Genomic DNA, 57671 nt, shown 5'->3' on the forward strand with positions numbered 1-57671 from the left:
CCTGTCTTGGTATTAAGCCATCTGCGGCGTTTGATGTGAAGGAAGACCTTATGGCCCCGAATTGGAAAATCCTGAACAGTAATCATCGGAAAGAACCCTTTGGAGAGCAAATTCTTCCTCTCCGGGTCATTCTCATCCGCATTCTTCTCATCTATATGCACGTGAAATACTCCATCCTGACGGTCGATGGATGTCAATTCAAAATTTTCAAGGATAAACTCTGGTAATAGAAACTGGATAATAGGCAAGAAACTCTCCAAAACGAACTAGGTTGATTAAAAACACAAACCTAGAAAATCCTATGCGCTCCACAAGTTTTTGATTTGATCCGACATCATAGTGATTTTAAAAGAATCCAAGTATTGCACCTTTGTATTGCAACAAAAGAAAAAGCGCTCAGCAATCTCTTGCTAAGCGCTTCATTTTCAAGCTCCCGAAGCTGGGCTCGAACCAGCGACCCTCTGATTAACAGTCAGATGCTCTAACCGGCTGAGCTATTCGGGAATCATTATCCGGTTGTTGTACTCGAATTGTGGTGCAAATCTAGTGATTCAAGTTATACAGCGCAAGTGTCGGCTCTAAAAAATTATTACGCCTGCACCTTTGCGAGGATTAACTCCTTGACTTTCTTGGCATCTCCCTTCGTAAAATTATTGATAATTATTTCAGGACGCATGCGTGGGATGATCCGGATCGTCGAAAAGAAGATGCCGCTCTCGATTTCTACACCCGAGATGTCGGAGTAAAAAACGAAGTTATCGTTGCTTTTGAAAAGTTTCCTGACTTTGAAGGTTACGCCCTTTTCTCCGAAAGTTACTTCGTCCGGGAAAAACGGGTTCATGAGCCCACTGGCACTGAATCGCTCGTTCATATTTTGAATAGGTTATTAAATGAATGTGTCACAAAGGTACGTATACGACCTTCTTTGTTTCAAAGAATTCTTCCTCGAAAAAGTCCGAAAGCGCGTAAATCTGCGGCTTTTCTCTAATCTCGGAGAGCTCTTCGGAGAGGTCACCACCTTTGAGATATAAAATACCGTTCCTGCGGTCGTGGAAGGAGTTGCGGCTGATATTCTTTTTCACCCAGCCCACAAACGGCGCCATGCGGGTTACGGCCCGGCTTACTACGAATTCGTAGCTGTCGTCGAGCTTTTCGGCGCGTACCTGTTCGGCACGTACGTTGTCGAGCTTCAATGCATTAACAATCTCCTGCACTACGCGGATCTTCTTGCCAATGCTGTCGACCAGATGAAACTGTGTTTCGGGGAACATAACCGCCAGTGGTACCCCGGGAAAGCCACCGCCGGTGCCTACATCGAGAATGGCCGTACCGGGGCCAAACTCCTGCACTTTGGCAATGCCGAGCGAATGCAGCACGTGGCGTTCATATAATGTATCAATATCCTGGCGCGAAATCACATTCACGCGGGCATTCCAGTATTCGTACAACTCGCCCATTTGCCCGAACTTGTCGCGCTGGTCGGCGTTCAGGTCGGGGAAGTATTTATTAATCAATTCCATGATTTACGGGGTTTTCTACTCGTCATGGTCAAAAACCCGAAAACGAGGTAATAAACAAAAAGTGCAAAGTCCATCAGTAAAAAGCTGAACCACTCCACGGTTTTATCCAGCTTCACATTAATAATGATCAGCAGGAAACATTGAATAGCCCATCGCACGCCAAAAACGATGCCCAGGTATTGCAGTAGTAACATATCTTTTGTGATAAGCCCCCAGGCCAGGGTAAGCAAACCAAAGAACCAGATCGCAATGTGGGAAGCCGAAAGCATGCCCAGTAACACCTTGTTACGCGGCTTATAATAACGGCTCACCGAAATATGCCGGCGTTTCTGCCTGAACCAGTCTTTCCAGTTGGTTTTAGGAACAGAATAAACAAATGAGTCCTCCTCGATGGAGATCGTGGTGTTGGAACTGGTGGAAACTTCGTTCAGAAAAATATCGTCGTCGCCGCCGAACACGTGCTTGTGTGTATAAAAGCCTTTATTGGCAAAAAACACGGAGCGCTTATATAATATGTTACGGCCGACGCCCATGTAGGTCATTCCGGCCAGTGTAAACGACAGGTATTGGACCGCGGCATAGAAAGTTTCGCAGCGGATAAACCAATTGAGCAGCCCTTTTTGTTTGAAATAAGGAGAAAACCCTAGCACGATATCCTTATCCTCGGTTACCCGCGAGGTCATGGCGGTTATCCAGTGGTTCGAAGCAGGGCGGCAATCGGCGTCGGTCATGAGCGCAATCGGGTATTTGGCTTGCTTCATACCGACGGTCAATGCATACTTCTTTGGCGTGACGTGATCGAACTGGTCGTTGATGCGGATATAGCGGATGTTTTTCCAGCCATTAATGTGCTCGCGGATGTACTCCTCACTCCCGTCGTCGGACCGGTCGTCGAGCAGGATCACCTCGTACTCGGGATACTCCTGCGCATCCAGCAGCGGAATGAGCTCCGTCAGGTTCTCCCTTTCGTTCCAGGCACACACCAATACCGTTACGCCCGGCATGGTATTGCCGTAATTAGCGCCTTTTCCGTAAAATGCCAGCCGTGTAAAAAAGAAGAGATAATAGAATAACTGAACAGCTACAAACGCCCCCAGCGCATAGAGTAAAGAATCGGCCACAACAGAAGAGAGATGTAAAATTTTTCCATATTCATGCAAATATACTGTCATTGACAGGAATGTTAGAGGCGTTACCCCTATTTTTGCACACCAGCAATTTAAAACCTTTTAATGAAGTTTACATTACAAGTTGAGGATCCCCATTCGAAAGCAAGGGCCGGATTGGTCGAGACGGATCATGGGGTTATCCAGACGCCCATCTTCATGCCTGTCGGCACCGCGGGAACCGTAAAGGCGGTCCACCAGCGCGAATTGAAGGAAGACGTCAAAGCACAGATCATATTAGGGAATACCTATCATTTATATCTCCGACCGGGCCTCGACATCCTCGAAAAAGCCGGCGGCCTGCATAAATTCAACGGCTGGGACAAGCCGATCCTGACCGATAGCGGCGGTTATCAGGTATATTCACTCGCCGGAACCGGCCGTAAGATAAATGAAGAGGGTGTGGTATTTAAGTCACACATTGACGGTGGCGTACACACCTTCACGCCGGAGAACGTGATGGACATCCAGCGTACGATCGGCGCTGACATTATCATGGCATTCGACGAATGCACGCCCTACCCCTGCGATTTCACGTATGCGCGCAAATCGATGGAGATGACGCACCGCTGGCTTACGCGTTGCTGCAACCGGTTCGATAGCACCGAGCCGCGTTACGGTCACAGCCAGACGTTATTCCCTATCGTTCAGGGGAGTGTTTACAAAGACCTCCGGAAACAGTCGGCGGAATTCATCGCGTCCGCAGGCCGTGAAGGGAATGCGATCGGCGGGCTTTCGGTAGGCGAGCCGGCCGAGATCATGTACGAGCTCACCGAAGTGGTTTGCGACATTTTACCGAAGGATAAGCCGCGTTACCTCATGGGCGTGGGAACGCCTGCGAACATCCTGGAATGCATTTCACTGGGTGTGGACATGTTCGACTGCGTGATGCCTACCCGCAATGCACGCAATGGCATGATTTTTACAACAGAAGGAATCATCAATATCCGCAATGAAAAGTGGAAAGATGATTTGTCACCGATAGACTCAGGCCTTGGTGGGCACATTAGTACATTTTACAGTAAGGCCTATCTGAGGCATCTTGTAAAATCCGGTGAAATGCTCGGAGCGCAGATTGCGAGCATCCATAACCTGACGTTCTATTTATGGCTGGTTAACAGTGCGAGAGAGAAAATTATCGACGGAACTTTCGCTTCGTGGAAGCGTGAAGTGGAAAAAAAATTGAATCAACGGCTTTGAAAGTTCAGAAAAGGAGGTTTCTTTCGGGTAAAATTTGAATTAAATATCAGGAAACTTTTCCATTTGTATCAACTTGCGGTTGATTAAGTGATATTGATAACCTATTTTTGTGCGCACTAGGCATTTGGTTAATGTTGCGATTAGCCGTGAAAACAATATATAACTTTACTCATAAAATTGGATATAGATCAATCCTAGTTAATCTTAATAACGCTAACTTGAATAGTATGAAAAAAGTATCCCAGTTGATTGGTTCGTTTGCCTTGGGAGCAATGATGGCGCTGCCTTCATTCGCACAGCCGCTGGTGCAACCGAATTCTCCGGATTACAATCCAAAAGCGACGTACGATGGCCCCTACAAATTGAACACCTGGTCAATTTCCGCACACTTTGGCCCGACGCTCTTTTTTGGTGATTTAAGAGAATATGACTTCTGGCCTGTTACCAAAACCAACACCGACAGCCACAAGGAATCCGGGACTTTTCAAGGAGGCCTCACACTGAACAAACAACTTTCTTACCTGTTCGGCGCTCGTCTGGACGCATCTCTGGGTAACCTGAGAGGTATGAAACGTCGTAGCTATAACCGCTATTTCGAAGGCAACTATTTCGATGTTTCCGTTTCAGGAACTGTTAACCTGAAAGGACTTCTGATGGGGCCTAACAAAATGAAGCGTTGGAAAATCGATGCGTATGCAGGTATCGGTCAGATCTTTTACGATGCTACGGCATATGACCTGACAGGTGGTGTGAAGCTTCGCGAAACAGGCAAGATGAATGACTGGATCGTTCCTACCGGCTTGAACATCAATTACGAAGTAACTCCAAGAATCGATATCGGTCTTGACTTCCGTTTGAACCACACCAACTCTGACTACCTCGACGCTACTTACGGCGGAGACTACGACAGAACGCCTAACAATACCGAGATCAAAGATCAGCAGAAAACTTCCCGCAAAGGAAACTCTGAGCTTGACAGCTACGGATACGGTGCAATCCAGGTAACTTACAAATTGGGCAAAAAGCCTTTGAAAGTTGCGAAAGTGGATGGCAAATGGGATTACAAACCAGAAGAAGGCGGCTACTACCACCTGCGTTACACAGACCCACGTGTACTGGTTAAGCCTCCGAAAATCCTTACACTCGAAGAAATGGACTCTGTTGCAAAAGCAAACCGTCCAAAAGATATCGACCCACGTTTGTTGCTTGATACCGACGGTGACGGTGTATCCGACTTCTTCGATAAAGAGCCAAACTCGCCAGCAGGAAGCATTGTTGACGGTGCCGGTCGCGTACTCGACTTCGATTCTTACGTGAAAAATGCATTGGCAACAGGCGCAGCTTGCTCCGAGATCTTTGCTAACGTAACATTCGATACCGACAAAAACGTATTGAAACCTGAATTCCAGGAATTGCTGAAAAACGTAGCAGCATTGATGAACAAAAACGGATGCCGCTTGCAACTGGCTGGTCACACAGACCGTCGTGCATCTGACCGTTACAACATCGCGCTTTCTAAACGCCGCGTAGAAGCAGTGAAAAACTTCCTGATCAACGAAGCTGGTCTGCAAGACCCAAGCAAAGTGATCGTAGACTACTTCGGATCGTTCAAACCTATCGCAGACAGCGCAACCCGTCCAGGTTTGCAGAGAAACCGTCGCGTAGAATTGAAACTTCTTCCCTAATAGTTGAAGAAACGACTTAAAGAGAAAGGCTCCCGTCGGGAGCCTTTCTCTTTTTGATATATTCACACGCCAAATCAATTAGCCACATCATAACAACGCAACAGGGAATTAATGAAACAATATGATTATCTGGTAGTAGGTGCAGGTTTGTGGGGATCGGTATTTGCCCATGAGGCAACCAAACGCGGAAAGAAATGTCTGGTGATCGATCGCCGCGACCATATCGGCGGCAATGTGTATTGCGAAAATGTCGAAGGCATTAATGTACATAAATACGGTGCGCACATCTTCCACACCAACGACAAGAATATCTGGGACTACGTCAACTCGTTTGTAGAGTTTAACCGTTACACCAACTCCCCGGTAGCGAACTACAATGGAGAGCTTTACAATCTCCCATTTAATATGAACACTTTCTACCAGCTCTGGAAGGTGCGCACGCCGGAGGAGGCCAAAGAAAAAATCCGCCAACAGGTAGAACAAGCGGGCATTAAAGATCCCCAAAACCTGGAAGAACAGGCCATCTCACTCGTAGGTACCGACATTTACGAGAAGCTGATCAAAGCCTACACCGAAAAACAATGGGGGAGAAAAGCTACCGAACTGCCTGCATTCATTATCAAACGGCTCCCGGTAAGGTTTACATTCGACAATAACTACTTCAACGACCGCTACCAGGGTATCCCGATCGGCGGTTATAACAAGCTCACCGAAGGCCTGTTAAACGGCGTAGAAGTGCGCTTGGGCATCGATTTCTTCAAAGAACGCGAAGCACTTGCTGCATTGGCGGAAACCATCGTGTACACCGGCCCTATCGACGAGTATTTCGATTTCCGTTTCGGCCAGCTCGAATACCGCAGCCTGCGTTTCGAAAACCAGCTGCTGGATCAGGAAAACTATCAGGGGAATGCGGTAGTGAACTATACCGATGGCGAAACGCAGTTCACACGCATCATCGAGCATAAGCATTTCGAATTCGGTACGCAGCCGAAAACGGTGATCACGCACGAGTACCCGCAGGAGTGGGTGAAAGGCGCCGAGCCATACTACCCGGTGAATGATGATAAAAACACGGCCGTGTTCAATCAATATAAAGCACTCGCGGGGGACGAACCGAATGTGATTTTCGGAGGAAGGCTGGCAGAGTACCGCTATTACGATATGCACCAGGTGGTAGCATCGGCGCTCAAAAAAGTGAAGGTGCATTTCGATTCCTGAAAAAATATTTTTTATTCAAAACCCTGTTTCAAGCCATTGAAACAGGGTTTTTTATTTTCTACAAAAATTTTTCAAAAACTTTTGTAGAAGTCGCGTTACCAAAATTACAAGCCAGCGTCTAAATGCTATCACCCAAAATGTGTACGCAATGCTGGCGAATAAAACTCAAATTGCAGATTTCCAAGACTGGACAAAGAATCCGTTCTGGAAAGCAGTCAGGTATCGATGGTACTGGTTTCTCATTTCGCCATTGCTGTCCGTTCTGCTCGGGTTTACCTTTTTGAGATACAAAACCCCGCATTACACCATCACCGCCTCCCTGCTCGTTCGGGACGATTCGAGAGGAAGCGACTTCCACGAAACAGCGCTATTGGAAGAGCTGGGCTTGCCCGATGCCACCAGCAGCGTCGAAAACGAAATTGAAATACTCAAAAGCCGCACATTGCTCAGCCAGATAATCAGCGACCTGCATTTGACTACGCAATACTTCGCCGCCGGAACGCTTAAAACAACCGAACTCTACGATAAAACGCCGTATAAAGTCAGGTTTCTGAAATCCCGCCCGGCGAAACCTGAATCCTACCTGATCATTCGGGAGACCGACAGCACATTCAGGCTTCAAACTTCGGATCATTATTACAAAGGAAGTTTCGGGAAAAAGTTATCGCTACCGCACGGCGCTGCAATCATGGACACGACCCGTTTTAAACCATCTTCCCACTACCAGTATTCCTTCAAAATATCCGCAACCGAGACCATCCTGGATCACTATGATCGCGTTCTGCGCATTCAGGCACCCAACAAAGCTGCCAGCCTTGTCAATCTGTCTATCCAGGACGTATTGCCGCGCAAAGGCGAGGCTATTTTAAATCAGCTGATCGAGCGATACCAAAAAGCTAGCATCCAAGAGAAGAACAAAGTAGCGGACAACACGATTGCTTTCATCAACTCCAATCTCACCCATATATCGTCCGAACTGACACAGGTTGAAACGAACATCGAGCAGTTTCGCAAGCGCCATCGCGTGATCGATATGGCGGAAGATGGAAGGCAGGCTCTTCAACAATATCATTCGAATGCATCGGATGAAAAGCAACTGGCAATGCATTTGAAAATCGTGGGGCTGCTGGAAGCACATTTGCGCGAGAAATCCGCTACGGCCATTCCATCTGCTTTGTACCCGCAGGAGAGCAATTTTGCGGCTATGGTTAGTAAATACAATGAAACGCAGCTGGCGCTTACCCGGGCGCTGGCGTCGCTTGCACCCGGGCATCCCGAAGTACAATCCATGGAGAAGCAGATCGGGGTTTTGAGAACCAGTCTTGCCGATGCCATTGAACATCAGAAGCGGGAGCTAACATTAAGCATTGCCGCCATTCGCGAATATGGCAGAGGTTTCGAGAATGCAATCACGCGGCTTCCGGGAAACCAGCGGGCATTTCTGTCGCAGTCACGCGAGCAGGGTATTCAGCAGGAGTTGTATTTGTTTTTACTCAAAAAACGAATGGAAACGGCGATTTCCCGCTCCGCTAACATTGCCAATGCGAGGGTAGTCGATGCGCCGAAAGCCAGTCAGCTACCGGTGTATCCTAACCGGCAGCTGACCTTGCTGATCGCATTGCTTTCAGGTCTCCTGACGCCAGTCGGAATACTTTACATCGGGCAAATCTTCAATAACAAAATCACATCGAAGGAAGATATCGCGCGACAATGCGATGTGACCATTATCGGGGAAATCAGCCAGCAACGATGGAGGCAGGTTGGTAGCCGGAGCCTTATCAAAGAACAGTTCCGCTCGTTGCGCACGAATGTCCAGTTTGTTGTCGGTACCCGCCCGAATACCGTGATACTGCTTACATCCGCCATGGCCGGTGAGGGAAAATCGTTCATTGCCATGCACCTCGCGCAGTCCCTGGCGCTCGCGGGCAGGAAGGTGCTTCTTATCGACTTCGATCTTCGAAAACCTTCCCTCGCCCTCCTACTGAATCTGCGTCCGGAAGGCGTCACGGAATACATCACATCTGAACGGGAACCGCTCATCCAGCGATGTGCTAACGGCCCGCCGTTTGATTTCCTCGCTGCCGGTATGCCACACGTCGATACCGGCGAACTAATGCTTTCGCCAAGGGTCGCCGAGCTTATTCCAAAACTCAAAATCGGGTATGACTATGTGCTGCTCGACAGCCCGCCCGTTGGCCTGGTGGCCGATGCGCGGTTCCTAAGTCCCTATGCCGATTTGACTTTATACATCGTCCGCCAGCATTTCACATTCATGCATCAACTCACTGATTTGCACAAAATCCGTGAGCAATTACCGGATCTCCATCTGGTGCTCAACGGCACCCGCGATTTGCGCCGGTATCAATACCATTACCAGTAACATTCATTTAACCATAAAAACACACCTATGAAACAGCACATTTATGTCATCGGGGAAATTGGCCAGGCGCATGAAGGCAGTATCGGCCTCGCGCATGCGTATGTAGACGCGCTCGCGCACGCAGGAGCCAATGCAGCCAAATTTCAAGTCCACATCGCCGATGCGGAAAGCAGTATTTACGAAGATTTCCGCGTCAAGATCCCTTACCAGAACGGGTCCCGTTTCGATTATTGGAAAAGTATGGAGTTCAGCGCAGATGACTGGGCAGGGCTTAAAACACATTGCGAAAAAGTGGGTCTGGACTTTTTGGCAAGCCCATTTTCGCTGGCGGCGGTAGAATTGCTCGACAAAATCGGGGTAATGGGGTTTAAAATTGGGTCGGGCGAGGTGGATAACCTGCCTATGCTCGATAAAATAGCAGAAACGGGAAAGCCGGTGATCCTATCGTCGGGTATGAGCTCCTGGGCCGAACTGGACCTGGCCGTATCGATGCTGAAATCGCGGTGCACAGCCGTTTCCCTGCTTCAATGCACGACGGCATATCCTGCCAAGCCGCACCAATGGGGGCTGAATGTCATGCAGGAAATGGGTAAGCGCTACCAGGTTTCCGTGGGTTTCTCGGATCATTCAGGCGATATTTTCGCGTGCCTCGCCGCTGCGGCGCTCGGCGCACGCCTACTCGAATTTCACGTCACATTCGACAAACGGATGAGTAATCCCGATGCCTCCTCATCGCTTACGCTACGCCAGGCCACGACGCTCATCGCCGGTATCCGCAAAATTGAAACTGCTTTGAATTTCCCTGTGAATAAGGATGCGAATGCCACTTTTTCGAGAATGAAAAGCATGTTCGGCAAATCGCTGGCGGTAAACCGCGACTTGCGGAAGGGCGAGCAGATTCAATGCACCGACCTTGAAACCAAGAAGCCGGCCGGCTTTGGTGTGGCAGCGGCACGTTACCAGGAAGTTTTGGGCAAAACGCTCACAAAAGACATTGCGCAATGGGATTTTCTCACCGAAAACCATTTCACCCATGCGTAAAATATGCGTCGTTATCACCGCCCGGGCGAGTTACAGCCGGATCAAAACCGTACTGACGGCCATTCATGCGCACCCGAAGCTCGCATTGCAAATTATAGTTACCGGAAGCGCATTGGTAGATCGGTATGGCAACATCATCCCGTACCTGGAAGCGGAAAATCTGCCGGTTTCAGCTGTTATTCCAAATTTGCTGGATGTCGAAAGCGACACTGCTTCTGCTAAAACTACCGGGCTCGCCGTCATTGAACTGGCTACTTTTTTTGCCAACCACCGACCGGATGTAGTAGTAACCGTCGCCGATCGCTTCGAGACCATTGCTACGGCCATCGCCGCTGTGAATATGAATATTCCGCTCGCTCATATTCAAGGCGGTGAAATTACCGGTAATATCGACGACCGGATCAGGAACAGCATTTCACAACTCGCCGACCTGCATTTCGTAGCCACCGAAAATGCGAGGGCGCGACTGATGTATTGGGGGCTTTCGCCGCAAAAAGTGCATTACACCGGCTGCCCGTCCATCGATCTGGTCTTTCAGCACAAGGATTACGATTTCAACCCTTACGAGATTTACGGAGGCGTCGGGTCGCAGCCGGATCTGAATGATCCTTATCTGATTGTATTGCAGCATCCGGTAACCACCGAAAAAGGGCATTCGAAATGGCAGATCAATAATACATTGCACGCCATAGCAGCCTTGAATATGCCCGGCATCTGGTTCTGGCCTAATGCAGATCCGGGGACGGCCGGTACCGCTCAGGGTATACGCGCCTTCCGGGACCAACATCCGGACTTTCCTTTTCACTTCTTCAAGAATATGGAATCGGGCCATTTCATTCAGTTGCTGAAAAATTGCGCATGCATTGTCGGCAATTCCAGCGTGGGGATACGTGAATGCAGTGCATTAGGCATCCCGGCGGTGAACATCGGAAGCCGGCAGCTTGGCCGCGAAAGAGGCCCGAACGTGGTGAATTGCATTCCCGACACGGAGGCAATCCTCTCGGCCATAAAGCGTCAGCTCGCGCACGGGCGTTACCCGCAGGTGACGCTGTACGGGAAAGGCGACGCGGGCGAGCATATTGCCGGGCACCTCGCTACCATTCCATTCATTCTCAAAAAGCACCTCCTCCCGGCATGACGACACCATTTCCCAAAATCCTGGGCCTCATTCCCGCGCGAAAAGGCTCGAAGGGCGTTCCCGGCAAAAATATGAAGCTACTGGATGGAAAGCCGCTGATACAATACACATTGGAAGCAGCGGAGCAATCGGAGCTGCTCGATACCATACTTGTCTCAACGGATTGTTCTGAAACCACATTTTTTGCCAATTGTTTTGCCAAAACAAATGCGCCCTTCCTTCGGCCTGCGCATTTGGCTACCGAGCGTTCGCCGATGATCGATGTCGTGGTACATGCGTTGTACTATGCCGAAAAGCATTGGGGCTCCTTCGACTACATTGTGCTGCTGCAACCCACTGCCCCCTTACGCGCACCAGGCATGATCGACGCTGCCATCCACGATATCATTGACAAAGAAGCGGACAGCCTGGTCTCCGTCCGCAAAATCCCGGATGCATTCAACCCCTTTTGGGCATACGCGTTCGGGGAAAACGGGTTGGAAAAAATGGTCGGAGACGTAGCATACCAAACGATAACCCGTCGACAGGAACTACCCCCTGCATACCATCGGGACGGTGAGATTTACATCGCGCGTACATCGCTCGTGCGCGAAGGGCTGCTAACCGGTGGCAAAATAGCCGCCTGGTTGAATGATAATGCATTCGGAATCAATATCGATACGCCTGCCGACTGGGGACAGGCCGAAAACCTTCTTCAATTATGGAAAGAACAGACCAAAAGCGTATTCTCCTGCTGATTACCAATCCATTTGCAGTTATCAACATGATCCATTCCGGCGTGACGGCAGAACTCTGCACGCATTATGGAATTTATGTCATGTCGAATCTGCTGACCTGCGCCGACATCGAGCATTTCAACCGGCATTTCCGATCGAATATGCATTGGCTGCCGACGCCGCTTCCGGAAATTTCACGGATCACAAAATGGCTTAGAGCTGGACAAATGCTTCTTTTCGGCCATTTCTTCCAAATTGAAACTATCCGCATCAAAGTCCATGAAAAAAGCACATTCTTCCACTGGCTTTTTTCAATTACCCAAAAAAGCCCTTTGCTGATCCATTTGAGCGGCCTGCTACTGGTAGTAACCAGAAATTGGCTGATCCGCCGCACAAAACATCCGGGTTTACGCGGCCTGGCTGCCGACTACAATTTTCAAACGGTAATTTCCACGTCCCCGCTCGATCTGCGCGAGAATGCGATAGTCAATTCACTCCAAATGCACGGGATTCCAGGCATCTCGATTATCATCAGTTGGGACAATCTTACTTCGAAAGGGGTGATCAACACGCAATCCGACAGGGTCTTGGTTTGGAATAACCAGATGGCATCCGAGTATCACCGGTTCTACGCAATTTTCGGGGATAATGCTGTGGTTCGCATTGCCGGGATTCCAAGGTTCGACATTTACCGGCGTCCACCGGCTCAAAGCCTGCATTTCAATAATATTTCAAAAACCGACCGGCCATCGCGGCTAATACTTTTCTCAACCGGCGCTATCAAGCATCATTCGTGCCAAAACTACATTATCCGGGACCTGCTCGAATACACGGAAAACCGGCCGGATATTACCATTCTGATCCGATGCCACCCAGGCGACGATGCGAGGCGGTACGACTGTTTCAGGGGAATTAAAAATCTCCATTTCTTCCAGCCATTTGGCAAAAGCCGCATTCCGCCTGTCGATTACCTCGAAATATTGCATTCACAATTGTCGCGCTGCGATGTATGCCTGCAAGTCGCCTCTACAATGCTGCTCGACGCCGCTGCCGCCAACAAACCTTGCATCAGCATCGCCTACGACGCCCGCCCGGAGGTGGATTACGCACACTCCGTGAAGCGGTTCTATGATTATTCGCATCAGCTATCACTTCCAGATCGCTTAAAGAACCACATTGTGTACGATCGCTGGCAGCTGTTCGAGAAACTGGATGAAATGCTCGGTGAAAGCTACGCCTCAAACGGGATTAGAAATGCTGTCGAGCCCATCATTCATTGTTGCTCCCCCGAATCTGTACATTTAACCACGCAATACATCCGGGAATGGTTAGGCTGATCGTCGCGACGGGCAAAAAGGCCATTTTGTCCGTCAGCATCGCGTGGATAGCCACCACGCTTTGCAGCTCACTGCTGATGTTTGGCGAAAGTACCGTGCAAACGGTCCTCGTTTTCGGGTTCTACATTTATTGTATCCTAACGTTGGCCATACCTTCGGACTACGGGCTTTTCCATGTGGTCAGCATTCCGGCGCTAAGCCAGTTTTTGCATTTATTTCAAAAATACGATTTCCCCGCAGGAGCCAATTCGCTCTGGCGGCTGCTTCCGTTTATACTGGTTGATCTGCGGATGCTATCGGCACTGATCCGGTTCAAAACGGGCCTGACGAGCACCGAAAAAAGCATAGTAGCCTCGTGGTTTGCATTGAATTTTGTATTCATCATCATTTCACCAAACCTGTCGGGGATCATCACAGGCGCATTTACACTAATCCTTTTCACCATTCCTCTGTATTTCCTCTACCTCGGCGTTCTCTCAAAACTTCCTTCATTCGCCGGGGATATGGAACGATCGCTATGCCTGATCTTCATCCTACTGGTGCTGGGAACATTCGGCCTCGTGTATTTCGGAGCGCAATACAAAGGAGCCAGCAACCTGCTGGTAACCCGCAACATTTCGGATACCAATGTGACAATGGCGTATTTTATCCTCCTTTGGCCATTTGCAATGCTGTACGCGAGCCGCACCCGGTACATTTTGCTATTGACCCTGGTGATGTTTTTACTTTTCGTGTCGATAGTCGTGCTCTCCTTTTCACGCGGGGCGGTCTTAATCGTGTTGCCTTACCTGCTCGCCTCATTGCTTGTTACGGGTAACTGGAAGTATGCATTTTGTTTGGCAGCGATCGCTGTATTCCTCAGCACGATTTCGCTCGACTTCATCCATGCAGACCTTGCGTATTCCTGGCAGCTGCGTTTCGCCGATTTCCAGACTGCGGGGCCGGTTCTACAAAAAATTCAGGAAGCGAGTGGGAGGTCGGAAATCCGCAGGCTTGCATATGAGCTGTTTCTCGAAAGTCCGCTCTACGGGCATGGTACGGGTAGTTTCGAGGTGTTGGGCCCGGGTTACCGGGAGGCGCATTCGATGTTTTTCACAGTGCTGGCCGAACAAGGGCTGATCGGGGTACTCTATATGTATGGGCTGTTTGTGATACTGGGCAGTCATTTGTTCAAAATCGTTGCCTGTGAATGGCGGTACCGGCTGTTGCCCGTCGCATTAGCGACGTATTTACTCTTTGTACATACAGTGGGATTTGTTTTTGTAATTATTCCAGCCAAAAGTCTTACTATCAACTGCATAGCACCCGTTTTGCTGATCTGCATTTATTACTATTCCAAAAGCATTGCCAACAAATCCGCGCCTTCCGATCATGGCTAACTTACTGATTATTGGCAGGTTTCCACCGCCGATAGGTGGTGTAACAATGCATTTGAAAAGGCTGACGCAAGGCCTTCGGCAAGCAGGATTCGATTTCGACTTTTGCGATTTGGGAATGGCTTCTACTTTCGAGATCCTTTCCGATATAGCAAGGCATCGTATCATTCACATCCATTTCTCGAACCCGGCTGCACAAATGCTGTTCGCGATTTTTTGCCGGCTTACCTGCAAGAAATTGATCATTACATACCACGGCTGCTGGGGCAGATATGGAAAACTGGGAAATTGGATGGTGAAACTGTCGGCACGCTTCGCGTACGTGCCTATCGTACAGGAGCGCACGAGCCTAGCGCCCGCGCTGCGCTGCAACCCGCGTGCATGCGAAATTTCAACTTACATTGCGGATTCCGAGATGCAGCCGCTGCCGGCATCACTGCATTTGAAGATAGCTTTTCGGTGTGAGCATTACGAGGCCACATTCTGCACCAATGCCTGGAATGTGACCTTTGACAAATATGGTCGGGAAATTTACGGGATTTCGGAAATGATCAACCGGTTCGCGGCATATCCGCAGTACCAGCTCCTGATATCCGACCCTTCCGGCAATTACCGATCGTATATTCAGAATAGCACACAGCACATTTCAAGCAATGTGTTTTTTGTCAGCCACTTACACGACTTCAAAAGTATTCTGCTGCTTTCCGATGCATTCATCAGGAATACTACTACCGACGGCATATCACTATCTATTCACGAGGCGCGTGACCTGCGAATTCCCGTACTGGCGTCAAGTACCGTCTGGCGACCGCCATTTTGCAGCACTTTTCAGGATTTTTCAGGGACTGATTTAAAGGTAAAACTGGAAGAAGCGAGACGGCTGATAACTCTGCCCGTTGCAGCTTCCGATACACTGCCCAAGCTCATTGAACTGTACCGGAATATTGATCTGAAATGTGTGTCAACTATCTGACAAACAGCCTATAAAAAACAAAGGCATAGAAAAATTTCCATGCCCTGTTTCACACTATACACACACTATATTTTTAATATCTATATATCGCTCGGATAAATTTCAAGTTGAATTTCAATACCGCAAAATAACAAACTAAAGTGATCAGAAAAAAACTTTAGGATGCGAATTTCTAAATTCTAATCAGAAAATAATGGACATTTCCATAAAAAGTTTTTAGCAGATTGTCCTATTCCTCAAAATTACGGAAAATTGGCGTAATTATTGCTTCAAACTACTCTGCCTGATTACTTTCGTGCAATTAACACTCACCAACTCATTCATGGAATCACTTTTCACCACCGACGCGCTGATCAGTTTGCTTACATTGACTTTACTGGAAGTCGTCCTTGGAATTGACAACGTAATCTTCATCACAATCGTTTCAGGCAAACTGCCTGTCGAACAAAGAAAAAAAGCACAGAATAACGGCTTGCTCATCGCGCTCGTGTTGCGCGTCGCGCTGTTGTTTGCCATTTCGTGGGTTATCGGCCTGAAAGAAGACCTTCTGACGCTTTTCGGTCACGGTTTCAGCGGTCGCGACCTGATCCTGCTGGGAGGAGGACTTTTCCTGCTTTACAGTACTACCAAAGAAATCCACCACAAACTCGAAGGTGATCCCGAAGACCTGCCCTCTGGTGATATTTCCGGCAAGAAATCGATGACATTCGGCAGCGCGCTCGTACAAATCGCATTGCTGAACATCATCTTCTCATTCGACTCGGTGCTTACGGCCGTCGGTCTGGTGAAAGAAGTGCCGATCATGATCATCGCGGTCATCGCGTCTACGTTCATTATGATCGCTTTTGCGAGTAAAATCGGCGATTTCGTAAATAATCACCCTTCGATCAAAATTTTAGCGCTCTCATTTTTGTTGATGATTGGCACGCTGCTCGTAGCAGAAGCATTCCACTACGAAATACCAAAAGGCTACGCGTATTTCGCGATGGCGTTCTCCTTCTTCGTGGAACTGCTGAATATGAAGCTGGATAAGAAGACGAAAAATCCGGTTAAGCTACGCGACCGCGTAAACTGAATATTCAAGAAATTATGCGCATTAACCCCGAAACCGTCGAGAGGATCAAGCAAGCCGCAGATATTGTGGAAGTGGTAGGGGATTTTGTGTCCTTGAAGAAAAAAGGGGCCAACTATGGCGCTTGCTGCCCTTTTCACAATGAAAAAACGCCTTCATTCAACGTAAACCCGGTAAGGCAGATTTACAAATGCTTCGGCTGCGGCGCTGCGGGCGATTCCATCAAGTTCGTGATGGACATCGACGGCATTGGTTACGGCGAGGCGTTACGGTACCTGGCAGGGAAATACAACATCGAGATTGAGGAGGAAGAGCTTACAGACGAGGAAACCATTCGGCAGAATGTGCGGGAAAGTTTGTACATCATCCTCAATTATGCCAAAAACTACTACCAGCATCAGCTCCACAATAGCGACGAAGGCCAGGCGATTGGTCTGAGCTACTTCCGCGAACGTGGTTTTACGAATGAAATACGTAAAAAATTCGAGCTCGGTTACAGTCTGGATAATTGGGACGCCTTTTCCAAAGAAGCGTTGGAAAAGGGCTACTCTGCCGAAATCCTGGAAAAAGCAGGCCTCCTGATCCACAAAGAAGGCAGCCACACGGCCGGTTATGACCGTTTCCGGGGCCGGGTCATCTTCCCGATCCACAACGTGGCGGGTAAGACGATCGCATTCGGTGCGCGGATATTGAAATCCGACAAAAACCAGCCAAAATACCTCAACTCGCCGGAAACGGAAGTTTACCATAAAAGCGAAGTCCTTTACGGCATTTACCAGGCGAAAAACGCGATCCGCAGCCTCGAACATTGCTATCTGGTAGAGGGTTATACGGATGTTATTTCACTCCACCAGGCGGGGATCGAGAACGTCGTCGCCTCTTCCGGAACATCGCTCACAGTGGAGCAGATTCGGCTGATAGGCCGTTTTACGCCCAACGTTACCATTTTGTATGATGGCGATATGGCGGGTATCAAAGCGGCATTGCGCGGGCTGGACCTGGTTCTGGAAGAGGGTTTGAATGTGAATGTGGTCCTTTTCCCCGACAATGAAGACCCCGACAGCTATGTCCGCAGGGTCGGTGCCGAGGCATTCAAGGAGCATTTGAAAAAGGCTTCGAAGGACTTTATCACCTTCAAAACCGAAATCCTGCTGCAAGATGCCGGAAATGACCCATTTCGGTTGGCGGCCGTGATCCAGGAGGTTGTTAACAGCATTGTAAAAATCCCAGACGCGATCAAACGGCAGGTATTCTTCCACCGCACATCGGAAATGATGCGGGTGGACGAGCAAATGCTGATCACCGAGGGCAATAAGCTGCTTCGGAAGCAGCAAACCGCCAAATCCAACGAGCGGCCGCCACGGCAACCCAACGGAGGGCAGCAAAGCAGTTCCGGACAGGGAGGTTTTGTACCCGATGGCCCCGATGACCTCGACACACTGTTCAGCGATGGTTTCGGCCCTTTTGCCGGCGAACCGGATGGTAACCCATTCGTACCGGAGGAAGTTGCGCCTGAGACATTTCAACGAACCAAACTGCATTACCAGGAAGAAGCTTTCGTGCGCCTGCTCGTCGTACACGGAGCGCGTGAGCTGGAACCGACCATCACCGTTTGTCAGTATGTATTAGGCCAAATAGAGGGAATTGAGCTGAAAGATCCTGTTTACAGCCACCTTTTAAATTTATTCCGCGAGAATTTTAACCGGAATAATGTCCTGACGACCGACTACTTCCTTCAACATAGCGAAGTAGAGATCAGAAACCTGACCATCGAATGGCTCACCCAGAAACACGAGCTCAGCGAACTTTGGAAGGAGAAATACGAGATCTACGTGCCCTTCGAAACGGACGTGCTGGACAGGACGGCATTCAATAATATACTCAGGCTCAAAAAAGCATTCATCGAAGAGAAGATGAAAGTTTGCCTGAAACAGGCGGTACACGCGCAAACGGAAGAGGAGCAACATGCCATCATGACTGAGTACATGTTCTATAAGGGCATCAGCATGGCAGCCGCCAAGGAATTGGGAAGCGTAATCGGATAGTTTAACCTAAATATTCGCTGCTATGAGAAATGCATCGGCCCTTCTGTGCTTCGTTTTTTTGATTACCGCGTGCAATCCATCCTACAAATTGCTGAAAGTCAAGAAAGAAGGCACTTTCAAACTCGCCGACTATCCTACGTACGGCTTTTTCGATATCGAAGCGAAAGGCGACACCGTTTCCAGGAATTTTGAGAAAAATGTGGGCATTATCAAAGATGCCATCGCCAAAAATCTCCAAGCCCGCGGGCTCGACGAGGCGCGCGACCCGAGCCTGAAAATCAATATCGCGTTGAATGTGCAGGAGCAGCTGCAAACACGCCAGACCGATTTCCGCACCGACGGTCTGCCCCGCTACATGGGTCAGCGGCGCTATTCGTGGAAAAGTGAGGAAGTGGTAACCGGCAAATACCGCGAGGGCACGATCGTGATTGACCTGGTGGATGCCGCCAATAACCGGATGGTGTGGCAGGGCGGTGCCAGTGGCATTATTCCGGAGAAAACGAAGAACTTTACCGAAGATATCAGTCAGGTAATCAGTGAAGTAATCGCCAAAATACCTTAACTAAGGACAGCAAAAAGGGTCGCTTCTTTATCGGAAACAACCCTTTCAATGTCGTCAATATCGGAGTTACTACACATTGTTGTTGACTACGCCGCGCGCCTTCTCGGTTACGCTGTCGGCCACGCCATTTGCCTTGTCTTTTGCAGTATTTACATTTTTAATGAACCCTTCTTTGAGCTTATCGGCCAGGTGGGACAGTTCTTCAAGGCTTTTTTCATATGTATCCTTTGCATTTCCGCCCAGGTCATTTGCCTTATTTTTGATCAATTTGCGGGTCTCTTTTCCGTTTTTGGGAGCTACCAAAAGGCCAATCGCGATGCCTGTCAACAGTGCTCCGATTGAGCCAATCAAAAATTTTTGGTTCTTGTTCATACGAATTCCCTATTTTGTGTTGATAAAAACATTAGAACTGAAAATAACAAAATACTGTGCCACTTCGCAAGTCAATGCGCCGATTTTCCACGAACGGCATCTTCTCTGTCATACTTTCATCGCTCTTTTTGATCATGGCGGGTGAAAGCCGCGCCCAATGGAAAGTCATCGATATCAAAACGAAGATCCATATGCGCGCAGTGCACGCGGTATCGCCTACGATCTGCTGGATCGGCGGCACCCGGGGCACTGTTTTGAAGACTACCGACGGCGGACATACCTGGACGACCTACAAAGTTTCCGGCGGCGATTCGCTCGACTTCCGCGATATTCACGCGTTCGATAAACAGGTTGCGATTGCCATGAGCGCCGGCGAATCCGAGAAAGACAAAGCGAAAATCTACAAGACGGAAGACGGCGGAGAAAGCTGGAAGCTTGTGTACCAAACTACACAAAATGGGGTTTTTCTGGATGGAATCGACTTTTGGGATAAAAATAAAGGCATTTGCCTCGGCGACCCTACGCAAGGCAGACTGTTCATTTTGACAACTGACGACGGCGGTAATTCCTGGCAGGAACTTCCCCTCGAAAAGCGCCCGGCAGCCGAAGCCGGCGAAGCATGTTTCGCAGCAAGCGGTACTTCCATTCTAACCAACGGTAAAGGAACTGCATTCATCGGCACCGGTGGCAGCAAAATGGCAAGGGTGTTCCGATCCGAAGATTACGGCCAGAGCTGGCAGGTATCCGCTACCCCATTGCCCGCCGGACCTACCGCAGGCATTTTCGGGTTGAGGTTTTGGTCTAAAAAGAATGGTATAGCCGTAGGTGGTGACTACAAAAAGACGACAGATTCAACACAAAACGTACTTTTGACCGAGGACGGCGGCATTACCTGGAAATTGGCCGGCATGACCAAGCCCGCGGGACTCAAAGAATCGGTAGCCATTTACCACAAAACCAACGCCACCTGGAACGGCGACACCCAAATCCGCTCTGACAATTATGCATTGGTAGCATCCGGCCCGTCCGGCAGCAGTGTTTCGCTCGATCGCGGAAAAAGCTGGATTTCGCTCGGTACCGAAGGTTTCCACTCCCTCAGCTTCGCCGGAAATGTGGGCTACGGCGTCGGAGCCAATGGTTTAATAGGTAAAATCGAAAAGATTTCTTCCAAAAAGAAAAAGAAGAAGCTGGTTTTGGTTGATGGATAACTAAATCCGGTCAATCAACTCGTTCACTTTCCGCACTTCACGCCCCGCCAAATGATCAGCGATAGCTGCCGCATGCTCACGGCCATTCTCTATAAATACCTTTTCCGTAAAAACACCCGCTAGCACAGTCCCGCACAAATACAGGCCCGGCACATTCGTTTCGAAAGTTTCCGAATCGTATTCCGGCACCTTCGTAACCGGATCGAGCGTTACGCCGCAACGTGCCAGCAAATGCTCATCAGGCAGGTAACCTACCAGTAGGAAGACGAAATCAGCCGGTAGCCATTCCTCTTCGCCCGTTTCGAGGTTTTCGATCAACAGTCGTCCCGGCTCGATCGCGCGCGTGACCGAGTTGAAGCGCGTATGGATTTTCCCTTCCTTCACCCGGTTCTTCACGTCAGGTACCAGCCAATATTTCACTTTTGTGCGGAAATCGGCCTCCTTATGCACGATCGTCACCTTCGCATCGTGGCGATACAGCTCCAATGCCGCTTCCACCGACGAATTGGAACCGCCTACCAGCACCACATTCGTATAGGAATACTTAAATGGCTCGTCATAGTAATGCGAAACGTGGGGCAAGTCCTCTCCCGGCACATTCAGCATACGCGGGACGTCGAAATAACCCGTCGCCAGGATCACATTTTTGGAATGAAATACCTGACCGTCATTGGAATAAGTCAGAAATGTACCGTCCGACTGTTTCTCCGTGCGGTCCACATCTACGAACAACTTGAAATTCAAATGGTAATAGCCGGCAACCTTCCGGTAATATTGCAAAGCCTCGTTCCGGTTGGCTTTCACGTCCGAAATCGCGAATGGGATGCCGCCTATTTCTATATTTTCGGCAGTGGAAAAAAACTTCATCCTCCGCGGGTACCGGCGGATCGATTCGGTGAGGTTTCCTTTTTCGAGGATCAGGTAATCGAGGCCGCTTTTCGCCAGCTCGACACCCATTGCGAGGCCGCACGGGCCACCGCCGATAATGATTGCGTCGTAAATGTGCATTGTATGGGCTGGCGGCCTTATGCTCGCGGCCGCCACTAGTCTTTTAACCCCCTAATTTAGCTATTGGTTTCTGAACTTTGTAAATTAGCTAACTGTTCACAGAGTCTGATAATACCACTTTTTAGCTTGGAAAACGCGGTCGGCGACTTTACGGAGAAACTGAATGAATGGGGCAAAGCGAAAACCCCGTTCTTTTTTTTGGTGGACTACCAATTCCAAAAACCGCTCGCCTGGAAGCTCGACGAGGTCGATCCCGCAGCAATTCTGTTCAATCTGAACGGATTTACCAATGATCACGAGGTGTTCCGTGGTAATCTACCGGAGCACATTCAGTTCGACAAACATCCGCTTCCATTCGAAGCTTACCGACCCAAATTCCAATGTGTATTAAACCATTTGAATGCAGGTAACTCATTCCTCGTGAACCTTTCGGTACCCACGCCGATCGACACGAACCTGACATTGGAACAAATATTCCGGCATAGCGAAGCACCTTACCGGCTGCTCTTCAAAAACCGGTTCGTATGTTTCTCTCCTGAGATTTTCGTGCGTATTCAGGGCGATCGCATTGCCTCCTTCCCGATGAAGGGTACCATCGACGCCTCCGTACCGAATGCGGAACAGGTAATACTTTCAGATTATAAGGAAGCCGCCGAGCACGCGACGATCGTCGATCTGATCAGAAACGATTTGAGTATGGTAGCCGAAAAAGTGTGGGTAGAGCGCTACCGCTACATCGATCGCATTCAGGCTTCCGACAAAACCCTTTTGCAGGTCAGTTCTGAAATCGCGGGCACTTTACCGGCCGATTTCAATGGCCAATACGGTGACCTTTTGAAAAAACTATTGCCCGCCGGCTCCATTACCGGTGCCCCTAAACCGCGCACTTTGGAAATCATTGAAGAGGCTGAGCAATATAACCGTGGTTATTACACTGGTGTAATGGGTTATTTCGATGGGCAAAACTTTGAAAGCGCAGTAATGATCCGTTTTATCGAGCAGCAGGATCATGAATTGGTTTTCAAAAGTGGCGGCGGCATTACGGCATTAAGTAACGCGAAAAGTGAGTACCAGGAAGTGATCGATAAAGTTTATCTCCCATTTAGCCACACCCCGCATGCTGTGCTTTGAAACGATTTGTGTCGAAAACCGGCAACTGAAAAACCTCTCCTATCACGATGCACGTTTGAACAAAACACGGCAGGAATTGTGGGGTTATGACGATCGTTGGGATTTAAAAGCATTACTCGAAATACCCGAATCAGTTGACGAAAGTCTGCACAAATGCCGCGTCGCTTACAGCAAAGACATTGACAATATTAAATGGGAACCCTATTCGCCCCGCACGATCCGCAAAATCCGGCTGGTTTATCATGATGAAATCGATTATCAATATAAGTACGATAATCGCGATTCGCTTAATGCACTCTACGCCCAGCGGGGGGATGCGGACGAGATACTGATCATCAAAAAAGGGCTGGTGACCGATTCTAATTTTTGCAATGTCGCATTCTTCGATGGCAACCGCTGGCTCACGCCTGCAAGCCCCCTCCTGCCCGGCACGCAACGTGCGCTCCTGCTCGATGAGGGCATTATCGAAGCCGCCGAAATCCACGAAAGCGACATCGCGACATTCAGTCAAATCCGGCTTTTCAATGCGATGGTCGACTGGGCAAACGCCGCTACGCTCGACGTTTCGTTGATTGCTTGACCACAAATACCGAACTTGCGCCCGATTTTAACGAACTAATGCCAATGACCTCCTTATTCGAGGAAGAAATCACACTTTTTGCCGACCTGATCCTTCCGGTACCGATTCCGAACCTGTTTACCTACCGGGTGCCGCGGGAAATGGCCTCGCTGATCAAGGTTGGGGCGCGGGTAATCGTGCAGTTTGGTCAGAAAAGGGTCATTACGGCCGTGGTGGCGCAGCTGCATTCCAATCCGCCGGTGAAGTACCAGGCCAAATACATCCTGGAATTGCTCGACGAACAGCCCATCGTTACCCAGCAGCAGCTTGAACTTTTCGCGTGGGTGGCCGAATATTACCTCTGCAACATTGGCGAGGTGATGAATGTGGCATTGCCTGCGGGATTGAAAATCACCAGCCAGTCGCGCATTCAGATAAATCCTGAATTCGAACATGAAGACTTGCTGACCGACCAGGAGCACCTTGTTATTGAAGAGATTAAAAAGCACCAGACGCTTTCTTATGAAGAAGTTGAAAGGCTTTTGCAGAAACCGAATATAACCTCGATTATCAAATCGCTGGTCGGAAAAAGGGCGGTGATATTGTATGAAGAAGTAAAGGAACGTTACAAACCGAAGGTAGCGAAGAAAATCAGGTTGACGGCCGCCTACACGACGAATGAGGCACTTTCTCAACTCGCCGCCAGCCTCGACAAGACGCCCAAACAGCAGGAAATCCTTTTGAAATACCTCAGTTTCATCCCGGTATACAACAATCCGGATTTGAATTACAAGGGTCTGGACAAATCGATATTCAGCCAGGACGATACCATTTCGGATGCTTCTTTAAATACCCTCATTAAAAAAGGCATTTTCGAGCAATTCGAAATTTTCGTTTCCCGCTTCGACGATATCCCGACGGGCAATATGGGCACCATTACGCTCACGGAAACCCAGCAAGAGGCTTCACAGCAAATTCACCAGCTTTTTGCAGAAAAAGAAGTGGTGCTGCTCCACGGCATTACCGGCAGCGGGAAAACCGAAGTTTACATTGAGCTGATCAAACAAGCGCTCGAAAGCGGCACGCAAGTACTATTCCTGCTGCCTGAAATTGCATTGACGACTCAAATTGTGGTGCGATTAAGGAAGGTTTTCGGGGATGTAATGGGCATTTACCATTCCAAATTCTCCGACAACGAGCGTGTGGAAGTTTGGAAAGGTATTCTGGACGGCAAGTTCCAGTTTGTGGTCGGAGTGCGGTCGGCCATTTTCCTACCTTTTGATAACCTTGGTTTAATTATTGTCGACGAGGAACACGAAACTTCCTACAAGCAGCACGACCCCGCACCGCGCTATAATGCGCGCGATGTGGCTGTGATTATGTCGTACATGCACAAAGGAAAGACGCTTTTGGGTTCGGCGACTCCTTCTTTGGAAAGCTATTTCCACGCGCAAAGCGGGCGGTATGGTTTTGTGCAAATGAAGCAACGCTACAGAAATGCCGCGTTGCCGCGCTTCGAGCTGATCGATACCAAAAAGGAAAAGCGTCAGAAGCAGATGAAGAACGAATTCTCTTCCGTGCTGCTCAGCCATTTGGAATACAACCTTAAAAACAAGGAGCAAACCATTCTGTTCCAGAACCGCCGCGGTTACTCGCCTTACCTGCAATGCGAGGAATGCAACTGGATTTCGGAATGCGCCAACTGCGACGTGAGCCTTACCTACCACATGAAAGCGCGCGAGCTGCGCTGCCATTATTGCGGGCATAAGGAGGAAGTGCCGCGAACCTGCCCGCATTGCGGGTCACCCAAGGTTAAAACCATGGGATACGGCACCGAGAAGATCGAGGAGGAAATCAATGTGATGTACCCGGAAGCGCGCGTGCAGCGCATGGACCTGGATACGACGCGTGCGAAGAATGCTTACCAGCAGATTATCTCCGATTTTGAAGAAGGGGGCATCGATATCCTGGTCGGGACGCAGATGGTGAGCAAAGGGCTGGATTTCGACAATGTGAGCGTCGTAGGCATTTTCGATGCCGACCGCATTATCCATTTCCCGGAATTCCGCGCTTCGGAACGGGCTTTCCAGATGCTCACGCAGGTGAGCGGGCGCGCGGGCAGGCGGGCAGAAAGGCCCGGAAAGGTGCTGATACAGACCGCGAACCCGTCGCAGCCATTGCTCGAAAAGATTGTCAATAACGACTACGAGGGCATGTACGAGGCCGAAATCGCGGAGCGCGAGAAGTTTAGCTACCCGCCATTTACGCGGCTCATTAAAGTTACCGTGAAGCATATCGACGAGGGAACATCGCACCGTGCGGCCAAAGTCCTCGCCGAAAAACTGACCGCCCATTTAGGCGCCAGCAGGGTTCTGGGGCCGCAGCCGCCGCTGGTCGAAAGAGTAAGAAATCAGTTTTTGTTCGATATTCTCATCAAACTTGAACGAGAAAAGATTAATTTTAAGGCGGCAAAGTCATTTATACAGGAAAAAGTAATTGACACTCTGACTGACAAGACGCTAAAAAGCATCCAGGTTGTGATCGACGTGGACTGTTTATAAAAACATCATTTACTGCACATTAACTTTATGTCTTCCAAAAAAACCAGAATTGTTGCAACCGTAGGCCCGGCCTCGGAATCGAAAGAAACATTATACGCATTGGCCAAAGCAGGAGTGAACGTTTTCCGTCTCAACTTCTCCCACGGCACCCACGCCGACCACCTGCAAAGACTCACCAACATCCGAGAAATCAACGAAGAGCACGGCCTTAACCTGGCTATCCTTCAAGATTTGCAGGGACCAAAGATCCGTATCGGCCTGGTGGCGGAGAAAGATGGCGTTCTGATCGAATCAGGTAAAAAACTGATCCTTTCGAATACCGAAGTGCTGGGTACTGCCGAGAAAGTGAGCACGCCTTACGACGGCATGTACAACGACGTAAAAATCGGCGACCGCGTGTTGATGGATGATGGCAAACTGGAAGTGCTGGTAACCGGTATCGATGGCAGTGACGTGATTACGGAGGTTATTTATGGTGGTTATCTGAAATCTAAAAAAGGCGTTAACCTGCCAAATACAAAGGTTTCCATGCCTTCGGTAACGCCGAAAGACTGGGAAGATCTGGATTTCGGTCTCGAAAACAATGTAGAATGGATCGCATTGTCATTCGTACGCACGGCCGAGGAAATCCTGAAAGTAAAAGAATACATTGCCAACAAAGGTAAATTTGCCCGCGTTGTAGCAAAAATCGAGAAGCCTGAGGCTATCCTCAATATCGACGAGATCATCGATGCGACAGACGCTATCATGGTAGCGCGCGGTGACCTCGGGGTTGAACTTCCTGCGGAAGAGGTTCCGATGATCCAGAAAATGATCGTTGAGAAATGTAACCGTGCCGGCAAGCCCGTAATCGTGGCTACGCAAATGCTGGAATCGATGATCGAAAGCCCGCGTGCAACCCGCGCCGAGCTGAACGACGTTGCGAACTCGGTACTCGACGGTGCTGATGCTGTAATGCTTTCGGCAGAAACTGCTTCCGGGAAATACCCGATCCTGGCCGTTGAAAGCATGACCAATACCATTCTGAAAGTAGAAGCGAGCAGCAAGACGATCTATTTCAGACACCATGCAGCTGTAAACGACGCACCAGGCACCTACAAACTGAACGACAACGTGGTAATGAGCGCATGCCGTCTGGCACGTGACACACAAGCTGCGGCGATCATCGGTATTACACGCTCGGGCTACACATCTTTCCGCCTGTCGCACCACCGCCCGAAAGCGAACCTGCTGATCTTCACATCGAACAGAATGCTGATGAACCAGCTCGCATTGTACTGGGGTACCAAGGTATTCTACTACGACCGCGACCAGGGCGTTTCAACCGACGACCTCATCGAGGACATCAAAACTTTCCTCGTTGAAAAAGGCGAGTTGCAGAAAGGCGACGTGTTCATCAACACATTGAGCATGCCGGTTTCGAGACAGCGCAAGACGAATACTGTGAAATTGAGCGTGGTTGAATAACGACTGAAAAAATAGATTTGAAAAAGCAGCTGATTGATTCAGCTGCTTTTTTGCTTTTATACCTTTTGAAAACTCAGCCTGACAATGTGAAAAGTAATTCGATTGTAGCTCGGTATCGTACCTTATTTTAATGACGCCGGGTGTCAGTCTTAACATTGGTCAGCATCTACGTGACGAGGGCATTACGATGATTTAATGTCATTCGCACTGGTTTACAGAAGAAACCGTCACATTCCCCGTGTCGGTTTTTATTTTTTTGAAATAACTAATAAAATAGTTTTGAAACTAACATAATAGTCATATCTTTGAATTACCCATTACTTATAACCCATTTTAAAGAAAGACAACTATGGAAATCCGTAACCTGACCAGGGCTGAGGAGGAAGTCATGAGAATTCTCTGGCAATTGAAAAAGGCATTCGTGAAAGACATCCTGGCCGAAATGCCGGAGCCCAAACCTGCCTATAACACCGTATCGACCATCATCCGCATTCTTGAAAAGAAAGAGGTGGTAGGATACAATGCCTACGGAAAAACGCATGAATACTATCCGCTCATTTCGGAGGAAGAATATAAACGCCATGAAATGAAGCAGTTGATGGTCAACTATTTCGACAATTCGCTTCCTAACCTGGTTTCCTTTTTTGTAAAGGATAATGATCTGAATACCAAAGATCTGGATGAGATCATGAAGCTAATCAATCAACATAAAAACGACCAGTAAACCATCTGTTAGCCATGGAAACTTTAATATACATCGGCAAGGTGAGCCTTTACTGGGTATTGCTGTACGCTTGTTACTGCTTGATGCTGCGCCAGCACACCTTCTTTCAATGGAACCGCTGGTATCTGATCGGCTCGCTTTTGATCGCCTTTGCATTGCCGGAAATCATTTATCCCGCGACCGCCCCTGAGTTGCCCGTGATCTACGAAATGAGCGCTTCGACATTCGCTGTGATCAGAGACACGCCGAAAGAGCGGGAAAGCTGGACCTGGGTGCAAATCCTTACAGCATGTTATGCTGCTGGGCTGGCAGTTGCCGCCGCGCTACTGGCCCGCGATATAGCCCAACTTGTGAAATACCTGCGCTCGGGCGAGCTCATCGAGCTGGAAGACTGCACCGTGATCCTGATCGACTCCAACGAAGTGGGCTCGTTTTCATTCCTGAAATGGATCGTCATTAACCGAAACGATTATGAAAACCACTTCGACGCCATCCTACGGCACGAAATGGTACATACCGGGCAGCGGCACAGCGTCGACATCCTGCTGATCGAAATCCTACGGACCATTTTCTGGTTCAACCCGGTACTGCTGTTGTACAAGCGGTCGCTGCAAGAAATTCACGAGTACCTGGCCGATGCGCAAGCCCCGAACCGTGAGTATTACGCCCGATTCCTCGTCGCGTATGCGCTCAATGCGCCCGTCGCGTCGCTGACCAACCACTTTTTCAAACCATCTCAATTAAAAAACCGCATTCAGATGATTTATAAGAACCGCACATCCAAATGGATGCTTGGCACCTACGTGGTTGCCGCAACGCTGATCGGAACGAGCGCATTGTTTGTCGCCGGCTGTGAGAATCAGGTTTCAAGGGAGAATGATCCTCCGAAAACGGAAACCAAAAAAGGAAGTAAGGAACCCATTTTCGCATTAGTGGAAGAGCAACCGGAATATCCGGGCGGAAATAAAGAGATGTTCAAGTTTTTGGGACGGAATATCAAATATCCTAGCGCTGCCTCGCGAGCAGACGTTCAGGGGAAGGTTTTTGTCAATTTTGTAGTGACATCTACCGGGGATATTGAAGATGTGAAAATCCTGAAAGGCATTGGTTATGGCTGCGACGAGGAAGCGGCCCGCGTGATCTCCAAATTCCCTAAATGGACGCCCGGCAAGCAGGATGGAAAAGCGGTAAGCGTCAAATTTACAGTTCCGATCAACTTCATGCTGGCGGAAGACGGGGAAGATACAGCTACTGATAAAGAGACAACAGTTGTGGGTTTCAAGCCGGTACAAAATGCTACCGATACCAAGGAGTCGGACACTAAAATCTCTATTCGCGGCACCTTGGAACCACTTTCAGCAAGTACCCAACCGCTGTATATCCTGAACGGGGAGGAGATGAAGCAGCCATTTGACCTTAATACGATCGATCCAAATACGATATCAAGCATGAATGTTCTGAAAGGCGAAAACGCTACTAAGATATATGGATCGCGCGGTGCAAATGGTGTGATTTCAATTTTGACCAAAGACAAAAAATAACCTGGCAGCCCCTGCATGGAAACGCTCCTCTATCTGGCAAAAGTCAATGCATACTGGTTACTATTTTATGCCTGCTATTGGCTTTTGCTTAGAAAGCATACTTTCTTTCATTGGAACCGCTTTTACTTGCTGAGCACGCTGCTGATCGCATTTGCATTACCTGCGATCCATTTCACGGAACCGGTGACGACCATTTATGTACCGGAAACCGTCTATCAAAAAGCTACAATCTCCGTGGCCGTCATCGCCGAAAAAGCGCCGGAACGAAGCATTAGCATCTGGGTGTGGGTTGTTGCGTTGTATGCGGTTGGCGTGTTGACATTATTGTGGACATTCATTTCGGGCATTGTCAGGCTTCGAAAACTGGCTGGCAATAGCGAAAGGATCGATATGGGGCATTATGATTTGCTGATGTTACCGGAAAACGCTGGCAATCACACCGGAAGCTCGTTCTCTTTCTTCCGATGGCTGTTTCTGAGCGCTCATGACTACCAGCACAATCCCGATGCAGTTATCCGGCACGAATGTGAACATATCCGACAATGGCATACGGCCGATATTGTTTTCATCGAGTTGTTGAAGATCTGTTTTTGGATTAACCCGGTTGTCTGGCTCTACAAGCGCTCCATTGAAACGGTGCATGAATACCTGGCCGATCAGCCCGTTCCGAACCGGAACGATTATGCCTCGTTCCTGGTCTCCTACGCCATGCGCAGCCCCGACATCGCCATTGCCAATCATTTTTTCAATTCATCATTGCTTAAAAGCCGGATCAAGATGATTTACAAAAAACGTAGTTCACGTTGGTCGCTGACCAGATATTTGCTGATTTTGCCGGTTGTAATGTGCTCGATAGCCATCTCTGCTTCGCATTCGCCAATTCCGTCCGTAAGCCGGGTAGATAATGCAGCCGGGCAAGACATCCGCGTAAAAGGGAATATTACCGACGAAAACAAAGAACCTGTCGCCGACGCGATCGTGATCATTGCCGGTACAACCCGCGGTACCGCTACTGACCGAAATGGTTGGTTTGAACTGGATAATGTGCCTGTGAATGCCAAACTGGTAGTAACACACATTGCCTACCAACCATTGGAGCTAACCGTTGCGGGTACGCAGTCAGAACTGTTGCTCGTCATGAAAAAGGCCGTTAATCAAATCACAGGCCCGGTAGTCGTCGGAAAACCGCTCAATGCCGAAACCAATGCTCCAACCAACGCTCCCCGTACTTCCGGCAACAACGATAATATGAAGGTGGTGGAGCAACAACCCGAATTCCCTGGCGGAAAAGAGGAGCTGATGCAATATCTGATGCAGAACCTGCAATACCCGGAAGTGGCGCGCAAAACCAGTGTGGAGGCCATCGCGCTCGTGTCATTTATTGTGGATAAAAGCGGTAATATCCGTAATGCCAAAAGCCTGAAAAACATTGGCTACGGCATCGACAAGGAAGCGCTGCGCGTGGTAAACGAAATGCCGAAATGGAACCCGGCGGTGCAAAACGGCAAGGCGGTTGAAATGGAATATACTTTGGAGGTTAATTTCAAATTGGACAAGGAGCGTGAGGGCAAACGACAGGGGTTTATGAATTTCAAATCAGATAGCTTCTCACCGGCTCCGACTATGGATGAGATAGGCGCGTTTTTCAATGGGACGCTCAACTTATCGAAGCGGGGGAATTTCACCGACATTGCTGTTCAAGGGCCATGGACTTTGCTTTCCAGGACTCCCGCCAACGGCTATATGGACCCACAAACCGGTAAGTACAGGTATATCATGTACGGTTTAACCTCCCGGGGTTATGCAAGTCCTTCATGGAATCATGCGCCGAAGAAGTATCAAAAGCCTGATTGAATTATTGGTTCAACCGTTTATCTGCCCTTAAATCCGCATATTTGGAAAAATAATTAACCTATTCTTCCGATTCATGTCAATCCTGAAAGCCGCTATCATCGGCGGCGGGCACATTGCCGACCAAAACCATCTTCCGGCATTAGCCAAACTATCCGATCGTGTTAAGGCGATATCGATATGCAGCCGTGACATTCACAAGGCCCAGGCGCTGGCCGACAAGCACGGCGTTCCATTTGCCTACGACAACCCCGATGCAATGTACCGCAGCGAAGGCAAGCCGGATATCGTCGTAAACTGCACGGCCAATAATCTGCATTATCCGTTCACAATGCAGGCGCTGGAAAATGGTTGTCATGTTTTTTGTGAAAAACCACCCGCAATGCATGCGCATGAGGCACGCGAAATGGCCGACCTGGCTAAAAAGAAGGGTTTGACTTTGGCTTACAACTTCCAACGCCGTCATGCCCCCGAATATGCTACACTGAAAAACTATCATGCGCTCGGCAATCTGGGCGAGATTTACCATATCAAAGCCACTTACCTGCGCCGGCGCGGCATTCCGGGCTGGGGAAATTTCACCAATAAAACCATTCAGGGCGGCGGCGCGCTGATCGACCTCGGCGTACATATTCTCGATCTCGCATTAGGACTTACCGGGTACAAGCAGCCCACGCGGATCGTTGCCAATACGTACGATTTTATTGGTAAAACAGGCGGAAAGGGCTTAAAGGGAGCCTGGAACCCCGCCACTTTCGAAGTGGAGGATGCTTGCTTTGCGCATTTGTCGTTTCCCGGCAATGTCAGCATTGCGCTATCCACTTCATTTGCGCTGAATATGGAGCAGGAAGAGACGATCAACCTGGAAGTGTTCGGGACGAAGGGTGGGGCCAAATTATTCCCGCTATCGGTATACACCGAAATCGCAGGCGAACTCGCCGACATTCGCTTTCCGCATTTGGACGATGTTGATTTTCAACTGCAAAACACCACCGCATTCCTCGACCTCTGCGACGGCAAGCAAGCCAATATTTGCGACGGAGAACAAGGCGCCATCCTGCAATCCATCGTCGAGCAAATCTACCAAAGCGCTGCAAACCAGTAGAAACAGAAAGGGATTGAAGACCTAATCTCCAATCCCCTTCTTCCTTCCTCCCTCCTCCCTTTCTTCCCCAAAAATCATTTAGCCGTAGCCATCACCATCTTGATATCATTTTTCGCCCCGATTTCGAGCACATCCACTAGGTCCTGAACGGCAAGGTTCTTATCTACCCTTAGCACCACAGTCCGTTCTTCCACATTGGCGAATATGCTTTGCAATTGCGCTTCCAGGTTATCGAATGGAATGGGTTCTTTATCAATAAAGTAAGCCTTATTCTCGTCTACCGACAGGGTAATCTGCTTTTTGTACATCTGCTGTGTCGCCGACGCTTTGGGCAGCATCAGTTTGATCACGTTCGGATTAGACATCGTCGAGATGATCAAAAAGAACAACAGCAGGAAGAACATGATATCGTTGAGCGAGTGCGTGAACACCTCCGGGGCAAACCGGCTCTTCCGACGTATTTTCATATTGGAAATAAGTTTCAAGACCTGTCAGGTTCTAGCACCTGAAAAGCCGTTAATATCAATTTTTTGCAGCAACAGGCTTTTGAAGCACATCCAGAAAATCGGACGCTGCCATTTGCAGGCGCAATGCGAAACGGTCGATTTTCATGTTCAGCAAGTGGTAGCCCGCATAGGCGATCAGACCGATGATCAGACCGGAACCGGAAGTGATCATTTTTTCATACATACCACCGGCAATGGTGCTGATATTGAAGTCGTTGGAAATAGAAATATCGTAGAAAATACGGATAATACCGGAAATCGTACCCACGAAACCAAGCATCGGCGCGATACCCGCGATTACCCCGAGGTATGGCAGATTACCTTCCATGCGCTGAATCTCGATCTGGCTGGCATTCTCAATGGTAGTTTCAATGTCTTTGATCGGATAACCAATGCGACCGATCGCTCTTTCAAGAATGCGGCCCGCGGCATTACGCTGGTTTCTGCAAAGCGACTCCGCCGATTTCAAATTCCCCTGCTGGATAAAATCCTTCACATTATCCACAAATTGCGGCTCGATTTTACCATTAGCGCCAATGCCGAGGAAACGTTCGATAATGAGGAACAATGTAGCGAGGAACAGCAATCCGAGTGGCAACATTACCCACCCCCCTTTGGCGAGCAAATCGATTACAGAAAGGCCCTGCTCAGCGACGGGTGCAGCCGCAGTAGAGTCAGTAAGTGCTTGCAGAAGCATCATATCAGAAATAAAAAGTGAATGGTTAAGCGAATGAAACAGAGGTCGATTCTATTCAAAAACAAGTTTGATTCTAAACGGAGCAAAAAGCCCCTTATTGTTCAAAGGGCAAATATAGGAAAATTACTCTTTGGGCGGGGGAATGAGCGCGCTTACATTCTCGGTACCATCGTAAAGATCTGCCATTTGCAGCGTGGCGCCGATGGTTTGAATGGTAATGCTATCGGAAAGGGAGAATGCATCATCGGCTAATACCCATTGATTATTGGGTAACCGGCGAAATACCTGCGCGTCGGCTTTCCGGGAATCGATTGTCACATATTCCTGTAAGCTTTCAATGTCGCAGTACAATTTGAATTTTTCACCGCGGTCGTATTTGTAAGTGGACGGAGAGAGAATCTCGATGATCACGGATGGATTGACGATCGTGATGCGATCCAACTTTGAAAACTGGTTCGGACCGCAAACGATGACAATGTCGGGATAGGTATAAAGCGAATTGGCAGGTATGTGAATGCGCTGGTCACTTGAAGAACTTCTGCAAGATTTGTTCTTTTTCAAAACAATCCCTATTTCAATGGCAACATTTTCCTTAACCCGACTATGATTCGGCGCTGCCCCGGCCATTTTTATTATATGCCCCTGAAAATATTCGCTCTTTTCAAAGGCGTCGTTTTCTAGCCGGAGATATTCCTCTTCAGAGTACATGGTCGGTTGCGAAAGTACTAATGCTCGTGCTGCTGCCATAGTGTGCTTTTTCTCAAATATACCTTTATTGATTCAAATTCTATAAGCTAGAAAACAGCGATTATCCTGCGGCAACGATGTTTCCAAAAAATGTGTCTAGCCGTTTATCTAAAACCTCCTTTACCGTTTTGATGAAGCATCTTCTACCTGTTATCCTCATTTTATCAGGAATCGTAGTCCAAAGCTGCGTGGACTGCGGCCCCCAAGCGGAACTGTCGGCAAGAATCCGTTTCAATGAATTGTATGAACTGGATTCCATTTACGCTTTGAATGCGGTAAGCCAGGAGCCCATTACCCGGCAACTGACAGATGGCACGCCTCGTCAGGTGGACGAATTACCCATTTCTCTTCTTTCCGATACCACCACGTACATCTTCCGGTCAGGCCAACGCATCGACACCCTTTCTATTTACTATCAGCGAATTTTTCGGTACAAAGGCGGTTGTGGATTCGTCACAGATGCGGGGGAACCCGCAACGGGACGCCATTACTATTCCACTTTCAGCAAGACCGAGATTGACTACAATACCTACGTCCGTCCCGGCCAGCAACCCTGGTTTGGCTCCAACCCCGGTTCAGGAATCTCGATCTACATCCTGCCATGAGAAGTTACATTCTATTAATGATCCTCATCGGCGCATCGCTGAGCGTACGCGCGCAGGACACGCTGGCCCGAAGAGCCGCTTACATCGGCCTCGATGTGATCAATAGCCTACCCTCATTCGTTTTTGCCAAAGGCTACTATATTCGCAACACCGCCATTATCGAGCCCTATTACCTGCTCGACTTGAAAAAGCCCGGCCGGCGATTGTACCTCGGAGCAGGTTTTGCAAGCGGCTCCACGCATCAATACACCGATTTTAGCCCTTCACAGGCGTTCAAGGGCACGTATTTCCGCGCTGCGTACGAGGTACGGAGAATGCGCAGCGTACACAGAATTCTTTACGCCGGATATGGCCCTATCATTTCCATTGCAGGATACAAAGGCCAGTACCACTTCAACGGCCCGACTTTCGGTGATTACGAAGGCCAATTCAGGGAAACAAATAATGTCGCATTGGGTTTCGAAGGCTATTTCGGATTTGATTTCAAATTGGCCAAAACCTGGCTCCTGCGTTTGACGTTCCGAAATGTGATGGGCCGACGAACGAAGGCCGACAGTTACGTTCAATATTTTCCCGGTTTCGGTTATACCATCGAGGGATTAAACAACCGCTTCCTTTACTCGGGCGGCTTGTCGCTGCAATTGCATTACAAAATCCGTTGAAACACGCGGCCGAGTCAACATTTCAGCACTTTTCTACGTATTGATGATTACCTTTGCCCCCGAAACATCATTTCCTCCCGTTTGTTCGTTTCTGATATTGTGAGAAATTCTGCGAAACAATGGATATCTGTCAGCCTTTTGGGCCTCATGCTGATCAAAGTATGGGTGATTCCGTTGTTGTACCTGGATTTTGAGATCAGGCGCGAGTACATTGTTGCGAACCTTTGTGAAAACAAAACCAGGCCGAAAATGCACTGCGACGGCAAATGTTACCTCGCCAAACGCATTGCTTCGCTCGACGAGCAGGAAAAACGCCAGGCCGAAAAAACCTACATGTCGCGGTTGATCGACCAGGTGATGGATCAGCGTGTTGATTTCTCCTTTGCACAACAGCCGGTTGTGGCCGAATTATTGCCGCCACCTGTTTTCTTTACGACTTCCAGCTTCACACCCCGCGTCGCGGTGGACGATATTTTTCATCCTCCGCTCGTCTGATTTAGCATAAAATCACCCCGTTTGCAGTTCTGGCATTAGTTAGAACAAATTCTCTTTGCAATTTTTGTCGGCTTAATACACGCCCATCGAATGCGCGTGAACTATCATTTTTTCAAATACACATGATGAAAAGAACACTTTCATGGCTGTCGGCATGGGCATTTGCCTCGGGGTTGCTGATGGTTTCATGCTCTTTCCCGGACGAAAATGAAGATACCGATCCCATTGAAACCGGTACCATTCAGCTCCAATTCGACAATATCGTGGGCAACCAGGATTTACAGCTCGACAGTACCCGGTACCAGAATGCGGCGGGCGAGGATTTTACGGTCAGCAAGCTGAATTATTACATTTCGAACATCAAACTCACCCGCATGGACGGCAGCGTGTTTACCGTTCCGCAGGATTCGAGTTATTTCATGATCCGTGAAGCCGATTCGCAATCTCAAAAACTGACGATCCGAAATGTGCTGACGGGTGATTACACCGGCGTCGAGTTCCTGGTGGGTGTCGACAGCACCCGCAGTGTAATGGAACCCGATTCACCCGGGCGAAAGGGCATTCTGGACATCTATGCAGGCCCGACCAACGAAGAGGAAATGTACTGGAACTGGAACCCCGGCTATATTTTCCTGAAACTGGAAGGCTCATCGGATTCCTCCACTACGCCCAATGGCAAGTACTATTACCACATTGGTTTTTTCGGAGGCAGAACGGAACGGACGATCAACAACCTCAGAACCGTGAAACTGAATTTCCCGGGCCAGAAGGCGATCGTTACCACCAGCATTGTGTCCAATGTGATTATACAGGCCGATATCCAGAAAATTTTCAACGGCCCTACGCAGCTGAGCATCAAAACGAGCCCTTCGCTGATGTTTACCGACTCTACGAAGTACGTCGCCGATAATTACGCCAACATGTTTAATGTCAAGGAGATAAAAATCAATTAAGCCAGCTCGCAAGCGAAATGAGGAAGGTTACAGGCATATTGAGCTTTTTGGCGGCACTGCTCGCGCTGGCGGTTTCTTGCAGCAAGAAAACCGACAATCCGGAGCCGGTAGTGCCCCCGAACGATAAGCCTACGCCCCTGCAATGGACGAAACCTTCCTATTTCCCTGATCCGGTTTATGATTTATCCAAAAACCCGCTGACCGTCGAGGGTGTCGAACTCGGGAAGTTCCTTTTCTATGACGGTATTCTCTCGCGGACGGACAATATTGGCTGCGGTACCTGCCACCAGCAGCCGGCCGCATTCACGCACCACGGCCATGACCTGAGCCACGGCGTGGACGACAGGATCGGTACGCGGAATGCGCCCTCGGTGCAGAATATGGCCTGGAATACATCCTTCTTCTGGGACGGCGGCGTGCATGATATGGACATGGTACCGCCCGTACCCATCCAGAACAAGGTTGAAATGGACGAGCTGGTGGGAAATGTGGTCGAAAAATTGAAGAAAACACCCGTAGCGGGCGCTACCAAGCAGGTCGACTATCCCAAAATGTTCAAAGCCGCATTTGGTAGCGACAGCATTACCGCCGACCGGATGATGCAAGCGCTGTCGCAGTTTATGATGACAATGGTTTCGGCCACGTCCCGGTACGATTATTTTCTGCGGGGCGATGCTTCCGCGATGACGGCACAGGAGAAGGACGGTTTATCTATTTTTAAACAAAAATGCGCTTCCTGCCATGCCGGAGAGCTTTTTACCGACCAGAAATTCAGGAACAATGGCCTCGTGCCGAACCGGATCAACGACCAGGGCAGGTATACGATTACGCTGAATGCCGACGACCGGCTGAAATTCAAGGTACCTAGCCTGCGTAATGTGGGCCTGACCGCGCCTTACATGCACGACGGCCGTTTCACGACGCTGGAACAGGTACTTGACCATTATGATAATGATAAACCCGGAAATAAAGACAGCATTTTCGTTTCGCCTACATTGGACCCATTACTGAATGTAGCCGGCCAGAAACGCGGAATCAACCTGACGGCGGCGGAAAAGCAATCGATCATTGCATTTCTGAGAACATTGAATGACGACGATTTTATCAAAGACAAACGTTTTTCCGACCCCGGCATAGGGACATCCTTTTAATGCGCTCATTCATAGCATACATATTGCTCGCAGCTATTATGCTACCCACGTTCAGTCCGTGGGGAACGATCGCGTATTTTAAACTGAACCGGGAATACATTGCCAAGGTACTTTGCGAAAACCGCAAGCGCCCCGAGCTGCATTGCGATGGTAAATGCTACCTGGCCAAAAAACTGAAACAGCAGCAGGAAAAACAGGACAAGGAGACGTCCGATCAAGTTCACAACACACCTGTTATTCAGCTTTTTATATCACAATCTTACATCTACAATTTTGAACCGGAAACCGTGGTATTCCGCGAACCGGTTCGTTTCTTCCACCAACTGCTTTTCTACGCCGCGCCCGTCGGCAAACTGCTGCGCCCGCCCCGGAGATAAAATTCATGTTACCTAACTGAATTTTAATCTCTTAATGCATTATAATGAACCTGAAAATAGTTTTACAGGCACTTCTCCTGTATGTATGCGCGCATGCCGCCGTCGCGCAGGGCATCGAAGGCAGTGTATTCGATACCCAAACCAAAGAGCCGATTCCCGGGGCAAGCGTGCAGATCGTCTCTGCGAATGTGGGCACCACCACCGACAATAATGGCCATTTTGCATTTAAAAGCCCCGTTTCCAATGCTTTACTTCGCATTTCCAGTGTAGGATTTTCCGCGAAAGAAGTACAGATCGAAAACGGTAAGAACATTAAGGTCGGGCTGGATGCGGCTACTGAAAACCTGCAATCGGTAGTCGTTACAGGCAACCGGGAGGCTACATTGCGCACCGAAAGCCCGATCGCCATTTCCAAACTCACTCCGCGGATGATCGACGAGGCCAAGCCGACGGCCATGTACGAGATCATGAACAAGGTGCCGGGCGTGATGATGGTGAACCTCGGTAACGAGCAGCATTCGATGGCGATCCGCCAGCCGTTCACAACCAATGCCTATTTCCTTTATATGGAAGACGGCGTGCCGATCCGCCCGATGGGGGTTTTTAACCACAATTCCGTCCTGGAATTCAACCAGTTTGCGATCAGCTCGGTGGAAGTTGTGAAAGGCCCGGTTTCCTCGATTTACGGCCCGGAAGCGGTGGGCGGTGCGATCAACTTTATCACGCAGCGACCAACGATTTTACCGACCGCTAAAATCGGTATCCAGGCCGATCAGTGGGGTTACAAGCGCATTCAATATGGTGCGGGCGGTATGATCGGCAAGTTTGGTGTGTACGTCGGCGGGTTCGTTGCCAACCAGCGCGACGCCTGGATGAAGAGTACCGACTACGACAAGAATGCGATCAATGCGAGACTGGAATACCATTTTAACCCGTCGACGCGGCTCATTTATACCCTGGCTTACAGCAAGTATGACTCGCAAACGAGCGGCAGCGTCGACAGCCTTGCATTCTACTCCCGTCAATATGTAAGCACGACGGATTTTACCTACCGTAAAGTGAGCTCCCTGCGCAGCCGGCTTACCCTCGAAAAGGATTGGAAAAATGGCTCGCAGACATTCGTGACGGCATTTGCCCGAAAAAATGAGCACGGCCAGAACCCTAACTACGGCATTCGCTGGACGTCCGGGCAAACCACCGCGAAAGGCGAAATCAATTCGAGCGACTTTAAGAGCATTGGAATACTCGCCCAGCATAGCCAGAAATTCAATTTTTTGAGTTCCAAACTGATCACCGGCGCTGTCTTCGATTTCTCGCCTTCAAACTACTGGTCGTACCAGGTCGATCTGGCAGCCCAACTTCGTCCTGACGGGAAATCGGTGGAGAAATACACAATCGTAAAGGAGCGTCCCGACATTCAAAATGCTAATTATGACGCGGATATCAAGAATACCGCCGCCTATGCGCAATATGATTTCGAGATTCTACCCAAACTTCGCGTATCGGCCGGGCTGCGCTACGACCGGATGTCATTTACCTACACCAATTTCCTCGATAGCACTTCCGGTAGCAAATCGTACAGCAAGGTCACGCCGAAAATCGGGGCTACTTATGATTTGGGTAAAGGAAAAGGGATTTACGCCAACTATTCGAGGGGTTTCTCGCCTCCCGGCCTGACCTCGGTGTTCCGCAAACGCACGGTACCGGCGGATAATGGCGATTTGTTTTACTATAACCTGAAACCGGCGGAGTTCAACAATGCTGAAATTGGAGGCTGGGCCTCGGTACTGGACAATAAGATCTATATCGATCTCGCATTCTACCAAATGAATGGCCGGAATGAATTATTGAATGTTCGCTTGCCCGACAATTCGTACGATTACCAATCGGCCGGGAAGACATTGCACCGCGGTGTGGAATTTGGCGTCACCTACAAGCCGACAAAGGAATTCTTCTTCCGTTTCGGGGGTACGACGGCCATTCACCGGTATGAAGAATTCACGCTGAGCAACCGCGAATCGGATGCGGTGAAGAATGTGAATGGCAAGGATATGCCGTCTTCGCCGCGCTGGCTTTGGAATACGGAGTTCAGTTATTATCCAAAATGGTTCAAGAACTTCCGTTCGTCGGTGGAATGGCAGCATGTGGCTTCCTACTTCCAGAATCAGGTCAATTCCGTTAAATACGAGGGTTATGATGTCCTGAATATGAGACTGGGCTACAACTGGAAAGGCATCGAGCTGTTCACCAACGTGCTCAATCTCACCGACGTGCTTTACGCGACCAATGCAACGCGCGGCAACAATGCTACCGACCGCACGACTTACAATGCAGCGGCCCCGCGGACCTTCGTTTTCGGGGTGCAATACACTTTCACCGGCAAAAAGTAGCGCGCTATGATCGAGGAAATTGCTATCAAACCGAAGGAATCGTTCAAGGCTAAGGCCGAAAAAACGATCCGCCGGAATATTTATCGCTGGCACCGCATGCTGGGGCTGCTAGCCATTGTTCCGACCATTTTCTGGACTGCCTCGGGGGTAATGCACCCGTTTATGTCGCATTGGTTCAAAACCACCATTGCCAATGAATTTTACAAAGCAGAACCAGTGGCGCCCGCCGACGTTACTTTACAGCTCGGCCAGGTTTTAACTCAAAATAAAATCACGGAATTCAAGAATTTCCGGCTGATCAAATTTGAAGGAAAAGCTTGGTACCAAGTGAAAGGTGTCGACGACAAGCTAAGGTATTTCAACACCGTCACAGGCTCCGAGTTACCCGACGGCGACCGCAAATACGCCGAACACATGGCGCGCTACATGCTGGGCGAACCGAAATCGAAGATCATTTCCAGCACCTTGCTGACCGGATTCACCGATCAGTATAAATACGTGAACCGCTTTTTGCCCGTCTGGAAAATCAGCTTCGACGACGACCGGGAAATGGATATTTACGTCGAAACCGGTCAGAGCCGCTTCGCTACTTTCAATGACAAAGGGCGCAAAGCATTTATCTGGGTGTTCGGTACATTTCACAATTGGGGATTTATGGATATGATCGCCAACAATACGGTCCGAATTGCCGTAATGGTAACATTCCTGAGCCTCATTATCCTTTCGGCGGTCGCTGGCGTGATGGTGTATGGGTTAATGTGGAAAAAGTTTAAAACCGGCCGTTCGGGCAATCAACGGGGCTTTTTGCGCAAGTACCATCGCTCGATCGGCATCTGGTGCAGCCTTTTCACATTCACATTCGCATTCTCGGGCGCCTATCACGCCGTGCAGAAGCTCGATCCCGACCAGCGGCAGAAATATGTCTACGACCCGGTGATCAAAACCGAAGAGATAGCCCAGGCGTCGATGATCGACTTAAAAGGTATTTCCAATATCGGGCTGATCAAATGGGGTGAGAACATTTTCTGGCAAACCGTCCGTAAGGACTGGGAAACCGACAAAACGGTGATCGATTACACCAACATCCGCGACGGCAAAAAGCTCGAAGACGGCAATATCCGTTTCGCAAAATACCTCGCGCGCAAGTTCGCCGCGCAGGAAGAACGCAATGCGGCAAGCTGCTGCGACCTGATGGAAGCACAAATTTCATCGCCCATTTCGGATGCGGAAGTCGAGAAAGCTTCGATGGTTACCAGTTTTGCAGGTGAATATGGGTTTGTAAACAAAAGGCTGCCGGTAGTAAAGCTCGCGTACGACACGCCCGACCACACGACCTATTACATCGAAACCACCACCAGCCGCCTTTCCACGAAGGTAGAAGACCGCAACCGGCGCGAGGGTTTCAGCTTCGCATTCCTGCACAAATACAGCGGCCTGGATTTCCTGGGCAAGAATGCGCGGGATGGGGTTATGACGACCGCGGCGGCGAGTGTTTTGATCGTGAGCCTGCTCGGGTTGCTGGTGTTTTTGAAGATCAAATAAATGGCCCGCCTTTCACGAACTCAACCATTAAACCTTCATTAAAACCAAGGATTTTTGCGATTTGCGTTGTTTCTTTGCGGGAAATTCAGTCGCAGTCAATACAATAACTATATGCAAAGCGGAGAAAAGAATGCGCAGCCCTGGTTGGGCAAAATGCAGGAAAAATGGGGATTGGAAACAACCAGGCAGGTTTTATTGGTACTTGCAGTGTTCAGTTTGTCGGGTTCGTCGGTAGTGTGGCTCCGCAAAGGGCTGTTTTACCTCCTCGGTTATGACGACACGACGCCGATGTGGCTCAAAACCATTACCTACATTCTCTTCATTTTCCCGACTTACCAGAGCTTACTGCTGTTGTACGGTTTTCTGCTCGGCCAGTTTTCGTTTTTCTGGGAAAAGGAAAAGAAAATGTTCCGCTGGGTGGCTGCCAAGTTCAAGAAATAAGCGAAAGTCAAAGTATACTCCAAAGGGTGAGCAGATGGTAACCGGCCGTCGCTCACCCTTTTTTCATGTACTACGCCCATTGGTAGAACAATTTCTACTCAAAGATTTTGCCGCTTCCATTGCTAATGTCTGCGGAATGAGTGACTTTGCAACCGAATGCGTATAGCAGTCACATCTTTCACACAATTCACATCTTATCAACGAAACCTCTACAACAGATGAACTTTGACATTATCAAAGCGCAGATCTGGACGCTGGCCACATTGTATGGCGGCAAGATCGTGCTCGCACTGCTGGCGTTTATCATCGGCCGCTTCATTGTAGGCAAAATCAGTTCGATGCTGAGCAATGTAATGGAAAAACGCAAGGTCGACCGCGACGTGCAGCCATTCCTGAGCTCGCTGATCGTGGTGCTGCTGAATGTAATGCTGCTATTGAGCATCGCCGGCATTATCGGCATCGAAACTTCCTCCTTCGTGGCGGTGCTCGGTGCGGCCGGTCTGGCGGTGGGTTTGGCATTACAGGGCAGCCTGGCCAATTTCGCGGGCGGCGTGCTGATCCTCATTTTCAAGCCGTACCGCGTGGGCGACCTCATCAATGCACAGGGCTTTACAGGAACGGTTGAAGGCGTGCAAATTTTCAATACCATTCTGGTAACACCTGATAACAAGACGATTATCCTGCCGAACGGATCGTTGTCAACGTCGCCGATCACCAATATTTCCGGCAAAGGCAAAATCCGCGTCGATATGGTATTTGCCGCGGGCAGCCAGAATGGTGTGGACAAAATCAGGGCTTCGGTGCAAAAGGCGATAGACGCCTGCCCGACTGCATTGAAAGATGTGCAGCACGATATTCTGGTGACCAAGCTTACCGAGAATGCTATTTTCTTCGACGTGCGCGTGTGGACGCCCAGCGTGACTTATTGGGAAACTTATTATAATGTACATGAAGGTATTAGCCGGCAGTTTGCGATTGACGGCGTTCAGGCGCCGAAACCGGCGGAGCTGAGCATTGCGATGAAGCAATAGTTCGTTCGAAGCTGTTGCTTCTTTTTTGCGAAGCAGGAGCTTCGCGAATAGGCAGTCCGAAGCAGGAGCTTCGAACCAGGCGACGGGAGCTTCGAACCAGTGAATATTGAGGAGTACGGGAGGTAACTTTCCTGTACTCCTCATTTTATTTATACCTTTGTGTTTTATTTCAAATTCAGGTTCAGATTCATAGATATTATTCCATGTTTGAAAACTTACAGGACAAGCTTAATAACGCCTTTCGCACACTAAAAGGAAAGGATAGGATTTCAGATATAAATGTTGCCGCCACTACGAAGGAAGTCCGTAAAGCATTGGTCGACGCCGATGTGAACTTCAAGGTAGCGAAAGAAATTACCGACCGCATCCGTGAAAAGGCAATCGACAGAAAAATCCTGATTTCTGTTGAACCAGGGCAGATGTTCGTCAAAATCGTGCAGGAAGAGCTTACCGAGCTGATGGGCGGAAATGCCGAGGGGATCAACATCAAAGGCGACCCGGCGGTAATTCTCATCGCAGGTTTGCAAGGTTCCGGTAAAACGACTTTCTCCGGAAAACTGGCTTCACTACTCAAAAAACAAGGCCGCCAGGTGCTCCTTACCGCCTGCGACGTGTACCGTCCCGCGGCGATCGACCAGCTGAAAGTGCTCGGCGAGCAGATCGGCGTGGAAGTGTATTCGGAGCCTGAGAACAAAAATGCGGTGAGCATCGCGCAGAATGCGGTTGCACACGCGAAGAAATCCGGCAAGAAAATCGTGATCGTCGATACGGCGGGTCGTTTGGCGGTGGATGAAGTGATGATGAAAGAGGTGGAAGACATTAAATCTTCCGTAAAACCTTCGGAAATCCTCTTCGTAGTCGACTCCATGACCGGTCAGGATGCGGTAAATACGGCCAAGACCTTTAACGAAAGACTCGATTTCGATGGTGTCGTTCTGACCAAGCTCGACGGTGATGCCCGCGGTGGTGCGGCGCTTTCGATCCGTCAGATTGTTGAAAAACCGATCAAATACATCAGTACCGGGGAAAAAATGGAGGCGCTTGACTCCTTCTACCCCGATCGTATGGCTAGCCGTATCCTCGGCATGGGTGATGTAATCTCCCTCGTGGAACGCGCCCAGCAGGCATTCGACGAAGACGAGGCGAAGCGCATTAATGCCAAAATGCGTCAGAACAAGTTCGATTTTGACGACTTCCTCGGCCAGTTGCAGCAGATCAAGAAGATGGGTAATGTAAAAGACCTCATCGGAATGATCCCCGGAATGGGCTCAGCCATTAAAAACCTGGATATTGACAATGAATCGTTCAAACCGATCGAGGCGATCATCCAGTCGATGACCAAAAAGGAGCGCAAAAACCCCGATATGATCGATGGTAGCCGCAAAAAACGCATTGCAGCCGGTAGCGGCACCACCATTCTGCAAGTCAACAACCTGATCAAGCAGTTTGACGAAATGCGGAAAATGATGAAGAAAATGAATACCATGCAGGCGGCAGGCAAGCTAGGACAAGCAATGCGCCGCTAATAAACACTCCTCGATGAAACGTGTTCTTTTCGTATTGATGCTAATGCTCCTGCTCGGCCAGGGAAAACTACGGGCGCAAGCATCGGTGGGTTACTATCCATGGAGCAGCCTGCTGACGGTCAGCACGAATGCAAAAAACGTGATCTGGCTCGATACACGGCTGCAAACCAACTCGCTTTTCAGCAGCCTGAGCATCGATTTGCTGCCGATGATCAACCTGAAAAGAGGTGAGATAGCACAATGGTACATCGGCGGCGGCGTCAGGCTGAATCCGCTGTACCGTATTGCAGATGCCGACGCGGACCTCATTACGGTCGACGGCTACTCGGTGAATGTAGGCGTACGCATTGCGCCACTACCGATGAACCGCCGCATTATGCTCGCATTAGAACTGAATCCTTACGTGAAGGACAAATTCGATAGTGGCGTACTTAAAAGCCATTTCGGGATCGTATATGCATTTGGTAAAAAGAAGAAAACCAACACGGCACCAGAACAGCCGGTAAGTCCATAAAAAAGAAAAGAAATTATCATTTAGTAATAATTTCTTAGTCTGAAAATCCCTCAAATTCGGCGAATTAGCCGTTAATTTGAGGGATTTTTTATTAAACAGTCATTCAATTTATGAAAACCCGTTTTTCCTTTCTGCTATGGCTAATGTTGGCCGTTATCATTGCCCCGAACGCCTTCTCGCAGGCCGCCAAAACTAAAAAGGTCGTCTTTGTGATCGTGGACGGCATTTCCAGCGACAGTAAGGAGAAAATAGCGACGCCCCACCTGGACGCGATCGCGAAGGCAGGCGGGTACACCCGCGCATACGTAGGCGGGGGCAAAGGCACCTACTCGCAAACGCCTACGATCTCGGCCGTGGGCTATAATAGCCTCCTCACGGGTACGTGGGTGAACAAGCACAATGTTTGGGATAACGATATCAAAGATCCGAATTACAATTACTGGACGCTTTTCCGCTTCCTGGAAGAACAATATCCGCAAAAACATACCGCCATTTTCTCCACATGGCTCGATAACCGCACCAAGCTCGTCGGTACCAATCTGCCTCAGACTGATAAACTACAAATTGACTACTCATTCGACGGTTTCGAGCTCGATACGGTGCATTTCAAGCATGACAAGGAGAGCCAGTATATCCATAAAATCGATGAAAAAGTGGTAGATGAAGCAGCCGGCTACATTCGCGACAACGGCCCGGATATGTCCTGGGTTTACCTCGAATACACCGATGATATGGGCCATAAATACGGCGACAGCGAGCAGTTCACCAAAGCCATTCAGATGATGGACGACCAAATGGGCCGCCTTTGGAAATCTGTTACCTACCGCGAGAAAACTTTCAATGAAGACTGGCTAATCGTAGTAACCACCGACCACGGCCGTGATGCGAAAACCGGCAGAGGCCACGGCGGCCAGAGCGACCGCGAACGCAGCACGTGGATCGTCACTAATGCGAAGGATTTGAATGCCAATTTCAAAGCTACACCAGGCGTTGTAGACATTTTCCCGACCGTAGCGCGGCATATGGACATCAGCATCCCCAAAGAGCAGGCATTTGAAGTGGACGGGGTTGCATTTACGGGAAAACTTTCAGTGACAGCGCCGGTAGTGCAGCAATCAGCCGGCAAGGTAAATATTTCGTGGAAAGCGATTGATAAGGAAGGAAAAGTGAAGATATGGCTCACTACTACGAACCATTTCGAGAAAGGTGGCCGCGACCTCTATCACCTGATGGACGAGGTGGACGTGACCAATGAAAAGGCCGAAATAGATATTTCGAAATATCCATCCGGCTTTTTCAAGATCGTGCTCGAAGGAAAATATAATAGCATGAACCGCTGGATTGTGGAAAAGTAGGCTAGTTGCCGCCTCGTCCGGCTTTGTAAGAATCGTATTCTTCCAGCAGGCGGATCAGGTCGTCTTCACCTGCAAAATCCAGTTGTTGTTCTTTGATGACGTAATTCAACTTATTGCGTTCGTCGGTGAGGAGTTTCAAAAAACTGTTGCGGTTGTTGAGCTGCACGGGGTTCATTTTACCATCTTTCAGCAGATACAATTTTGCGCCGGCGTCCATTTCTCTTGTGGCGCTGGCCTTTTCTACTTTAATGGCGTTGGTATATTTTTTCAAAAGTTTGGTATTGCCATCGTAAAGCAAACGGTAAAAGCTCTTGTCGGTCTGGTTTTCCACGGCCGGATAGCCGTTTTTGAAAGTATACAACTCAACGCCGCTCGGAATCGTGAATTCGGTGACGCCGTTCGAAACGCGGTATAGATTCGACCCGGCCTTGTATTCCACTTCGTCTTTCAGGTAGTCGTACCTAAGCTGAACACCGTCGTGCACGCGGTCGTCGTTCGTCCGCACCGTGCCGGAATACCATTCTTTTAGTAGATAGGGCGACTTATCGCCAGCTGCAAGTTGTGTTTCCTGATATGGCGTTCCAGCCAGTCCGGTCGAATCCTGTGCGTTTGCGTGAATGGTCATGATGCAGAATGCCACCGAGAAAATTCTTAGCAGATATTTCATGATTTAAGTTGGTTAATTTGATAAGTTCGAGGTTTGGAAGCCGTTGTTTCCGTACTTTTGCACAAAAATTGTACCTGCTCTCTTGGACATCAACGATCAGCTCATACATATACGCCAGAGCCTCGGCGGAATCGTTCCTGAAATTTTTCTGGCCCTATTTTTTTGCCTTTTCCTGCTCGCCGAACTGATTTTCGTCAAACGTTTTAGCAATGAAAAAGCATCTTCCTATCTGCTAAATGTAGCGCTTGCAGGCAGTATCATCACTTTATTACTAGTTATCGGTCAATGGAATGTGGAACCTGCATTTCGGTTCCAACCCTTACTATTCCTCGACAGGCAAGCCGTTTTCTTTAAAATCCTGATCACGCTCGCCTGGATTTTCACATTAATGCATGTCCGCATTCTAAAATACGATTTCCCGGCCGAATACCACGCATTGCTGATAGCCGCCGTGGCAGGCATGCATTTGCTGACAATGTCCACACACCTGCTGTCGATTTACCTCTCGCTCGAACTGATTTCCATCAGTTCGTACCTGCTTGTGGCATTATCGCCCTACAAAAAAGCGGCCGAGGGTGGTATCAAATACCTGCTTTTCGGCACAGCCAGCTCGGCAGTAATGCTTTACGGCATATCGCTCATTTACGGCCTCAGCGGCACGCTCGACATCACCAACGACGCCATGACCATCGCGCTCAGCAACAACTCCGACCTCGTGGTAACGGTCACCATTGTACTGACGCTCGCGGGTCTGCTTTTCAAGCTTTCGCTCGTACCGTTCCACATCTGGACGCCCGACGTCTACGAAGCGGCACCAACACCATTGGTATCATTTCTGTCGGTGGCACCCAAGGCGGCTGTCATACTCGTACTCATGCGCCTTGCCGGCATTTTACCCGCGCAATATTTCCCCGTTTTAGGCGGAATCGCATTGATCAGCATGACCATCGGCAATGTGGCTGCCCTCTGGCAAAGTAATGCCCGCCGTTTGCTCGCTTATTCTTCCATTGCGCAAGCCGGTTATCTGCTGGTAGGCATTGCCGCATACAGCCGTTTCGGCTTCGAAGCAGCCGTATTTTACACCGCAGCCTATCTGATTATCAATCTCGCCGCCTTCTTCCTCGTCGATCTGCTGCAACCGAGACAAGAAACCGAACTCAAAGATTATGAAGGACTTGGCCGTAACTACATCTGGGTATCAGGCATACTGACCGTCGTGATGGTCGCATTGGCCGGGTTACCTCCTACCGGCGGTTTTACCTCGAAACTACTCGTATTCTCAGCACTCTGGGAAAGCTACCACGACCAGGAAATGACCTGGATGCTGTGGCTACTCGTCGGCGGCATTTTGAATGCAGCCATCTCCCTCGCCTACTACATGCGATTGCCCTATCTGCTGTTCTTCAAAACCGTTAGGGCCGAGGCCGTTACAAGCAACAACAGCGCATCCGGCAAGCTGGTCGCCGGGCTGTTTCTGGTTGCGTTGTTAATGTTGTTTTTCAGCCCTGAGTGGCTGACGCGGTGGATTTCGGCGTTTTGAGAAATTAGTCTTGTGATGCTTTCCTGCGGATTTGCTCAATCAGTTGGGTCCTTTGAATAAGTTCAATGGCATCCAAACGCTTTTTTTCGAAAAGAGGGTTAGTCGGCAACCCTAGTGATTTTACAGTGCGGATTTCAGACGCACAATCGAAGATGCTTTTTTTCTGAACTTTCATTTACCAGTGCGGTTGCTTGAATTATAAAGTTAGGAATCTCTTTGTTAGCAAAAAAGCTTCGTAATTAACATCCTCACGAAATACCTCCAAACGACCATCCTTAATACCTTGCACAAGAAATTGTTCAGTAATCTCATTCAAATTTCTCGCGATGTTCATCCGGTACAGCCGCGTCCGTGGCATGGTACTTCCTCTGGCAATCAGCTTCGCATTTGAATTTTCATTCATGAAGTCAACAACGGCAATTGCAACTGTATTAAGCACCTTTTGTATGTCACGATTGTCAGTCCTCACCATATCATCCAAAAAGCCGGTATCGTCGTTCCAATCCCCAAATGCCAGGTTATACAATTGTTCTTCTTCGTTAACGAGCTGGAAGAATACCCCTTTCTGGATTCTTCCTTTACTTCCCTCGCTTACAAAATAGTACGCAGATAGATTCTCATCTCTGGTCAAGAGATAGTAATCAGTATTCATAGTGTCGTGTTATACTGTACGCAAAACTTTCACTCTTTGGCAGCCAGCCAGATTACTTTCACTCACGAATGGTCTAGGAGCTCGTTTTCAATATCATTCATTTAGCTGGTTTACATAAATGCTATTTGCGGAATAATGTGAAAGCATCATAGTCGAATCCGTTTTTGAAAGGGCGCCACTTTTTATTACTGCTACCTCTTAGCACAAAACGGTTCTTTATTTCTTTCAGACACTTTTGAATGCTCATCCGGTACAGCCGGTTTCTGGCGGCATCCCTTCCTGAGGCGAATATTACCACATCAGGATTTGCGACCAGGAAAGAATCAACCGCCTGAGCAACAGTAGCGAGAACCTTCAAAGTGTCCAAATTATTTGTAACTACCGAATCATCAACCTTTTGCATAGACTCATTCCAATCTCCAAAAGAAAGATTATAGTAACCTTCAATTCCGAAAAGCGGGCTGAACACAATTACTTTCTGAATATGACCCTGTGGTCCCTCACTCGTGAACTTGTATGTTTGGCTATCCTCCTCAATACTCAGATCGTATTTCTCCTGGTTCATTTGGCTAAGTGTGTGTGTAAATAAGCATTTCGACAAGTCAATTTAACTCGATACTCACACATAAGCCACACCGAACCTGCACCGATGTACAAACGGCTTGCTAATAATTAGCAATGAGCGATTTCATGTAGGATTTAGCCGCCCTTTGTTACGATTTCGGAATGGTTGGAGTGCGATTATCGATTAACGACAGCACCTCCGGTACACTGGTCCTAGGTGTTTCTAGTAGCATCACGAATGTTGCATTTCAGCCCTGAATGGCTTTCGTGGGGATTCCCGGCGTTTTGAAAGGCTAGTGCTGCGGCTTGTTGTCACTGCGCAGGTCCCGCTTAGGAATAGGATGATTTTTGATGAACTCGATGGCATCCAGGCGCTTTTTTTCGAAAAATGGATGGTTGCTCACATCAGGAATAGAATCATCAACCGGTATTTCGGATATATTATCGAACAGGCTCTTACGCTTGGGCTCCATAGCGGTGTAGTTTTGTTTATTTCAAATTTAACTCTCACGAGCGTGCTTCCTGTCGCAAATACCGATGCACCAGGATGGTCTGTCATAAAGTGAAACGCTGCCGTCGCAACAGTAGCCAAAATAACCTGAGTGTCTCCATTGTTGGATACCGCCCGGTCATCAATGAGTTCCGAATTCAATGCTGAATCTCCGAACGCCAGATTATAAAGCTGTTCTTCATAATTGATGAGCTGAAACTTAATAACCTTCCTGACAAATCCATTTGGTCCCGTGCTCCAAAAACTGTAAGACTTTAAATTTCTCGTTTTCGACAGAGAATAGGTGTGTAACTCCATAGTGGTGTATAACAATATTCCATATAACTTCTCTATCATCTAACCGCCCTCACCACAAACCCCTCCTTCCTCAGCAAGGCGATAACTCCCCGCTCCCCTCCCAAATGCGCGGCGCCGACGGCGAAAAAGGTGGGTTTCGCGCTGGCGATCCGGCGTATGCGGGGGATCCATTTCTGGTTGCGGGCGAAGAGCATTACTTGCTCGTTCCCTTCCATTCCGAATTCGCTTTTCAGCGTCATCCCGTAGAGTTCGTTGATGTTTTGTGACTTGTATAATGCAACAAGGCTTTCAAACTCCTTTTTAGCGGAAGGCAGGCTATCGATCAGCGTCAGGAGCATTTTGGCCTGGTCCTTGTAAGGGATCGTATCGAAAATGGCCATTTGCTCTTCGAGGGTTTCAATGCCTATCACCTCAGACTTTTGCTTACCTGCCAGTTCCACCAATGCCATTTCGTACGACTGTGGCTGGCAATCGAGCACCGCATTGAACAACGGCCCCATCAGCACAAACGGCTTCGCCCGCTCGAACATGGCCAGACCTACATGTACCGAATCTTTGAAAAAACGGTCGAGCCGCTGGTATTCCTGCTCGGTAACGAGCTTTTTCAACTCGTTACCGGCAGTCATATTCATCGTTTTCATCATCCCGGCCATCATACCCGGGTCGTCCATGTCCATTTCCAGCGCCACCTGTTGCGTGCGCGAGAGCGTACTTTTGAGGGAATCGCTGAGCGAAAAGTCGGTTGGACAAATGAGGTGAATGGTGCCAAACAAATAAGAAGGTTTTGCCAACCCGCGGCCGCTGATTTCCCAAAGCAGCGAATTCTCCGCCGGCACCTGCGCCCGCGAAACCGCACCAAACGCACAAAAAATCAGCAACAACAAAACCCGTTTCATATTTGAATTATTAAGTTTTTAAAACACCTTCCTCCCCCTTATTCCATCCTCCCTTTCCTCCATCCTCCCCTTCCTCCATCCTCCCCAAAAACCTACTCCTTATGACTATCCACCACAATCCGCTCATCGCGGTTCACCAATTCCCAGGCGGTATGAAACACTAATTTCACGATCCCCGATTGCTTGTCGAACAGTATTTTCTCAACGTCGTCGCCCGGCCGGTGGTAATCCTCATGAACGCCGGTGAAATAGAAAATGACCGGGACGCCCATTTTGGCAAAATTGTAGTGGTCGGAGCGGTAGTAGAAGCGGTTCGGGTCTTTGGGGTCGTTGAAAGTATAATCGAGCTTGAAATTGACGTACTTCTTGTTGGCTTCCTCCCCGATTTCGTGCAGCTTCGACGATAGCTTATCCGAGCCGATCACGTAAACATAATTCGGGTCATTCTTGTGTGCTTCATCCACGCGGCCGATCATATCGATATTCAAGTCAGCAATCGTGTTTTTGAGTGGTAACAATGGATTTTCAGAGTAATATTCCGAACCGAAAAGACCCTTTTCTTCGCCGGTAACATTCAGGAAGAGAATGCTTCTTCTCGGCCCCTTACCTTCGGCCTTTGCCTTGCTGAATGCTTCCGCCAGTTCCAGCAACGATACCGTGCCCGAACCATCGTCGTCGGCGCCGTTATTGATTTCGCCGTTTTCGGAAATACCGATGTGGTCCAAATGCGCGCTGATCACCAGTACCTCCTCTTTTTTGTCGGTGCCTTCCATGAATGCAGCCACATTCTCGGTATCGATGGTTTCGCTCACGCGGCCAACTTTCAATGAAACTGTGCCTGTAAAGTCCTTCGAAGCCGGTTTGCCCGATTTATCGATCTCGGATTTCAATTTGTTCAGTTTGGAAACCGAGGTTCCCAATATCTCCGCCGCCACTTTACCCGAAACGACAAATGCGGCTGTTCCTGCCGGATTTTCCTGCACGGGCTTCAATGTGGGAGCGCTGAAACGGCGTGCCATCACCGCGCGCTGACGTATTTCCTTGTCCAGATCTTCGCCCGTTTTATCGGTAATAATGAATACATATTTCGCACCTTTTTCGCGGGCCAGTTTCGCTTTGACCTGCCACGAAACCGGGCCACTCCATTTGCTTTTCTCAGAATTGCCGCTGATCAGATACTTCCCGCCCGAAGTTTTGGGCTCGTCGTCGAAGAGAACGACCGATTTGCCTTTGACGTCGACGTTGGTATAGTCGTTGTAATTTCCATCCTCAATGCCATAACCGGCTGTAACGAGATCGGTACTAATCTCTTCGGGAACATCCAGCAAGCCATTCAGATAAAAATCCTTATTGAATTCATACTTCTTGCCATTTGCCTTCACATACACCTCGCCCCAGCTGCGCTTGTACAATTTGTATTTCTGCAAATAGCTCTTGGAGCCGTCGGCATAAGTTGCAATGGGTTGCAATCCGTATTCTTTGTAGTATTTCGAAACGTACTCCGCCGCCTTCTTCTGGCCAGGCGAGCCGGTATCACGGCCTTCGAGACTGTCGGAAGCGATAATGACTAAATGCTTTTTAAGATCGGATGGGGTAATGCTTGCTGCATATTTGGCTGCGTCGTCTTGTGCTAATGCCAAAGTATTGATAGACAGGAATAATCCAGCCAGTAGGTTTTTGTTCATCATGAGGTTTAATGGTCATTCAATCCTCACAAATTAACGAAACGTGTGGGCGAATGCAAAATGCGACGGTTGGCTCATTGGAGATTGCCGCCTTCTGACATTTCATTTCCCCTTTTTGCACTTCTTTTAGTTTAAAGGCTCTTTTTCACGGGATAACAATTAATTAATTGTAAAATACTGTTATTCAGAGGAAAACTATGTACCTTTGCACCCTGTTTGGCCAGATTACATCCAGACAAAAGCCAAATCGGTCCTGACACGCATTCGCAGCATTTCGTAGCAGTACCGTAAACAACTGATCCATAAAACAATGCAAGCCATTCGTAACATCGCAATTATTGCGCACGTTGACCACGGTAAAACGACTTTGGTCGACAAAATCATCCACGCGTCAAAGCTGTTTCGCGACAATCAGGAATTCGACGACCTGATCCTCGACAACAACGATCTGGAACGTGAGCGTGGGATTACAATTGTTTCCAAAAACGTATCGGTGCGTTACAAAGATGTGAAAATCAATGTAATTGATACACCAGGTCACGCAGACTTCGGTGGTGAGGTGGAACGCGTACTTAAAATGGCGGATGGTGTGTTGTTGCTCGTAGATGCATTCGAAGGCCCGATGCCGCAAACCCGTTTCGTACTTGGCAAGGCGATCGGTCTTGGTTTGAAACCAATCGTGGTTGTTAACAAAGTAGATAAAGAAAACTGCCGCCCGGAAGAAGTTCAGGAGAATGTATTCGACCTGATGTTCAACCTTGGCGCTACCGAAGACCAGCTCGACTTCGTAACGGTTTACGGATCGTCGAAACAAGGCTGGATGGGTCCGGACTGGCAGAAACCAACCGAAGATATTACTTTCCTGCTGGATACCATTATCGAGCAAATCCCTGCTCCTGTTATCCCCGAGGGTAACCTGCAAATGCAGATCACTTCACTCGACTACAATGCATTCGTTGGCCGTATCGCCATCGGTCGTGTAAAAAGAGGAACGATCAAGGAAGGATCTACCGTGACGCTTTGCAAAGCTGGCGGTGTGATGAAAAAAGTGAAAATCAAAGAAGTGCAGCTTTTCGAAGGTTTGGGTAAATCCAAAGTGAGCGAAGTGGGCGCAGGCGATATTTGTGCTGTAACAGGCATTGAAGATTTCGAAATCGGTGATACTATCGCTGATGCCGAAAACCCTGAGGCATTGCCACGTATCGCTGTGGATGAGCCTACGATGAACATGCTCTTCACGATCAACAACTCGCCGTTCTTCGGTAAAGAAGGTAAATTCGTTACCTCACGCCACATCCGCGACAGGTTGTTGAAAGAAACTGAGAAAAACCTCGCATTGCGCGTGGAAAATACTGATACTGAGGACAAATTCCTGGTTTATGGCCGTGGTATCCTCCACTTGTCGGTATTGATCGAAACCATGCGTCGTGAAGGTTACGAATTGCAGGTAGGTCAGCCACAGGTATTGTACAAAGAAGACGAAAATGGCCAGCGCCTCGAACCAATCGAAACGCTTGTTGTGGACGTACCGGAAGAAACTGCCGGAAAAGTGATCGAATTGGCTACGCAGCGTAAAGGCGAGCTTTTGATCATGGAACCGAAAGGCGATTTGCAACACCTTGAATTCGAAATCCCTTCACGCGGATTGATCGGTCTTCGTTCGAACGTTTTGACCGCAACACAAGGTGAAGCCGTAATGACGCACCGTTTCAAAAGCTTCGAGCCATTCCGCGGACCAATCCCGGGCCGTCAGAACGGATCGATCATCTCGAAAAACACAGGTCCTGCAACCGGTTATACCCTGGATAAACTGCAAGATCGCGGACGTTTCTTCGTCGATCCGGGCGATGAAATCTACGGTGGCCAGGTAGTAGGCGAGCACAACCGTCCTAACGACATCGTGGTTAACCTGCAAGAAGCGAAAAAACTGACCAACATGCGTGCTTCCGGCTCGGACGACGGTCTGCGTATCGCTCCGAAAATCAACTTCTCTCTGGAAGAATCAATGGAATACATCCAGAAAGACGAATACCTCGAAGTTACCCCGCAAAACATGCGTATGCGGAAGATATACCTGGACGAGAACGAGCGCAAGCGCTACGCGTCCAAACTGGAAATGGCTTAATCCAAGCCCGACATTCCAAACCCGAAAAGGAGGCAATTTTTTGCCTCCTTTTTTATTTTATTTTGTTAATTCACCCCACAGTTCATCGAACAAACATCGAAACTCGCAAATGCTGTACTCTCGCAATTGAAATAGGCCCCGACTACAAAAACCAATCCGTCCGCCCTAACCATTCCGACTGAAATAGCGCCTGCTACCAAAGTTGCTCCTATCTCCAAGGCCAGCTCGTTTTCACAAGATTCCATATCGGTATTCAATTGCCGGCGGCACAGCTTCGCACATTCGGGTATTTTTTGGGTACCAAACCGATTTTGATAGATTTTCTCGGTTATTTTCCTAGCAACAAGTTTGGAAATACGTTCCATATCCAGGTTTTGATCCTCGACGGACTTCGACAGATCGCGGTAATGCGGAAAACTCCTTACCAAGACTCCGCCATTTCCTCCCAGACCGTTTATAGCCCGGTTTAATTCCCGGTCACTCTGCGCGTCTCGCAAGGCATTTAATTCTTGCTCGGTCAGAGAATATGTCTTGTTTCTTTGGATCAGGTTTTCTTTAACAAACCACACGTACTCGGTTAAAAGCCTTACCAACTCTTCTTCGGTGCGGCCGGATGCTTTCAATGTGATGAATTCAGGAGCCAGACTATCCGCCGCTGCATTGTTAACGGGGATCGTATTCCTCTTCTCATTGCAGGATATTACTATGCTGGCAATCAGCACCAATAAACTGGTGAAAGTGAAAAATCTTATCATGCGGGTAGTGATTTAGATCTAACGTCCTCGA

At 48.9% G+C, this 57671-nt stretch carries 55 protein-coding genes and 1 tRNA gene; 37 read left to right on the top strand and 19 right to left on the bottom strand.

Going from position 1 to position 57671, the window contains the following annotated elements:
• The 5 genes from BLQ88_RS32990 to BLQ88_RS33010 all read right to left on the bottom strand — a co-directional run.
• Positions 1–260 (bottom strand): ISAon1 family transposase N-terminal region protein (locus BLQ88_RS32990; RefSeq protein WP_090154730.1); only part of this gene is annotated, 260 nt, incomplete at its 3' end.
• A 170-nt stretch (positions 261–430) separates the two neighbouring features.
• Positions 431–504: transfer RNA gene (locus BLQ88_RS32995), tRNA-Asn, on the bottom strand.
• A gap of 85 nt (positions 505–589) precedes the next feature.
• Positions 590–871, bottom strand: coding sequence for a hypothetical protein (locus BLQ88_RS33000; protein ID WP_090157295.1), 282 nt, complete (start codon positions 869–871; stop codon positions 590–592).
• A 28-nt stretch (positions 872–899) separates the two neighbouring features.
• Entirely contained in the window at positions 900–1520 is a 621-nt protein-coding gene (gene rsmG / locus BLQ88_RS33005; protein WP_090157296.1) for a 16S rRNA (guanine(527)-N(7))-methyltransferase RsmG, read from the bottom strand.
• Positions 1511–2692, bottom strand: coding sequence for a glycosyltransferase (locus tag BLQ88_RS33010; RefSeq protein ID WP_229212968.1), 1182 nt, complete (start codon positions 2690–2692; stop codon positions 1511–1513). The genes rsmG and BLQ88_RS33010 overlap by 10 nt, the downstream gene beginning before the upstream one ends.
• Before the next feature lie 60 nt (positions 2693–2752).
• On the opposite strand from BLQ88_RS33010, the gene tgt reads away from it, so the two are divergent.
• The 13 genes from tgt (at position 2753) to BLQ88_RS33075 (ending at position 19429) form a co-directional block, all read left to right on the top strand.
• A complete protein-coding gene (gene tgt, locus BLQ88_RS33015) occupies positions 2753–3886 on the top strand; it encodes a tRNA guanosine(34) transglycosylase Tgt (protein WP_090157298.1) in 1134 nt (377 codons plus the stop codon).
• 227 nt (positions 3887–4113) lie between these two features.
• Entirely contained in the window at positions 4114–5571 is a 1458-nt protein-coding gene (locus tag BLQ88_RS33020) for an OmpA family protein (protein ID WP_090157299.1), read from the top strand.
• Positions 5572–5682: 111 nt separating this feature from the next.
• A complete protein-coding gene (gene glf, locus BLQ88_RS33025) occupies positions 5683–6789 on the top strand; it encodes a UDP-galactopyranose mutase (RefSeq protein ID WP_090157300.1) in 1107 nt (368 codons plus the stop codon).
• Between the two features lie 148 nt (positions 6790–6937).
• Positions 6938–9169 (top strand): GumC family protein, encoded by a 2232-nt coding sequence (locus BLQ88_RS33030; RefSeq protein WP_090157376.1) that lies wholly within the window; start codon positions 6938–6940, stop codon positions 9167–9169.
• Positions 9170–9196: 27 nt separating this feature from the next.
• Positions 9197–10210, top strand: a complete 1014-nt coding sequence (locus BLQ88_RS33035; RefSeq protein WP_090157301.1) for an N-acetylneuraminate synthase family protein — start codon at positions 9197–9199, stop codon at positions 10208–10210.
• Positions 10203–11348 carry a UDP-N-acetylglucosamine 2-epimerase gene (gene neuC / locus BLQ88_RS33040; protein ID WP_090157302.1) on the top strand — a complete coding sequence of 382 codons (1146 nt, stop codon included), beginning with the start codon at positions 10203–10205 and terminating at the stop codon, positions 11346–11348. Before BLQ88_RS33035 ends, neuC begins: the two co-directional genes overlap by 8 nt.
• A complete protein-coding gene (locus tag BLQ88_RS33045) occupies positions 11345–12085 on the top strand; it encodes an acylneuraminate cytidylyltransferase family protein (protein WP_090157303.1) in 741 nt (246 codons plus the stop codon). The genes neuC and BLQ88_RS33045 overlap by 4 nt, the downstream gene beginning before the upstream one ends.
• On the top strand, positions 12049–13401 hold the full coding sequence (locus BLQ88_RS33050; RefSeq protein ID WP_090157304.1) for a hypothetical protein: 1353 nt from the start codon (positions 12049–12051) through the stop codon (positions 13399–13401). Before BLQ88_RS33045 ends, BLQ88_RS33050 begins: the two co-directional genes overlap by 37 nt.
• Positions 13389–14780 carry an O-antigen ligase family protein gene (locus tag BLQ88_RS33055; RefSeq protein WP_090157305.1) on the top strand — a complete coding sequence of 464 codons (1392 nt, stop codon included), beginning with the start codon at positions 13389–13391 and terminating at the stop codon, positions 14778–14780. The genes BLQ88_RS33050 and BLQ88_RS33055 overlap by 13 nt, the downstream gene beginning before the upstream one ends.
• Positions 14773–15750: a glycosyltransferase gene (locus BLQ88_RS33060; RefSeq protein ID WP_090157306.1), complete on the top strand. Its 978-nt coding sequence runs from the start codon at positions 14773–14775 to the stop codon at positions 15748–15750. Before BLQ88_RS33055 ends, BLQ88_RS33060 begins: the two co-directional genes overlap by 8 nt.
• Positions 15751–16072: 322 nt before the next feature.
• A complete protein-coding gene (locus tag BLQ88_RS33065) occupies positions 16073–16825 on the top strand; it encodes a TerC family protein (protein ID WP_090157307.1) in 753 nt (250 codons plus the stop codon).
• Between the two features lie 14 nt (positions 16826–16839).
• On the top strand, positions 16840–18867 hold the full coding sequence (gene dnaG / locus BLQ88_RS33070; protein ID WP_090157308.1) for a DNA primase: 2028 nt from the start codon (positions 16840–16842) through the stop codon (positions 18865–18867).
• Between the two features lie 22 nt (positions 18868–18889).
• Complete coding sequence (locus BLQ88_RS33075; protein ID WP_090157309.1) at positions 18890–19429, top strand: DUF4136 domain-containing protein; 540 nt, start codon at positions 18890–18892, stop codon at positions 19427–19429.
• Positions 19430–19498: 69 nt separating this feature from the next.
• On the opposite strand, the gene BLQ88_RS33080 is transcribed toward BLQ88_RS33075, so the two are convergent.
• Positions 19499–19801: a YtxH domain-containing protein gene (locus tag BLQ88_RS33080; RefSeq protein ID WP_090157310.1), complete on the bottom strand. Its 303-nt coding sequence runs from the start codon at positions 19799–19801 to the stop codon at positions 19499–19501.
• 74 nt (positions 19802–19875) lie between these two features.
• Here BLQ88_RS33080 and BLQ88_RS33085 point away from each other — a divergent pair, with 74 nt between their 5' ends.
• Positions 19876–21009 carry a WD40/YVTN/BNR-like repeat-containing protein gene (locus tag BLQ88_RS33085; protein WP_229212969.1) on the top strand — a complete coding sequence of 378 codons (1134 nt, stop codon included), beginning with the start codon at positions 19876–19878 and terminating at the stop codon, positions 21007–21009.
• Here BLQ88_RS33085 and BLQ88_RS33090 read toward each other — a convergent pair whose 3' ends face one another.
• Complete coding sequence (locus BLQ88_RS33090; protein ID WP_090157312.1) at positions 21010–22017, bottom strand: YpdA family putative bacillithiol disulfide reductase; 1008 nt, start codon at positions 22015–22017, stop codon at positions 21010–21012. It lies immediately after the preceding gene.
• A 126-nt stretch (positions 22018–22143) separates the two neighbouring features.
• Here BLQ88_RS33090 and BLQ88_RS33095 point away from each other — a divergent pair, with 126 nt between their 5' ends.
• The 8 genes from BLQ88_RS33095 to BLQ88_RS33130 all read left to right on the top strand — a co-directional run bounded on the left by BLQ88_RS33095 (position 22144) and on the right by BLQ88_RS33130 (position 32956).
• Positions 22144–23148, top strand: a complete 1005-nt coding sequence (locus tag BLQ88_RS33095) for an aminodeoxychorismate synthase component I (RefSeq protein WP_090157313.1) — start codon at positions 22144–22146, stop codon at positions 23146–23148.
• Positions 23135–23728: an aminotransferase class IV family protein gene (locus tag BLQ88_RS33100; protein ID WP_090157314.1), complete on the top strand. Its 594-nt coding sequence runs from the start codon at positions 23135–23137 to the stop codon at positions 23726–23728. The genes BLQ88_RS33095 and BLQ88_RS33100 overlap by 14 nt, the downstream gene beginning before the upstream one ends.
• 44 nt (positions 23729–23772) lie before the next feature.
• Entirely contained in the window at positions 23773–26268 is a 2496-nt protein-coding gene (gene priA, locus BLQ88_RS33105) for a replication restart helicase PriA (RefSeq protein WP_090157315.1), read from the top strand.
• 27 nt (positions 26269–26295) lie between these two features.
• Positions 26296–27735 carry a pyruvate kinase gene (pyk, locus tag BLQ88_RS33110; RefSeq protein WP_090157316.1) on the top strand — a complete coding sequence of 480 codons (1440 nt, stop codon included), beginning with the start codon at positions 26296–26298 and terminating at the stop codon, positions 27733–27735.
• Positions 27736–28084: 349 nt separating this feature from the next.
• Positions 28085–28459: a BlaI/MecI/CopY family transcriptional regulator gene (locus tag BLQ88_RS33115; protein ID WP_015812834.1), complete on the top strand. Its 375-nt coding sequence runs from the start codon at positions 28085–28087 to the stop codon at positions 28457–28459.
• 14 nt (positions 28460–28473) lie between these two features.
• Positions 28474–30000, top strand: coding sequence for a M56 family metallopeptidase (locus BLQ88_RS33120; protein WP_090157317.1), 1527 nt, complete (start codon positions 28474–28476; stop codon positions 29998–30000).
• Positions 30001–30015: 15 nt separating this feature from the next.
• Positions 30016–31854, top strand: a complete 1839-nt coding sequence (locus BLQ88_RS33125) for a M56 family metallopeptidase (protein ID WP_090157318.1) — start codon at positions 30016–30018, stop codon at positions 31852–31854.
• Between the two features lie 73 nt (positions 31855–31927).
• Positions 31928–32956: a Gfo/Idh/MocA family protein gene (locus BLQ88_RS33130; protein WP_090157319.1), complete on the top strand. Its 1029-nt coding sequence runs from the start codon at positions 31928–31930 to the stop codon at positions 32954–32956.
• Between the two features lie 74 nt (positions 32957–33030).
• Here BLQ88_RS33130 and BLQ88_RS33135 read toward each other — a convergent pair whose 3' ends face one another.
• From BLQ88_RS33135 to BLQ88_RS33145, 3 genes are all read right to left on the bottom strand, one after another.
• Positions 33031–33423 carry an ExbD/TolR family protein gene (locus BLQ88_RS33135; protein ID WP_090157320.1) on the bottom strand — a complete coding sequence of 131 codons (393 nt, stop codon included), beginning with the start codon at positions 33421–33423 and terminating at the stop codon, positions 33031–33033.
• Positions 33424–33478: 55 nt separating this feature from the next.
• Entirely contained in the window at positions 33479–34162 is a 684-nt protein-coding gene (locus tag BLQ88_RS33140; protein ID WP_090157321.1) for a MotA/TolQ/ExbB proton channel family protein, read from the bottom strand.
• Positions 34163–34282: 120 nt separating this feature from the next.
• A complete protein-coding gene (locus BLQ88_RS33145; RefSeq protein ID WP_310590163.1) occupies positions 34283–34906 on the bottom strand; it encodes a Uma2 family endonuclease in 624 nt (207 codons plus the stop codon).
• 131 nt (positions 34907–35037) lie between these two features.
• Here BLQ88_RS33145 and BLQ88_RS33150 point away from each other — a divergent pair, with 131 nt between their 5' ends.
• From BLQ88_RS33150 to BLQ88_RS33210, 13 genes are all read left to right on the top strand, one after another.
• Positions 35038–35511, top strand: a complete 474-nt coding sequence (locus tag BLQ88_RS33150; RefSeq protein WP_143016990.1) for a hypothetical protein — start codon at positions 35038–35040, stop codon at positions 35509–35511.
• On the top strand, positions 35508–36173 hold the full coding sequence (locus tag BLQ88_RS33155; RefSeq protein WP_143016991.1) for a hypothetical protein: 666 nt from the start codon (positions 35508–35510) through the stop codon (positions 36171–36173). Before BLQ88_RS33150 ends, BLQ88_RS33155 begins: the two co-directional genes overlap by 4 nt.
• Before the next feature lie 147 nt (positions 36174–36320).
• On the top strand, positions 36321–36668 hold the full coding sequence (locus tag BLQ88_RS33160) for a hypothetical protein (RefSeq protein WP_229212970.1): 348 nt from the start codon (positions 36321–36323) through the stop codon (positions 36666–36668).
• Between the two features lie 122 nt (positions 36669–36790).
• Positions 36791–37621 (top strand): MbnP family protein, encoded by an 831-nt coding sequence (locus tag BLQ88_RS33165; protein ID WP_090157325.1) that lies wholly within the window; start codon positions 36791–36793, stop codon positions 37619–37621.
• Between the two features lie 17 nt (positions 37622–37638).
• Positions 37639–38772 (top strand): cytochrome-c peroxidase, encoded by a 1134-nt coding sequence (locus BLQ88_RS33170; RefSeq protein WP_090157326.1) that lies wholly within the window; start codon positions 37639–37641, stop codon positions 38770–38772.
• The gene (locus BLQ88_RS33175; protein ID WP_090157327.1) at positions 38772–39149 is read left to right on the top strand and encodes a hypothetical protein; all 378 of its coding nucleotides are present in this window, start codon (positions 38772–38774) and stop codon (positions 39147–39149) included. Before BLQ88_RS33170 ends, BLQ88_RS33175 begins: the two co-directional genes overlap by 1 nt.
• Before the next feature lie 44 nt (positions 39150–39193).
• Positions 39194–41539 (top strand): TonB-dependent receptor, encoded by a 2346-nt coding sequence (locus BLQ88_RS33180; RefSeq protein ID WP_090157328.1) that lies wholly within the window; start codon positions 39194–39196, stop codon positions 41537–41539.
• Between the two features lie 6 nt (positions 41540–41545).
• Positions 41546–43081 carry a PepSY-associated TM helix domain-containing protein gene (locus BLQ88_RS33185; protein ID WP_090157329.1) on the top strand — a complete coding sequence of 512 codons (1536 nt, stop codon included), beginning with the start codon at positions 41546–41548 and terminating at the stop codon, positions 43079–43081.
• A 111-nt stretch (positions 43082–43192) separates the two neighbouring features.
• Positions 43193–43522, top strand: a complete 330-nt coding sequence (locus tag BLQ88_RS33190) for a DUF6787 family protein (protein ID WP_090157330.1) — start codon at positions 43193–43195, stop codon at positions 43520–43522.
• A 218-nt stretch (positions 43523–43740) separates the two neighbouring features.
• Complete coding sequence (locus BLQ88_RS33195) at positions 43741–44553, top strand: mechanosensitive ion channel family protein (RefSeq protein ID WP_090157331.1); 813 nt, start codon at positions 43741–43743, stop codon at positions 44551–44553.
• A 203-nt stretch (positions 44554–44756) separates the two neighbouring features.
• Positions 44757–46079, top strand: a complete 1323-nt coding sequence (ffh, locus tag BLQ88_RS33200; protein WP_090157332.1) for a signal recognition particle protein — start codon at positions 44757–44759, stop codon at positions 46077–46079.
• Positions 46080–46092: 13 nt separating this feature from the next.
• Positions 46093–46593 carry a hypothetical protein gene (locus tag BLQ88_RS33205; RefSeq protein WP_229212971.1) on the top strand — a complete coding sequence of 167 codons (501 nt, stop codon included), beginning with the start codon at positions 46093–46095 and terminating at the stop codon, positions 46591–46593.
• 110 nt (positions 46594–46703) lie between these two features.
• Positions 46704–47948 (top strand): alkaline phosphatase family protein, encoded by a 1245-nt coding sequence (locus tag BLQ88_RS33210; protein WP_090157334.1) that lies wholly within the window; start codon positions 46704–46706, stop codon positions 47946–47948.
• 1 nt (position 47949) lies between these two features.
• Here the strand turns inward: BLQ88_RS33210 and BLQ88_RS33215 are convergent, their stop codons facing one another.
• Entirely contained in the window at positions 47950–48615 is a 666-nt protein-coding gene (locus BLQ88_RS33215; RefSeq protein WP_090157335.1) for a hypothetical protein, read from the bottom strand.
• Positions 48616–48697: 82 nt separating this feature from the next.
• Between BLQ88_RS33215 and BLQ88_RS33220 the strand changes: the two genes are divergently transcribed.
• Positions 48698–50155, top strand: coding sequence for an NADH-quinone oxidoreductase subunit N (locus BLQ88_RS33220; protein ID WP_090157336.1), 1458 nt, complete (start codon positions 48698–48700; stop codon positions 50153–50155).
• A 4-nt stretch (positions 50156–50159) separates the two neighbouring features.
• Here BLQ88_RS33220 and BLQ88_RS36950 read toward each other — a convergent pair whose 3' ends face one another.
• The 7 genes from BLQ88_RS36950 to BLQ88_RS33245 all read right to left on the bottom strand — a co-directional run bounded on the left by BLQ88_RS36950 (position 50160) and on the right by BLQ88_RS33245 (position 54763).
• Positions 50160–50330, bottom strand: coding sequence for a hypothetical protein (locus BLQ88_RS36950; RefSeq protein ID WP_176885183.1), 171 nt, complete (start codon positions 50328–50330; stop codon positions 50160–50162).
• Positions 50331–50351: 21 nt separating this feature from the next.
• A complete protein-coding gene (locus tag BLQ88_RS33225) occupies positions 50352–50807 on the bottom strand; it encodes a DUF6934 family protein (protein ID WP_090157337.1) in 456 nt (151 codons plus the stop codon).
• Between the two features lie 121 nt (positions 50808–50928).
• Positions 50929–51372, bottom strand: coding sequence for a DUF6934 family protein (locus tag BLQ88_RS33230; RefSeq protein ID WP_090157338.1), 444 nt, complete (start codon positions 51370–51372; stop codon positions 50929–50931).
• 292 nt (positions 51373–51664) lie between these two features.
• A complete protein-coding gene (locus tag BLQ88_RS36575) occupies positions 51665–51844 on the bottom strand; it encodes a hypothetical protein (protein ID WP_143016992.1) in 180 nt (59 codons plus the stop codon).
• Entirely contained in the window at positions 51772–52218 is a 447-nt protein-coding gene (locus BLQ88_RS37635; protein ID WP_090157339.1) for a DUF6934 family protein, read from the bottom strand. The genes BLQ88_RS36575 and BLQ88_RS37635 overlap by 73 nt, the downstream gene beginning before the upstream one ends.
• Positions 52215–53075, bottom strand: coding sequence for a TraB/GumN family protein (locus BLQ88_RS33240; RefSeq protein WP_090157340.1), 861 nt, complete (start codon positions 53073–53075; stop codon positions 52215–52217). The genes BLQ88_RS37635 and BLQ88_RS33240 overlap by 4 nt, the downstream gene beginning before the upstream one ends.
• 92 nt (positions 53076–53167) lie before the next feature.
• A complete protein-coding gene (locus tag BLQ88_RS33245; RefSeq protein WP_090157341.1) occupies positions 53168–54763 on the bottom strand; it encodes a M28 family peptidase in 1596 nt (531 codons plus the stop codon).
• 307 nt (positions 54764–55070) lie between these two features.
• Here BLQ88_RS33245 and typA point away from each other — a divergent pair, with 307 nt between their 5' ends.
• Positions 55071–56885, top strand: a complete 1815-nt coding sequence (gene typA / locus BLQ88_RS33250; protein ID WP_090157342.1) for a translational GTPase TypA — start codon at positions 55071–55073, stop codon at positions 56883–56885.
• A gap of 65 nt (positions 56886–56950) precedes the next feature.
• Here typA and BLQ88_RS33255 read toward each other — a convergent pair whose 3' ends face one another.
• A complete protein-coding gene (locus BLQ88_RS33255) occupies positions 56951–57640 on the bottom strand; it encodes a hypothetical protein (protein WP_090157343.1) in 690 nt (229 codons plus the stop codon).
• Between the last annotated feature and the right edge of the window lie 31 nt (positions 57641–57671).

Origin of the sequence: Dyadobacter soli (assembly GCF_900101885.1) — a bacterium.
In the GTDB taxonomy this organism is placed as follows: domain Bacteria; phylum Bacteroidota; class Bacteroidia; order Cytophagales; family Spirosomataceae; genus Dyadobacter; species Dyadobacter soli.

What these genes read in the sequence shown, in the direction of transcription:
- BLQ88_RS33090 (WP_090157312.1), bottom strand. Translation starts at nt 22,017, where the DNA reads ATGCACATTTACGACGCAATCATTATCGGCGGTGGCCCGTGCGGCCTC.
- BLQ88_RS33085 (WP_229212969.1), top strand. Translation starts at nt 19,876, where the DNA reads ATGCGCCGATTTTCCACGAACGGCATCTTCTCTGTCATACTTTCATCG.
- BLQ88_RS33195 (WP_090157331.1), top strand. Translation starts at nt 43,741, where the DNA reads ATGAACTTTGACATTATCAAAGCGCAGATCTGGACGCTGGCCACATTG.
- BLQ88_RS33120 (WP_090157317.1), top strand. Translation starts at nt 28,474, where the DNA reads ATGGAAACTTTAATATACATCGGCAAGGTGAGCCTTTACTGGGTATTG.
- BLQ88_RS37635 (WP_090157339.1), bottom strand. Translation starts at nt 52,218, where the DNA reads ATGATAGAGAAGTTATATGGAATATTGTTATACACCACTATGGAGTTA.
- BLQ88_RS33210 (WP_090157334.1), top strand. Translation starts at nt 46,704, where the DNA reads ATGAAAACCCGTTTTTCCTTTCTGCTATGGCTAATGTTGGCCGTTATC.
- rsmG (WP_090157296.1), bottom strand. Translation starts at nt 1,520, where the DNA reads ATGGAATTGATTAATAAATACTTCCCCGACCTGAACGCCGACCAGCGC.
- BLQ88_RS33255 (WP_090157343.1), bottom strand. Translation starts at nt 57,640, where the DNA reads ATGATAAGATTTTTCACTTTCACCAGTTTATTGGTGCTGATTGCCAGC.
- BLQ88_RS33185 (WP_090157329.1), top strand. Translation starts at nt 41,546, where the DNA reads ATGATCGAGGAAATTGCTATCAAACCGAAGGAATCGTTCAAGGCTAAG.
- BLQ88_RS33160 (WP_229212970.1), top strand. Translation starts at nt 36,321, where the DNA reads ATGCTGATCAAAGTATGGGTGATTCCGTTGTTGTACCTGGATTTTGAG.
- BLQ88_RS33165 (WP_090157325.1), top strand. Translation starts at nt 36,791, where the DNA reads ATGATGAAAAGAACACTTTCATGGCTGTCGGCATGGGCATTTGCCTCG.
- BLQ88_RS33140 (WP_090157321.1), bottom strand. Translation starts at nt 34,162, where the DNA reads ATGATGCTTCTGCAAGCACTTACTGACTCTACTGCGGCTGCACCCGTC.
- BLQ88_RS33205 (WP_229212971.1), top strand. Translation starts at nt 46,093, where the DNA reads ATGAAACGTGTTCTTTTCGTATTGATGCTAATGCTCCTGCTCGGCCAG.
- BLQ88_RS33055 (WP_090157305.1), top strand. Translation starts at nt 13,389, where the DNA reads ATGGTTAGGCTGATCGTCGCGACGGGCAAAAAGGCCATTTTGTCCGTC.
- glf (WP_090157300.1), top strand. Translation starts at nt 5,683, where the DNA reads ATGAAACAATATGATTATCTGGTAGTAGGTGCAGGTTTGTGGGGATCG.
- BLQ88_RS36575 (WP_143016992.1), bottom strand. Translation starts at nt 51,844, where the DNA reads ATGGAGCCCAAGCGTAAGAGCCTGTTCGATAATATATCCGAAATACCG.
- BLQ88_RS33150 (WP_143016990.1), top strand. Translation starts at nt 35,038, where the DNA reads ATGAAGCATCTTCTACCTGTTATCCTCATTTTATCAGGAATCGTAGTC.
- typA (WP_090157342.1), top strand. Translation starts at nt 55,071, where the DNA reads ATGCAAGCCATTCGTAACATCGCAATTATTGCGCACGTTGACCACGGT.
- dnaG (WP_090157308.1), top strand. Translation starts at nt 16,840, where the DNA reads ATGCGCATTAACCCCGAAACCGTCGAGAGGATCAAGCAAGCCGCAGAT.
- BLQ88_RS33035 (WP_090157301.1), top strand. Translation starts at nt 9,197, where the DNA reads ATGAAACAGCACATTTATGTCATCGGGGAAATTGGCCAGGCGCATGAA.
- BLQ88_RS33080 (WP_090157310.1), bottom strand. Translation starts at nt 19,801, where the DNA reads ATGAACAAGAACCAAAAATTTTTGATTGGCTCAATCGGAGCACTGTTG.
- BLQ88_RS33170 (WP_090157326.1), top strand. Translation starts at nt 37,639, where the DNA reads ATGAGGAAGGTTACAGGCATATTGAGCTTTTTGGCGGCACTGCTCGCG.
- BLQ88_RS33225 (WP_090157337.1), bottom strand. Translation starts at nt 50,807, where the DNA reads ATGAATACTGATTACTATCTCTTGACCAGAGATGAGAATCTATCTGCG.
- BLQ88_RS33000 (WP_090157295.1), bottom strand. Translation starts at nt 871, where the DNA reads ATGAACGAGCGATTCAGTGCCAGTGGGCTCATGAACCCGTTTTTCCCG.
- BLQ88_RS33190 (WP_090157330.1), top strand. Translation starts at nt 43,193, where the DNA reads ATGCAAAGCGGAGAAAAGAATGCGCAGCCCTGGTTGGGCAAAATGCAG.
- BLQ88_RS33240 (WP_090157340.1), bottom strand. Translation starts at nt 53,075, where the DNA reads ATGAAACGGGTTTTGTTGTTGCTGATTTTTTGTGCGTTTGGTGCGGTT.
- BLQ88_RS33215 (WP_090157335.1), bottom strand. Translation starts at nt 48,615, where the DNA reads ATGAAATATCTGCTAAGAATTTTCTCGGTGGCATTCTGCATCATGACC.
- BLQ88_RS33030 (WP_090157376.1), top strand. Translation starts at nt 6,938, where the DNA reads ATGCTGGCGAATAAAACTCAAATTGCAGATTTCCAAGACTGGACAAAG.
- BLQ88_RS33010 (WP_229212968.1), bottom strand. Translation starts at nt 2,692, where the DNA reads ATGACAGTATATTTGCATGAATATGGAAAAATTTTACATCTCTCTTCT.
- BLQ88_RS33045 (WP_090157303.1), top strand. Translation starts at nt 11,345, where the DNA reads ATGACGACACCATTTCCCAAAATCCTGGGCCTCATTCCCGCGCGAAAA.
- BLQ88_RS33175 (WP_090157327.1), top strand. Translation starts at nt 38,772, where the DNA reads ATGCGCTCATTCATAGCATACATATTGCTCGCAGCTATTATGCTACCC.
- BLQ88_RS33135 (WP_090157320.1), bottom strand. Translation starts at nt 33,423, where the DNA reads ATGAAAATACGTCGGAAGAGCCGGTTTGCCCCGGAGGTGTTCACGCAC.
- BLQ88_RS33100 (WP_090157314.1), top strand. Translation starts at nt 23,135, where the DNA reads ATGCTGTGCTTTGAAACGATTTGTGTCGAAAACCGGCAACTGAAAAAC.
- BLQ88_RS33245 (WP_090157341.1), bottom strand. Translation starts at nt 54,763, where the DNA reads ATGATGAACAAAAACCTACTGGCTGGATTATTCCTGTCTATCAATACT.
- BLQ88_RS33115 (WP_015812834.1), top strand. Translation starts at nt 28,085, where the DNA reads ATGGAAATCCGTAACCTGACCAGGGCTGAGGAGGAAGTCATGAGAATT.
- neuC (WP_090157302.1), top strand. Translation starts at nt 10,203, where the DNA reads ATGCGTAAAATATGCGTCGTTATCACCGCCCGGGCGAGTTACAGCCGG.
- BLQ88_RS33145 (WP_310590163.1), bottom strand. Translation starts at nt 34,906, where the DNA reads ATGGCAGCAGCACGAGCATTAGTACTTTCGCAACCGACCATGTACTCT.
- BLQ88_RS33230 (WP_090157338.1), bottom strand. Translation starts at nt 51,372, where the DNA reads ATGAACCAGGAGAAATACGATCTGAGTATTGAGGAGGATAGCCAAACA.
- tgt (WP_090157298.1), top strand. Translation starts at nt 2,753, where the DNA reads ATGAAGTTTACATTACAAGTTGAGGATCCCCATTCGAAAGCAAGGGCC.
- BLQ88_RS33065 (WP_090157307.1), top strand. Translation starts at nt 16,073, where the DNA reads ATGGAATCACTTTTCACCACCGACGCGCTGATCAGTTTGCTTACATTG.
- priA (WP_090157315.1), top strand. Translation starts at nt 23,773, where the DNA reads ATGACCTCCTTATTCGAGGAAGAAATCACACTTTTTGCCGACCTGATC.
- BLQ88_RS33180 (WP_090157328.1), top strand. Translation starts at nt 39,194, where the DNA reads ATGAACCTGAAAATAGTTTTACAGGCACTTCTCCTGTATGTATGCGCG.
- BLQ88_RS33075 (WP_090157309.1), top strand. Translation starts at nt 18,890, where the DNA reads ATGAGAAATGCATCGGCCCTTCTGTGCTTCGTTTTTTTGATTACCGCG.
- BLQ88_RS33060 (WP_090157306.1), top strand. Translation starts at nt 14,773, where the DNA reads ATGGCTAACTTACTGATTATTGGCAGGTTTCCACCGCCGATAGGTGGT.
- BLQ88_RS33155 (WP_143016991.1), top strand. Translation starts at nt 35,508, where the DNA reads ATGAGAAGTTACATTCTATTAATGATCCTCATCGGCGCATCGCTGAGC.
- BLQ88_RS33050 (WP_090157304.1), top strand. Translation starts at nt 12,049, where the DNA reads ATGGAAAGAACAGACCAAAAGCGTATTCTCCTGCTGATTACCAATCCA.
- BLQ88_RS33125 (WP_090157318.1), top strand. Translation starts at nt 30,016, where the DNA reads ATGGAAACGCTCCTCTATCTGGCAAAAGTCAATGCATACTGGTTACTA.
- BLQ88_RS33130 (WP_090157319.1), top strand. Translation starts at nt 31,928, where the DNA reads ATGTCAATCCTGAAAGCCGCTATCATCGGCGGCGGGCACATTGCCGAC.
- pyk (WP_090157316.1), top strand. Translation starts at nt 26,296, where the DNA reads ATGTCTTCCAAAAAAACCAGAATTGTTGCAACCGTAGGCCCGGCCTCG.
- ffh (WP_090157332.1), top strand. Translation starts at nt 44,757, where the DNA reads ATGTTTGAAAACTTACAGGACAAGCTTAATAACGCCTTTCGCACACTA.
- BLQ88_RS33020 (WP_090157299.1), top strand. Translation starts at nt 4,114, where the DNA reads ATGAAAAAAGTATCCCAGTTGATTGGTTCGTTTGCCTTGGGAGCAATG.
- BLQ88_RS36950 (WP_176885183.1), bottom strand. Translation starts at nt 50,330, where the DNA reads ATGAAAGTTCAGAAAAAAAGCATCTTCGATTGTGCGTCTGAAATCCGC.